64 protein-coding genes and 8 pseudogenes are annotated in these 55,750 nt (G+C 37.2%); 25 read left to right on the top strand and 47 right to left on the bottom strand.

The window, feature by feature from the left end:
• Nucleotides 1–500 precede the first annotated feature (500 nt).
• On the bottom strand, nt 501–812 hold the full coding sequence (locus tag FFO06_RS13705) for a helix-turn-helix domain-containing protein (protein ID WP_137908524.1): 312 nt from the start codon (nt 810–812) through the stop codon (nt 501–503).
• On the bottom strand, nt 799–1,200 hold the full coding sequence (locus tag FFO06_RS13700) for a type II toxin-antitoxin system RelE/ParE family toxin (RefSeq protein ID WP_137908523.1): 402 nt from the start codon (nt 1,198–1,200) through the stop codon (nt 799–801). The genes FFO06_RS13705 and FFO06_RS13700 overlap by 14 nt, the downstream gene beginning before the upstream one ends.
• A 316-nt stretch (nt 1,201–1,516) precedes the next feature.
• Between FFO06_RS13700 and FFO06_RS13695 the strand changes: the two genes are divergently transcribed.
• Complete coding sequence (locus FFO06_RS13695) at nt 1,517–1,990, top strand: hydrogenase maturation protease (RefSeq protein WP_137908522.1); 474 nt, start codon at nt 1,517–1,519, stop codon at nt 1,988–1,990.
• A gap of 41 nt (nt 1,991–2,031) precedes the next feature.
• On the opposite strand, the gene FFO06_RS13690 is transcribed toward FFO06_RS13695, so the two are convergent.
• Genes FFO06_RS13690 through FFO06_RS22465 form a run of 3 tightly spaced genes read right to left on the bottom strand, consistent with a single transcriptional unit; the run spans nt 2,032 to nt 3,017 of the window.
• Entirely contained in the window at nt 2,032–2,406 is a 375-nt protein-coding gene (locus FFO06_RS13690) for a hypothetical protein (RefSeq protein ID WP_137908521.1), read from the bottom strand.
• 18 nt (nt 2,407–2,424) lie between these two features.
• A complete protein-coding gene (locus FFO06_RS22470) occupies nt 2,425–2,751 on the bottom strand; it encodes a nitroreductase family protein (protein WP_306420227.1) in 327 nt (108 codons plus the stop codon).
• Between the two features lie 35 nt (nt 2,752–2,786).
• Complete coding sequence (locus tag FFO06_RS22465) at nt 2,787–3,017, bottom strand: hypothetical protein (RefSeq protein ID WP_306420226.1); 231 nt, start codon at nt 3,015–3,017, stop codon at nt 2,787–2,789.
• Between the two features lie 695 nt (nt 3,018–3,712).
• On the opposite strand from FFO06_RS22465, the gene FFO06_RS13680 reads away from it, so the two are divergent.
• Together FFO06_RS13680 and FFO06_RS13675 are read left to right on the top strand one after the other, a co-directional pair.
• Nucleotides 3,713–4,036 (top strand): DUF433 domain-containing protein, encoded by a 324-nt coding sequence (locus FFO06_RS13680; protein ID WP_137908520.1) that lies wholly within the window; start codon nt 3,713–3,715, stop codon nt 4,034–4,036.
• Nucleotides 4,020–4,355, top strand: coding sequence for a DUF5615 family PIN-like protein (locus FFO06_RS13675; protein WP_028089540.1), 336 nt, complete (start codon nt 4,020–4,022; stop codon nt 4,353–4,355). The genes FFO06_RS13680 and FFO06_RS13675 overlap by 17 nt, the downstream gene beginning before the upstream one ends.
• A 131-nt stretch (nt 4,356–4,486) precedes the next feature.
• On the opposite strand, the gene FFO06_RS13670 is transcribed toward FFO06_RS13675, so the two are convergent.
• Complete coding sequence (locus FFO06_RS13670; protein ID WP_137908529.1) at nt 4,487–4,993, bottom strand: helix-turn-helix domain-containing protein; 507 nt, start codon at nt 4,991–4,993, stop codon at nt 4,487–4,489.
• Between the two features lie 325 nt (nt 4,994–5,318).
• On the opposite strand from FFO06_RS13670, the gene FFO06_RS21200 reads away from it, so the two are divergent.
• The 4 genes from FFO06_RS21200 to FFO06_RS13655 all read left to right on the top strand — a co-directional run bounded on the left by FFO06_RS21200 (nt 5,319) and on the right by FFO06_RS13655 (nt 7,163).
• The gene (locus FFO06_RS21200) at nt 5,319–5,666 is read left to right on the top strand and encodes a hypothetical protein (protein ID WP_162501198.1); all 348 of its coding nucleotides are present in this window, start codon (nt 5,319–5,321) and stop codon (nt 5,664–5,666) included.
• The gene (locus tag FFO06_RS13665; RefSeq protein WP_137908519.1) at nt 5,659–6,093 is read left to right on the top strand and encodes a hypothetical protein; all 435 of its coding nucleotides are present in this window, start codon (nt 5,659–5,661) and stop codon (nt 6,091–6,093) included. Before FFO06_RS21200 ends, FFO06_RS13665 begins: the two co-directional genes overlap by 8 nt.
• Before the next feature lie 363 nt (nt 6,094–6,456).
• The gene (locus FFO06_RS13660) at nt 6,457–6,759 is read left to right on the top strand and encodes a hypothetical protein (protein WP_137908518.1); all 303 of its coding nucleotides are present in this window, start codon (nt 6,457–6,459) and stop codon (nt 6,757–6,759) included.
• Complete coding sequence (locus FFO06_RS13655; protein WP_028089543.1) at nt 6,756–7,163, top strand: hypothetical protein; 408 nt, start codon at nt 6,756–6,758, stop codon at nt 7,161–7,163. The genes FFO06_RS13660 and FFO06_RS13655 overlap by 4 nt, the downstream gene beginning before the upstream one ends.
• Before the next feature lie 165 nt (nt 7,164–7,328).
• Here the strand turns inward: FFO06_RS13655 and FFO06_RS21585 are convergent, their stop codons facing one another.
• The 14 genes and pseudogenes from FFO06_RS21585 to FFO06_RS22590 form a co-directional block, all read right to left on the bottom strand.
• Nucleotides 7,329–7,466 carry a hypothetical protein gene (locus FFO06_RS21585; RefSeq protein ID WP_236097146.1) on the bottom strand — a complete coding sequence of 46 codons (138 nt, stop codon included), beginning with the start codon at nt 7,464–7,466 and terminating at the stop codon, nt 7,329–7,331.
• 308 nt (nt 7,467–7,774) lie between these two features.
• Nucleotides 7,775–8,095 carry a helix-turn-helix domain-containing protein gene (locus FFO06_RS13645; RefSeq protein ID WP_137908517.1) on the bottom strand — a complete coding sequence of 107 codons (321 nt, stop codon included), beginning with the start codon at nt 8,093–8,095 and terminating at the stop codon, nt 7,775–7,777.
• 198 nt (nt 8,096–8,293) lie between these two features.
• Nucleotides 8,294–8,545, bottom strand: a complete 252-nt coding sequence (locus FFO06_RS13640) for a FeoA family protein (RefSeq protein ID WP_137908516.1) — start codon at nt 8,543–8,545, stop codon at nt 8,294–8,296.
• A 110-nt stretch (nt 8,546–8,655) separates the two neighbouring features.
• The gene (locus FFO06_RS13635; RefSeq protein ID WP_137908515.1) at nt 8,656–8,955 is read right to left on the bottom strand and encodes a 2Fe-2S iron-sulfur cluster-binding protein; all 300 of its coding nucleotides are present in this window, start codon (nt 8,953–8,955) and stop codon (nt 8,656–8,658) included.
• 110 nt (nt 8,956–9,065) lie between these two features.
• Complete coding sequence (locus tag FFO06_RS13630) at nt 9,066–9,443, bottom strand: iron-sulfur cluster assembly accessory protein (protein WP_028084345.1); 378 nt, start codon at nt 9,441–9,443, stop codon at nt 9,066–9,068.
• Between the two features lie 61 nt (nt 9,444–9,504).
• Nucleotides 9,505–10,287, bottom strand: a complete 783-nt coding sequence (locus tag FFO06_RS13625) for a HesA/MoeB/ThiF family protein (RefSeq protein ID WP_028089549.1) — start codon at nt 10,285–10,287, stop codon at nt 9,505–9,507.
• A gap of 10 nt (nt 10,288–10,297) precedes the next feature.
• Entirely contained in the window at nt 10,298–10,615 is a 318-nt protein-coding gene (gene nifW, locus FFO06_RS13620; RefSeq protein ID WP_137908514.1) for a nitrogenase-stabilizing/protective protein NifW, read from the bottom strand.
• Nucleotides 10,612–10,812 (bottom strand): CCE_0567 family metalloprotein, encoded by a 201-nt coding sequence (locus FFO06_RS13615; protein ID WP_028084342.1) that lies wholly within the window; start codon nt 10,810–10,812, stop codon nt 10,612–10,614. The genes nifW and FFO06_RS13615 overlap by 4 nt, the downstream gene beginning before the upstream one ends.
• A 120-nt stretch (nt 10,813–10,932) precedes the next feature.
• Nucleotides 10,933–11,409, bottom strand: a complete 477-nt coding sequence (locus FFO06_RS13610) for a NifX-associated nitrogen fixation protein (RefSeq protein ID WP_028084341.1) — start codon at nt 11,407–11,409, stop codon at nt 10,933–10,935.
• Nucleotides 11,406–11,825, bottom strand: coding sequence for a nitrogen fixation protein NifX (nifX, locus tag FFO06_RS13605; protein WP_035368007.1), 420 nt, complete (start codon nt 11,823–11,825; stop codon nt 11,406–11,408). Before nifX ends, FFO06_RS13610 begins: the two co-directional genes overlap by 4 nt.
• A 45-nt stretch (nt 11,826–11,870) precedes the next feature.
• A complete protein-coding gene (nifN, locus tag FFO06_RS13600) occupies nt 11,871–13,199 on the bottom strand; it encodes a nitrogenase iron-molybdenum cofactor biosynthesis protein NifN (RefSeq protein WP_137908513.1) in 1,329 nt (442 codons plus the stop codon).
• Nucleotides 13,200–13,336: 137 nt separating this feature from the next.
• Nucleotides 13,337–14,707, bottom strand: coding sequence for a nitrogenase iron-molybdenum cofactor biosynthesis protein NifE (gene nifE / locus FFO06_RS13595; protein WP_137908512.1), 1,371 nt, complete (start codon nt 14,705–14,707; stop codon nt 13,337–13,339).
• Between the two features lie 449 nt (nt 14,708–15,156).
• Nucleotides 15,157–16,692 carry a nitrogenase molybdenum-iron protein subunit beta gene (gene nifK, locus FFO06_RS13590; protein ID WP_137908511.1) on the bottom strand — a complete coding sequence of 512 codons (1,536 nt, stop codon included), beginning with the start codon at nt 16,690–16,692 and terminating at the stop codon, nt 15,157–15,159.
• 153 nt (nt 16,693–16,845) lie between these two features.
• A pseudogene (locus FFO06_RS22590) lies at nt 16,846–16,992 on the bottom strand (nitrogenase molybdenum-iron protein subunit alpha); the annotation flags it as partial.
• A 149-nt stretch (nt 16,993–17,141) separates the two neighbouring features.
• On the opposite strand from FFO06_RS22590, the pseudogene FFO06_RS13580 reads away from it, so the two are divergent.
• The 13 genes and pseudogenes from FFO06_RS13580 to FFO06_RS22340 all read left to right on the top strand — a co-directional run.
• Nucleotides 17,142–18,461: pseudogene (locus FFO06_RS13580) on the top strand (site-specific integrase); the annotation flags it as partial.
• Between the two features lie 674 nt (nt 18,462–19,135).
• Nucleotides 19,136–21,565: an esterase-like activity of phytase family protein gene (locus FFO06_RS22345; protein WP_137908509.1), complete on the top strand. Its 2,430-nt coding sequence runs from the start codon at nt 19,136–19,138 to the stop codon at nt 21,563–21,565.
• 132 nt (nt 21,566–21,697) lie between these two features.
• Nucleotides 21,698–21,820 (top strand): annotated as a pseudogene (locus tag FFO06_RS22000) (type II toxin-antitoxin system VapC family toxin); the annotation flags it as partial.
• A complete protein-coding gene (locus FFO06_RS13565) occupies nt 21,817–22,065 on the top strand; it encodes a hypothetical protein (RefSeq protein WP_137908508.1) in 249 nt (82 codons plus the stop codon). The pseudogene FFO06_RS22000 and the gene FFO06_RS13565, both read left to right, overlap by 4 nt.
• Nucleotides 22,066–22,293: 228 nt before the next feature.
• A complete protein-coding gene (locus FFO06_RS13555; protein ID WP_370743782.1) occupies nt 22,294–22,515 on the top strand; it encodes a type II toxin-antitoxin system HicA family toxin in 222 nt (73 codons plus the stop codon).
• Nucleotides 22,505–22,768 carry a type II toxin-antitoxin system HicB family antitoxin gene (locus FFO06_RS13550; RefSeq protein ID WP_137908507.1) on the top strand — a complete coding sequence of 88 codons (264 nt, stop codon included), beginning with the start codon at nt 22,505–22,507 and terminating at the stop codon, nt 22,766–22,768. The genes FFO06_RS13555 and FFO06_RS13550 overlap by 11 nt, the downstream gene beginning before the upstream one ends.
• A gap of 279 nt (nt 22,769–23,047) precedes the next feature.
• Nucleotides 23,048–23,626, top strand: coding sequence for a Uma2 family endonuclease (locus FFO06_RS13545; protein WP_137908506.1), 579 nt, complete (start codon nt 23,048–23,050; stop codon nt 23,624–23,626).
• A 61-nt stretch (nt 23,627–23,687) separates the two neighbouring features.
• Entirely contained in the window at nt 23,688–24,266 is a 579-nt protein-coding gene (locus FFO06_RS13540) for an Alr1449 family protein (protein WP_137908505.1), read from the top strand.
• Between the two features lie 187 nt (nt 24,267–24,453).
• Complete coding sequence (locus FFO06_RS13535; RefSeq protein WP_137908504.1) at nt 24,454–25,086, top strand: metal-independent carbonic anhydrase family protein; 633 nt, start codon at nt 24,454–24,456, stop codon at nt 25,084–25,086.
• 206 nt (nt 25,087–25,292) lie between these two features.
• A complete protein-coding gene (locus FFO06_RS13530; RefSeq protein ID WP_137908503.1) occupies nt 25,293–25,808 on the top strand; it encodes a peptidylprolyl isomerase in 516 nt (171 codons plus the stop codon).
• Between the two features lie 215 nt (nt 25,809–26,023).
• The gene (locus tag FFO06_RS13525; protein WP_137908502.1) at nt 26,024–26,668 is read left to right on the top strand and encodes a metal-independent carbonic anhydrase family protein; all 645 of its coding nucleotides are present in this window, start codon (nt 26,024–26,026) and stop codon (nt 26,666–26,668) included.
• 119 nt (nt 26,669–26,787) lie between these two features.
• Nucleotides 26,788–27,042, top strand: coding sequence for a PIN domain-containing protein (locus FFO06_RS13520; RefSeq protein ID WP_199306436.1), 255 nt, complete (start codon nt 26,788–26,790; stop codon nt 27,040–27,042).
• Between the two features lie 9 nt (nt 27,043–27,051).
• Nucleotides 27,052–27,177, top strand: coding sequence for a hypothetical protein (locus FFO06_RS22340; RefSeq protein WP_255501589.1), 126 nt, complete (start codon nt 27,052–27,054; stop codon nt 27,175–27,177).
• Here FFO06_RS22340 and FFO06_RS13515 read toward each other — a convergent pair whose 3' ends face one another.
• The 3 genes from FFO06_RS13515 to FFO06_RS13500 all read right to left on the bottom strand — a co-directional run bounded on the left by FFO06_RS13515 (nt 27,178) and on the right by FFO06_RS13500 (nt 29,221).
• Nucleotides 27,178–27,519, bottom strand: a complete 342-nt coding sequence (locus FFO06_RS13515; protein WP_162501197.1) for a DUF5615 family PIN-like protein — start codon at nt 27,517–27,519, stop codon at nt 27,178–27,180.
• Complete coding sequence (locus FFO06_RS13510) at nt 27,516–27,740, bottom strand: DUF433 domain-containing protein (RefSeq protein ID WP_039201637.1); 225 nt, start codon at nt 27,738–27,740, stop codon at nt 27,516–27,518. The genes FFO06_RS13515 and FFO06_RS13510 overlap by 4 nt, the downstream gene beginning before the upstream one ends.
• Nucleotides 27,741–28,444: 704 nt before the next feature.
• On the bottom strand, nt 28,445–29,221 hold the full coding sequence (locus tag FFO06_RS13500; protein WP_137908501.1) for a Uma2 family endonuclease: 777 nt from the start codon (nt 29,219–29,221) through the stop codon (nt 28,445–28,447).
• Nucleotides 29,222–29,355: 134 nt separating this feature from the next.
• Between FFO06_RS13500 and FFO06_RS13495 the strand changes: the two genes are divergently transcribed.
• Nucleotides 29,356–29,745 carry a hypothetical protein gene (locus FFO06_RS13495; protein ID WP_137908500.1) on the top strand — a complete coding sequence of 130 codons (390 nt, stop codon included), beginning with the start codon at nt 29,356–29,358 and terminating at the stop codon, nt 29,743–29,745.
• Between the two features lie 16 nt (nt 29,746–29,761).
• Here FFO06_RS13495 and FFO06_RS13490 read toward each other — a convergent pair whose 3' ends face one another.
• The 6 genes and pseudogenes from FFO06_RS13490 to FFO06_RS13465 form a co-directional block, all read right to left on the bottom strand.
• Entirely contained in the window at nt 29,762–30,370 is a 609-nt protein-coding gene (locus FFO06_RS13490) for a Uma2 family endonuclease (RefSeq protein ID WP_137908499.1), read from the bottom strand.
• 66 nt (nt 30,371–30,436) lie between these two features.
• Nucleotides 30,437–31,171 (bottom strand): Uma2 family endonuclease, encoded by a 735-nt coding sequence (locus FFO06_RS13485; RefSeq protein ID WP_028089569.1) that lies wholly within the window; start codon nt 31,169–31,171, stop codon nt 30,437–30,439.
• A gap of 515 nt (nt 31,172–31,686) precedes the next feature.
• A pseudogene (locus tag FFO06_RS13480) lies at nt 31,687–32,187 on the bottom strand (nitrogenase component 1); the annotation flags it as partial.
• A gap of 293 nt (nt 32,188–32,480) precedes the next feature.
• A complete protein-coding gene (locus tag FFO06_RS13475) occupies nt 32,481–33,890 on the bottom strand; it encodes a site-specific integrase (RefSeq protein ID WP_137908498.1) in 1,410 nt (469 codons plus the stop codon).
• Nucleotides 33,891–33,987: 97 nt separating this feature from the next.
• Nucleotides 33,988–34,902: pseudogene (locus FFO06_RS13470) on the bottom strand (nitrogenase component 1); the annotation flags it as partial.
• Nucleotides 34,903–35,033: 131 nt separating this feature from the next.
• Nucleotides 35,034–35,528 (bottom strand): annotated as a pseudogene (locus FFO06_RS13465) (NifH family ATP-binding protein); the annotation flags it as partial.
• Between the two features lie 77 nt (nt 35,529–35,605).
• On the opposite strand from FFO06_RS13465, the gene FFO06_RS13460 reads away from it, so the two are divergent.
• Nucleotides 35,606–37,048, top strand: coding sequence for a site-specific integrase (locus FFO06_RS13460; protein WP_137908496.1), 1,443 nt, complete (start codon nt 35,606–35,608; stop codon nt 37,046–37,048).
• Between the two features lie 188 nt (nt 37,049–37,236).
• On the opposite strand, the gene FFO06_RS13450 is transcribed toward FFO06_RS13460, so the two are convergent.
• From FFO06_RS13450 to nifH, 12 genes and pseudogenes are all read right to left on the bottom strand, one after another.
• A complete protein-coding gene (locus FFO06_RS13450; RefSeq protein WP_137908495.1) occupies nt 37,237–37,467 on the bottom strand; it encodes a hypothetical protein in 231 nt (76 codons plus the stop codon).
• Nucleotides 37,467–37,547 (bottom strand): type II toxin-antitoxin system HigB family toxin, encoded by an 81-nt coding sequence (locus tag FFO06_RS22585; protein WP_370539406.1) that lies wholly within the window; start codon nt 37,545–37,547, stop codon nt 37,467–37,469. Before FFO06_RS22585 ends, FFO06_RS13450 begins: the two co-directional genes overlap by 1 nt.
• Before the next feature lie 34 nt (nt 37,548–37,581).
• A complete protein-coding gene (locus tag FFO06_RS13440) occupies nt 37,582–37,797 on the bottom strand; it encodes a type II toxin-antitoxin system HicB family antitoxin (protein WP_137908494.1) in 216 nt (71 codons plus the stop codon).
• Between the two features lie 55 nt (nt 37,798–37,852).
• On the bottom strand, nt 37,853–38,050 hold the full coding sequence (locus tag FFO06_RS13435; protein ID WP_236097145.1) for a type II toxin-antitoxin system RelE family toxin: 198 nt from the start codon (nt 38,048–38,050) through the stop codon (nt 37,853–37,855).
• A 64-nt stretch (nt 38,051–38,114) separates the two neighbouring features.
• Nucleotides 38,115–38,339 carry a hypothetical protein gene (locus FFO06_RS13430; RefSeq protein WP_137908493.1) on the bottom strand — a complete coding sequence of 75 codons (225 nt, stop codon included), beginning with the start codon at nt 38,337–38,339 and terminating at the stop codon, nt 38,115–38,117.
• A 134-nt stretch (nt 38,340–38,473) separates the two neighbouring features.
• Nucleotides 38,474–39,799 carry a type ISP restriction/modification enzyme gene (locus FFO06_RS13425; protein WP_137908492.1) on the bottom strand — a complete coding sequence of 442 codons (1,326 nt, stop codon included), beginning with the start codon at nt 39,797–39,799 and terminating at the stop codon, nt 38,474–38,476.
• Complete coding sequence (locus FFO06_RS21565) at nt 39,796–39,960, bottom strand: type II toxin-antitoxin system RelE/ParE family toxin (protein ID WP_199306437.1); 165 nt, start codon at nt 39,958–39,960, stop codon at nt 39,796–39,798. The genes FFO06_RS13425 and FFO06_RS21565 overlap by 4 nt, the downstream gene beginning before the upstream one ends.
• A gap of 1 nt (nt 39,961) precedes the next feature.
• Nucleotides 39,962–40,099, bottom strand: a complete 138-nt coding sequence (locus FFO06_RS21560) for a type II toxin-antitoxin system RelE/ParE family toxin (protein WP_199294581.1) — start codon at nt 40,097–40,099, stop codon at nt 39,962–39,964.
• Nucleotides 40,100–40,101: 2 nt separating this feature from the next.
• Complete coding sequence (locus tag FFO06_RS13415; protein WP_137908491.1) at nt 40,102–40,359, bottom strand: ribbon-helix-helix domain-containing protein; 258 nt, start codon at nt 40,357–40,359, stop codon at nt 40,102–40,104.
• A gap of 79 nt (nt 40,360–40,438) precedes the next feature.
• A complete protein-coding gene (locus FFO06_RS13410; RefSeq protein WP_137908490.1) occupies nt 40,439–42,193 on the bottom strand; it encodes an N-6 DNA methylase in 1,755 nt (584 codons plus the stop codon).
• A 146-nt stretch (nt 42,194–42,339) separates the two neighbouring features.
• On the bottom strand, nt 42,340–42,918 hold the full coding sequence (locus tag FFO06_RS13405) for a hypothetical protein (protein WP_137908489.1): 579 nt from the start codon (nt 42,916–42,918) through the stop codon (nt 42,340–42,342).
• A gap of 629 nt (nt 42,919–43,547) precedes the next feature.
• Nucleotides 43,548–43,841, bottom strand: a pseudogene (nifH, locus tag FFO06_RS13400) (nitrogenase reductase); the annotation flags it as partial.
• Nucleotides 43,842–43,874: 33 nt separating this feature from the next.
• Between nifH and xisF the strand changes: the two are divergent.
• A complete protein-coding gene (gene xisF / locus FFO06_RS13395) occupies nt 43,875–45,236 on the top strand; it encodes a fdxN element excision recombinase XisF (RefSeq protein ID WP_199290966.1) in 1,362 nt (453 codons plus the stop codon).
• Here the strand turns inward: xisF and FFO06_RS21195 are convergent.
• The 6 genes and pseudogenes from FFO06_RS21195 to nifB form a co-directional block, all read right to left on the bottom strand.
• The gene (locus FFO06_RS21195; RefSeq protein ID WP_162501196.1) at nt 45,220–45,372 is read right to left on the bottom strand and encodes a hypothetical protein; all 153 of its coding nucleotides are present in this window, start codon (nt 45,370–45,372) and stop codon (nt 45,220–45,222) included. The genes xisF and FFO06_RS21195 overlap by 17 nt on opposite strands.
• 225 nt (nt 45,373–45,597) lie before the next feature.
• A pseudogene (locus FFO06_RS13390) lies at nt 45,598–45,750 on the bottom strand (AAA family ATPase); the annotation flags it as partial.
• Nucleotides 45,751–45,974: 224 nt separating this feature from the next.
• A complete protein-coding gene (gene nifU, locus FFO06_RS13385; RefSeq protein ID WP_137908487.1) occupies nt 45,975–46,886 on the bottom strand; it encodes a Fe-S cluster assembly protein NifU in 912 nt (303 codons plus the stop codon).
• Nucleotides 46,887–46,982: 96 nt separating this feature from the next.
• Nucleotides 46,983–48,191 (bottom strand): cysteine desulfurase NifS, encoded by a 1,209-nt coding sequence (gene nifS / locus FFO06_RS13380; RefSeq protein WP_137908486.1) that lies wholly within the window; start codon nt 48,189–48,191, stop codon nt 46,983–46,985.
• A gap of 106 nt (nt 48,192–48,297) precedes the next feature.
• The gene (locus FFO06_RS13375; RefSeq protein ID WP_137908485.1) at nt 48,298–48,642 is read right to left on the bottom strand and encodes a DUF362 domain-containing protein; all 345 of its coding nucleotides are present in this window, start codon (nt 48,640–48,642) and stop codon (nt 48,298–48,300) included.
• Nucleotides 48,643–48,734: 92 nt separating this feature from the next.
• Entirely contained in the window at nt 48,735–50,183 is a 1,449-nt protein-coding gene (nifB, locus tag FFO06_RS13370; RefSeq protein WP_228036418.1) for a nitrogenase cofactor biosynthesis protein NifB, read from the bottom strand.
• 1,012 nt (nt 50,184–51,195) lie between these two features.
• Between nifB and FFO06_RS13365 the strand changes: the two genes are divergently transcribed.
• A complete protein-coding gene (locus tag FFO06_RS13365; protein ID WP_236097144.1) occupies nt 51,196–53,412 on the top strand; it encodes a CHASE2 domain-containing serine/threonine-protein kinase in 2,217 nt (738 codons plus the stop codon).
• 413 nt (nt 53,413–53,825) lie between these two features.
• Nucleotides 53,826–55,727, top strand: coding sequence for a ShlB/FhaC/HecB family hemolysin secretion/activation protein (locus FFO06_RS13360; RefSeq protein WP_201275458.1), 1,902 nt, complete (start codon nt 53,826–53,828; stop codon nt 55,725–55,727).
• The last annotated feature ends 23 nt before the right edge of the window (nt 55,728–55,750 follow it).

The following is a 55,750-nucleotide window of genomic DNA, read 5'->3' as shown; positions in this document are numbered from 1 at the left end:
TCCAACTACCACTGAAATAGTTGATAAAGTTATTTCTGTTGCTCTCGATTTGATGAATCCTCAACATTTAAAAAATTGGTTCACTAATTGTTGTTACTGTACCTCATAACACCGGGAAGTGCTGTAAGTGTTGGGTTTCCTTGCGTCAACCCAACCTACTTTACTAAATTAATGTAAGTACGAGACATCTGCTCATTTCTTCCTCTTTCTGGGACTGTGCGCCACTGGGTGAGCTTTATTCCTCCACATCAAACCACACAGGAGAAATATCATCAACCTGTCCATTATAATTAATCGTAATTTCTTGACCTTCCCGAATATATTTATAAGCAATAATATCAATGATATTTTTAGCAAAATTCTTAATATAAGTAAGTTCTTACCAAGACCCTGATATCAATAAAAAGGGTGAAATAAGCGATTCCTACGGAGCGCTTCGCTATCGCAGAAAATCTATTTCCCCACTGAAAGTTTTACTCCACCTTACCCTCTGCCAGTCACTATGCAATTTGCTGTTCATCCATTGGAGTTAGATGAATTACTACCCGCTGATTCAGAGCATGAGCGATTTTTTGCAGCATGGAAAGAGAATGTCCTTCATAGTCAGCATCTTCTAGCCGTGCAATTACTGGTTGTTTTGTACCAATCAGTTCAGCCAACTGTTTCTGCGTTAACCCTGCTTTGGTTCTGGCTTCATATATTAACTGTGCCACTTCTCCATTAATGGCAGATACCGCTACCATTGCCTCAAGTTGAGGATCAGTACGAGTCATCTTGTCGATAATTTTAATCGCATCCTTAGTCTTGGCCATCATCATCTTCCTCCTCGTAGTAAGTGTGTGTTTCTGGGTTTTCCTCAAATAAACGCTTTCGCGCTATCGCTCGTTCGATATCAATTGCTGGTACTGCTGCTTGTTCTTTCGTAATGGCTTGTGCCAGAATCGCCACGTTTTGCCCATGAAAGAAGTACAAAATCCGGTACTGGACATGAATATGCTTTGCCCGCAATTCATAAATTCCATCTCGCAAGTAATCCGCCCCAGGGCGACGCAGTTCGTATCCTAAAGCCGCAAGCTGCTTGATGCGGGCTACACAGTTTGCATATCCTTTGCGGTCTTCTTTTAAAAGTCGCGTCAACCATTCCAGAACAGGTACTTCCCCATCCTCCTCCTGGTAGAAAACAACCTGGGTTTCAGGCACTGGACACTCTCTCACTATATCAATATTGTTATTATAGGCCAACTTGGATACTTTGGCACAATAACCTCCATGTTTGGTGTTTTGCGTAAGTAGGTTGGCGTTAAAAATTGTCGTTATAGTGAGGGAACTCTTAACTCTTAACTCTTAACAGAAAAGAGGTTTCGGGCAACTTTACTTTTCGTTACTGATGTCGGTTTTTTTCCGTTCACTTATTTAAACTCAGTATAAAGTCAATGATTAAAGATGTAGTCAGAATTTCCATAAATTTTAATTTTTTGTGCCAAGTTGATAATATTCATGTTAGGATAAATATCTCATGCTAACTATCATTGGTTGTGGTAATCTGAATCGCAGTGATGATGCTGTCGGCGTAATTATTGCCCAAGGTTTACAGCAATATCTCGCCCAAAATCCTCACCCCAAAATCCGTGTTTTTGACTGTGGAACTGCGGGAATGGAAGTGATGTTTCAAGCGAGAGGAAGTAAAAAATTAATTATTCTTGATGCTAGTTGCACAGGTTCAGAAGCAGGTGCTATATTTAAAGTCCCAGGGAACGAATTAGAGGCGCTACCCGAACCTAGTTACAACTTACATGATTTTCGTTGGGATCATGCTTTGGCGGCTGGGAGAAAAATCTTTGGTGATGATTTTCCTCAAGAGGTGACAGTTTATTTAATTGAAGCTGGAAATCTGGATTTGGGGCTGGAATTAAGTCCCGTGGTTCGACGTTCTGCTGATTTAGTTTTTGCTGAACTAATTACAGTTATCCAGCAGAATGTCATGGCTTAATCAACAATCTCAAATCCTAAATTCTCAAATCCTCAATTAAATCAGATCCAATCACGATAAACTGGTAACTCATCTACCCTCATTTCAAAAGGTACAGTTTGATGATCAGGTGGACAAATACGAATTTTGGCACTGCTAACAATGCCAGAAAGAACATTGGCCATGGGAACAATTTGTTGCAAAATTTGCCAGTTAGTAACTTGGTCGGGACATTCAATGACTAAAGTGAAAATACTAGCGTGGGTTGTGGCATACCAACGACAATTAGACAATAAATTATGAATAATGCGATCGCATCCTTCATAAAAGTATTTACTAATTGAATGTTCCAATTGTTGCCTAAGCATAATATCTACTGATGTTGGCTGTATAGGGTGCTTATCATCAGCATGGAATTGAGATTCTTTTTTCGTCATTTCCCGTTATTTTCCTATTTATTTACCAATTGCCATTGCGTACAATACGTCCTTATTGGTTTGTAGAAAGTCTTGGGTTTCATCATCATAAAAAGCACCAATCCTACTACAATCTATTTCCCAATAATTGCTAAATAAATACACACTCTTTCCAATAAATCCGGCTAATTGCACAGCGGTTTGATAACTCAAATAATTGGACACAAAAAACAAAGTTACAGCACAATCTCTATCTATAGCTTGATTAATGCACAAATAACCTATTTTTTCCCTAAAGTTACCCGCTTCAATGAGATGTGTATTTTTATAGAACCCTGGTGAAATTCCCTCGATATCATGCACCACTGAGTAAATAGAAATTTCCTCAAAATTCTCCGTCGCTATTGGTGGTTGAACTGCTCAAGCAATTGCCAATAGACATTTTCTCCAAACAGAATGTTTTTGAAAACGCCTAATAGAACGTCTATTCCCAACGTTATCAAAAAACCGTTCTCGGTGAAAATCGCTGTAAATTGAGGATGTTCTAGTTTTTGCTGGTGACTAGGCTGTAAAGACGTTGCTTGATAGACATCTTCCACACATTTATTAACAATGGCCAAGACTACAGACAAAAGATATAGGTAGTCTTAAGCGTCTGACTAGTTTTTTTCGCGCTGCTTGTCGAAATCACACAACTAGTAATAAACTCCTGGTTCTCAAATCCCAAATCTGCATTGAGAATAAGTTTATCAAAATCAAAACATAGTTGTATGTTTTTTTCGTGAAGATATGCTCAAGCAGCGATAGCGCTTAAATGGTGTCCGCTGTCCAACAAACAATATCTACAACTCCTGTCTTGATATTTCCAGCTAGACCTATGATAAACACAACTAACTAAAAAGATGAATCTGTTGATACATTTATTTGGTATAACATAATTTTCTCATCCATCATTGCCTAATTTATAAATTAAGGTCAGACAATTATTCTCAACTATTATTCCTTGTACACCGCGTGTCTGTACATAAACTTTCGTAGGATATAAACCCCCCGCAGAGGGATTTACCCGCAATATCTTGATATATCTTTTCTAAAGTAAGTAGGTGAACGGAAAAAACCGACATAAGTAACGAAAAGTAAAGTTGCCCAAAACCTCTTCCCAGTTAAGAGTTCCCTTGTCATAACGACAATTTTTAACGCCAACCTACTTAGGTACAGAAGAACCAATTAAATGAGGGAGTTTTAGAGAAAATAACGACAATACGCACCTACTTAATAAAATAGTGATATAATCAGGATCAGAGTAAATAATTTTCCTGACAATAGTATGTCCGTCAACGTAATCAAAGAACATATTGAAATCACTCCTGGTATTTGTGGAGGAAAACCTCGTATTGCTGGACATCGTATTCGAGTTCAGGATATTGTGATTTGGCATGAACAAATGGGAATGTCTCCTGATGAAATTCTCTACCATTATCCTAGTATTACCTTATCTGATGTCTATGCTGCTTTAGCATACTATCATGATCATCGGGAGGAAATTAGGAAGCAAATATCAGAATCAGAGAATTTGATTCAAGAAATACAAGGGCAAACTCCTTCAATTTTACAACAAAAGCTGAAAAAACGCAATGATAGAGAGAATTAAATTTCATTTAGATGAAAGTGTAAGTAATGCAATTGCGTTAGGTTTGCGTCGTCGAGGAATTAATGTTACTACAACTTCAGAAGCCGGATTAATTGGTGTATCAGACAGAGAACAAATTGCTTTTTCTTTATCTGAAAACCGGATCTTAATTACTCATGATGATGATTTTGTCATCCTTCATCGTAGTGGTATAACTCATGCAGGAATTACGTATTGTGATCAGAAACGCCGTTCGATTGGTGAAATTTTAAATACTTTAATTTTGATTTGGGAAACACTTGAACCAGAAGATATGAAAAATCAACTTGAATTTTTGTGAAATTTTACCATTATTTATTATAGCACTTACGCAAGTGTCATAACATCCATGATAAATCTAATTATATAACAAGATTTGAAAGATGCTTTAACTTCGTTGAATTTCTAGCGTCTTGGAAATTAAAAGCTTTATCATTCTGATACTACCTGTTTAATTACCTCTAAAGGTAACTCTAACACCTCTGCAATTTGCTCATCATTTAAGCCAAAATACCTTAATTTACTAATCTTTTCTATCTGAGTTTTATTCTGATCTTGTTGCTTTAATTTAGAATTACCAGGATGACTTTTATCTGGTTTAGTTTTAGGTTGTTTAGAACCAATATTTATACAGCCGTTTCCAAATATATTACTACTATTATTACCCAAAGAAATATTCACATTTCCTTGTCGTTCTAGAACTGATTTAAGATTACTTTTATCAACTGGTTCACCAAAAATATCAGATAACATTTTTAAAAGTTCGTAACCTACATCCTTTGCATGACCCGCGCTACAACCACAATTTTCCGCAATATCAGCATACTTTTGATACTTTAATGTCCCCTCAATAACTCCACGTTGCAAGTCATTGAGATGCTTTCCCGTGTTGAGATAAACAGCGTCATCCACAAGTTGTAGTAGTTCGTGAACCTGCATGGCTAAAAATGTAACGCGACATAAGTAATGATAGCAGACTTTATCCGTACTTTTCAGCTTTTTTCCGTCTGTTTGTAATTTTTTTTTGCAATCCGCTTTTTTCCGCTTTTCAGGTTTAGGTAAGTGGTGTATGGTTAATAGGGATAAACACAAGTTTGAAGTTAGGAAAATTCATCGGAAATAGGAGATAAATATGATCAATAAAGTAATTACACTATTTGTAGGTTTATTTGCTTTATGGTTTGCTGCATTTTTGCTTGGGTTCATAGTAGAGCTTCCGTCAGGTTTACTTGGATTTTAAGAACTTGTAGAAAAGATTCATGACATGATCAGAAAATTTTTCACTTTCACTATTTTCATCTTAGCAATATGCTCATTGCCATTCTTTGAGAGTCAAGAGTCGAGAGCAGAATCTTTGGTTAGAAACGATACACTAGTTACGCAAAATTCACAAGCTGACTTGAGAGTTATAAAAGGTGAAAATTATACCAAGCCAGGTATTACTCCAAAGATAGATTCTCCTACCATCCAACCTGATCAGACCGTTATACTGGGCGACGGCTTTTATAAAGGAAAGATTGCTGGAAACTGGGTAGGAAAACAGATTAGAATCTCTGTTTGTGGTTGGTTAAGTTTAGAATGCCCTACAAGAGTTTATACAGAGTATGAGTAAACACACTTTTATAGCATATATTATTAATGCTTTGACCCTTTTTTTTGTATCAGTTTTTTCTGTAATTCTTTCCAAAAAGTATAATTTTACATTATTGATAGCAGAAGCTTTTCAGCCAGGAAAAGAATTAGAAATTAGTGATTCTGAAATAAAGCAAGAATCTTCACTAGATTCAGAATTGATAACAGAAACTTCTCAGCCAGGAAAAGAATTAGAAATCGATAATTCTGAAATAGAGAAAGAATCTTCCCCAGATTCAGCTAACCTCTCAAAACCTTTACCTATAAAGGAAGATTTAGTAAGTGATAGTTCAGATAACATTGAATATATCAAGCAATTAATTAGTGATAAAAATTTTGTAATCGAAGTTTTTAGTACCTTTTCAGTTCTTCTAATTGGCTTTACACTCTTTACAATCTTTAGATAGTTTTAAGTAATGGTAGGGTGCGTTGTGGTTTTGGACAACGCAGCATAATATAAAACATCAGAAATATCCAACTCAGTAATTATTTTATCGTGGCGAATCTAATCTGAGTTTCAGTGACTATTTATGGTGAATTATACTGTTGCTAACCTACCTTATAGTTATAATTTCTCTCTGTGTTGGAATTTCTAGAAGAACAACTTTTAGAAGATGAAGAAGATTTAATAGAACAAAATTTACAAGTTTTGTAGGGTGTGTTAGCGATCGCCTAACGCACCTTTTTTGGTAATTAGTTGTGTATTACCTAACCACAAATCACCCTAAAAAATAAAGAGTAAAATGGGAATAATAAACAAGCTCTTATAAATGAATATAGCCGCTCAACAACTACCTAACTTAACAGGAAAACCACGATCAGAAGTCTTAATAATTCTCAGCAACCAAGGATTTGAATTTAAAACGCAAACTCAAGGGGGTTATGAAACATTTCAGCATCCAGATGGTAGTCAAATTCATATTAGACCAAATGGGGAAATTGTTCGCACAGGTCCGAAAATTAAAGCAATTGATGGCAAATCTTACCGTCGTCGCTATAATCAATATGGAGAGCAGATAGAATTTGTTTCTGGAGCTAATACTCATAATACTGGAGAAATTGTGAATCTATGACAACAACAATTACATCAACCCTCACTACTTTTCTCGAAGATTTAAAAAGTGCTGACTTAGTTGGTATTTCTTTAAATCCTCAAAACTTGGGATTACGTCTTGACTTTACCTTTGGTCCTGAAGCTGATGATGTAGCTATTGAGTTTTATCAAATTATTCACCTGGTTTTTTCTCAACCTCTAAATGCAAATGATGAAGATATCTGTTTTTGGGTAGGAGAAGTTGAACTCAAGAAAATTGAAGATAATATCCCGGAATTTTTATCTACATCCTATCCATTTGTCAATCAAACTGGAATAATTAACACCAATTTACAATCACTAATTTATTTTCATTTAGAAGGAGATATTTGTTTAGAGGTTGTTTGTAGAAATTATAAAACTTTCCAACAAGTCAAAAATTAAATAATTTCCTAATTGGAAAAATGCTTATTTTTATTGACATTATGCAACCTAATATCTTGCTCAGGTTTAATTATTTTCTTGAGTAAACTGGTAATAATTACTTGAATTAAAGATTTATCAGTTTCTATTTTATGAACGAAAATATCTACACAGTCTTTTATTTCTTCAATCACGTTGCTGAAAATATGGGGGTGAAGTGATGATTAAATCAAAAGTATCACTTTCTATTTGTTTGAGAATAGATAGATTGTCACCGAGAAGAATTTTATTTCTAAAGTCTAATATTTGTTGTTGTACTTTCATATAATTTAATTATTAATTATATTAATTAAATTGTGATTTTCAAACTATCATACAGCATCTTTGTTTTTAACCTGACAAATTTAATAAAATTTAACGTTTGATTTAGTTTTGTAGGGTGTGTTAGCCATACAGCATTTTTGTTTTTAACCTGACAAATTTAATAAAATTTAACCTTTGATTTAGTTTTGTAGGGTGTGTTAGCGATTGCATAACGCACCTTTTTTGTACTGAAAAATTTACCACCAACCATAAATGAGCGAGTTTTAGAGAAAATTTTATCTTTAGTTGACTTTAGTTGAAGATCTTCGTCAGATATCAATCTCAGAAATTCCTGATAAAGTAACTTGTGGACGGTTAGGAAATTCAACAACAAGCTTTAAATCACCACCTAAATCAGTAATATACTTTCGCAGAATTGAAAGCATTAAATCAGTATTTTGTTCCATTTGAGAAACATTTTCTTGATCAATTTGAAGAAGTTTTGACATTTGCTCTTGAGTGAGTTTGAGTGCTAGTCTCAATTGTTGTCGTGTCATTTCTTCAGCAATGAGAAAGTTAGATTCTTCAGCAATTTTTTGCTGTCTTTCTAGTGGTAACTGTTCTAGTTTTTCCTTTAAAGTTTTCCCCATTGTTTATTCTCACTTTTCTTATGATTAAGTTTTTAATAGCTCATATTATTTCACCTCTCTAACTTTATAGTATTTTAACATCTTTTGCTTTAGGCTTTAAGTTTAAGTCTATAAATTCAAATTCTGTGTTAAATACTATACGTGAGTTTGGTTGTAAAAACCACAATTTAAACCAATAACTAAACTTAATCACCATTTTCACCCATCAATTACCCGCACATAAATAGCCCGCGCTATTTGGCGATTTATAGTCATAGATAAACTACCACATTTAATAATAAAAGTAGGAAATTGCTGTTCTACAGTAATGGTATTACCTGTTTTAATGCCCATTGATATCAGCTTTTTTCTAATTGTCTCATCCTGAGTTTGACAAAAAGTAACTATGCCACATTCTCCTGATTTTAGTAACTCTAAAGAACAACCCATAACAGTAAAATTAGTAAACATTGGATTATCAAAATAAAAAGTGAAAATTGAAATGATGAAAGATGATAAACATCCTCCATCATTGTGAAAGTGAAAGAATTTAGGATTTCTAAATCCCGACAAATATTGTATTAAGCAAGGTAAGGTTCTTGGTGGGTTTTGATTGTGCAGTTAGAACGGGGATAGCTAACACATAATAAGGCGAATCCTTTGCCCATTTGCTCATCATCTAAGAAGGATTGATCATCTTGATTGATTTCACCTTCAACAATCTTACCTACACAGCTAGAGCAAGCGCCGGATTTACAGGAGAAAGGTAATTCCAGACCAGCTTCTTCTGCTGCGTCTACAATTGTCATGTCTTCATCACATTCAATTGTGGTGTCTATATCTTCTTTTTTGTTGATCAATCTTACTTGATATGTCGCCATTTTTCGATTCTCCTCAAAGATTAATGAAGTGAGTTTTTGAGTTCGTTAAGTTTTCCTGGATCAAGTCAAAATTCAAAATAAAGGAGCTAACTTTTGAAGTTTGAACTATTCTATTTACCGCAAGGTACACCATTGGGAGTACCGTCACTGGTTTTAAAGGACTTGCCACAACCGCAGGTATCAGTTGCATTGGGGTTGGAAAACTTAAAACCGCTATCCATAACTCCCTCTACAAAATCAACTACCACACCTGCTAATAACGGCGCACTTTTAGCATCAACATAAATCAACACATTTCCTTGTTGAGTTACGATATCATCAGGTTGGGGCTTGCTAGTAATTTCGATGCCATACTCGTAGCCACTGCAACCACCATCTTTAACCGAGATGCGGACACCCTTTGTGGCGTTATTAGTTTCGTCGGTTGCAGAACCCTTGACAAATGCCCAGAGACGAAATTCTGCCTTTTCTGTTAAAGTAACAGTCATTTTATGTCTTATTCTGTAGCGAATATTCTGATTTGGATGTGGATTTTCAAGAAGTGGTAACTTACACCGTTGCGGCTTGAGATTGGGAATATCTCCAAGGGGCAGTATTACCGCAGACTGGACAATTGCGATCGCGGTGAGAACGACGTTTAGCAAATTCCATTCTGTTTAAATCAATGGTTAGTAATTCTGATAACAGCGGTTGACTAAAACCAGTAATCAGCTTTACCGCTTCCAAAGCCGTCAAACAGGCCAAGGTCCCAGAAACAGCCCCCAGCACGGAAAAACCGCGTCGGTCCCAATCCGGCTTTTCTGGAAACAGACAAGATAAACAAGGGGTGACACCGGGAATAATCGTGGTCAGGTAAGCCTCCATACCGTCCATGGCTGCCTCTACCATGGGTTTGCGCCAGCGGACACAGGCTTCATTTAACAAATTGCGTTCAGTGAAATTATGAGCGCAATCCAAAGCCATATCCGCCGACTGTACCAACCCATCCACATTTTCTGCGGTAATGTAATCGTGAACTACATCCACTTGAACATCAGGATTGATGGCTTTGAGGGTTTCTTGGGCTTTAAATACTCTGGGTTTACCCACCCAGTCGTCAGTCATCAAAACCTGACGATTCATATCATCCAGCCGCAAATCACCACCTCGGACTAGGATCAGCCGCCCAACGCCTGCTACTGTTAAGTAAAGCGCCGCTGTACCACCTAATCCACCCACACCTGACACTAAAACAGTCGCTGATTTTAGGCGCTTTTGAGCTAATTCACCAAAATTAGGAAGCATCATTTGGCGACTATAGCGTTCCAATTCGGTAGGCGTTAGGTTAATCACTTTTTAACTCCTAATCTGAGGTGATTTCTGTCAGGGTGACAACATTTTTGGGCTTATCATTAAATACCTTGAACAGCTTTTGTTCATGGGGTGTAGATTCTATAAACACCTGATAAGCTTGTTGCAAAGCAACACAATATTTCTCTAATCTTTCTTGGTTACTGAGTTGAGGATAACTATCATCAATTTGACTCATGAACTGAGAAAACTTTTTCAAAATATGTAAACGGTTGACATTTACAAATTTTTGGTCATAGGGTAGATTAAAAAAGATGAAAAACTCTTCGGCATCTACGAGGTTTTTAAATTCATCAATATTGGTACTCATTTAGAATTCTCCATTTTTTTGAGTTGTTGCTTGAGTCCATCTAACTGACAGTAGATTTCGTAAGTTTCCGCAGCAACATCCATCAGTTTTTGGTAATCTGTGGGTAGTCCTTCTGCTAAATCATGCAGATCCATTTTCATTTGACCTGCTTTGCTATTTAGCTTTTTAATCTTGGTTGTGATTTCCTCAATTGTCATATTTTTTGTCCTTTGTCATTGGTCAGTTGTCCTTTGTCCGTTGCAGCTATAGAAGAGAACAAATTTGCAAGTCTCCTCTAACTAATCACCACTAACCACTGACTACTGACCAATGACTAATTAAAGATTGCCTACTTCGGGGAAACGTTTGGCTAAATCAATGCCTTTTTCCACAAACTTTGTGCCTTCTTCGTCTAATTTCTCGAAAGAATCAAAACCAAAACGATGAGCATCACGCAAAGTTTTCACAGCTAATAATAAGCGTCCTGAAAATACTAAAGCCCAACCAAAACCCTCATGTCCTAATTCAATAACTACATTAGAAATGAGTCCAGTTTCCTTTTCAATGCTGGCAGCTACCGCTCGAAAAAAGGCATTTATACGGGAAATAGTGGCGGGGTCAACTTCACCTTCTACAGAAATTTCTCGTTTCTTTTGTTTAGTAACAATATAGGGTTTGAGGATTAATTCATCAGTCCAATTTCGGTAGAAACCATAACTATCTTGCGCCCGAATTTGTTGAACTAATGCTTTCAAAAAAGGAGGTAAAATAACCTCTAAATTGTTACCAGTTCCATTCACATTATTTGTACTCATACTGTTGCTTCGTTTTCAATTTCTTCAGCAAAACTAGGTTTTTTCTGTTGTAAAGCTTTTCGTAACCAAGGTGGAGGATTACCCTTGAGAGTTTTGACTAATTTATCGAGAATTTCTGCAATTTTTTCCTCTTCAGATTTAGCCTTAACTGGGGTTACACCTTTCTTAATTAAACGAGCCGCTGCACTACCACCAATAGCCACAACATAAACAATTGTGCAATCATTAAGTGCTTGAAGTTTAGGGGTAATTTTATCCTCATTACCATCTTCTTTTAGATCACCTTCAAATTTGAGAGTTTCTACAAATTCATAGCCGTTGTCGGAAATTTCATAAACATCTATTTCCTTAGCCCAGCCAAAGTGAGCATTAACATGAATTCTGTCAGTTGTCGTAAAAGCAATTTTCACTTTCATTTGTCCTTTATTGGTTGTCAGTTGTCAGTTGTCAGTTGTTAGTTGTTATTTGTTGATTACTGATGACCATTGGTTGATCATTGATGATTCTTCATGTTCTATAAATAGGTTTCCCATGCCGAAAAGAAGCTCAATAGTACCGCGATAGCCTACTTTGGTAAATAGACCATTTCCTAATCGGTCATAAATAGGAATGCCTAAACGATAGAGGGGAATAAAAAGGCGTTTAGAGATGGTATTTACGTGGGAATTACCAATCAATAAATCAGAACCTATTGCCAATTTTTCAAAATCTTCTAAATCGCCAATGGTGACATTTTTAATAGGAAGTTTTTGAAGTAAAGGAGAACGAGTTGTGGTGACAGCATGATGAATTTCTGCCCCCATTGATTGCAAAAATCTAACTATAGTCCACAATAAATCTGGTTCTAAAGCTAAAGATACTCTTTTGGCACTAAAATAAAAGTGAGTATCTAACATTGCATCTTGCAATTGACGACGTTGACGACGATATTTTTCAGGAACAGGATTTCCACTTAATAAAGATAATTTTTGCAGAAATTCATCTACAGGTTCTAATCCTATTAGATCTCTGAATACTTGATAGTTAGTTCCGAAGCGTTCTTCTAAAATTTTCGCCGCCTGGCGCATACTTTCACCTAAGGCTAAGGTAAAAGCTGAACTACCCAAAGAACGTAATTCTTTTAAAGTTGTTCCACTAGCAGTTATAGCACTATAACCATCTTCCAAATGTCCATCTAATGAAGCTCCTAAATCAGGAACAAATATGGGTTCTAGTCCGAAAGCTGTAACTATTTCTCGAATTTCTTGAACATCTCCAGGAGTGAGAGCAGCACCAGCTAAAATTGTGATTTGTTCTGGTTTAATTCCCCCTGCTTGAGGAATTTCTTTAACAATACTTTCTACTGCGACTGCAAAACCGTCTTGTAAAGCACCTTTAAAATCGGGAGTGGGAGCAAAAATAATGGCTAAATGATTAAGTTCGGGGTGACGTTCTCGAATATCTTTTAAAAAACGTTCAATATCATCACCTCTAGTTTCTGTTAGCCCAGTAGTGCATAAACCAATGATTTCTGGTTGTACTTTTTCTACTAAAGTGAGAATAGCTTGCTCGACATTTTCCTCACCACCCAAAATAGTAGTAACTTCCGTCATTGCAGTGGTCGCAAGGGGAATTGCTTCCCGAAAATGTCGAACTAAAACTACTTTTGCGAAGGCTGTACAACCCTGAGAACCATGAAATAAGGGCATAGTTCCCTTTAAACCCAAGAAAGCTAAAGAAGCGCCTAAAGCCTGACTTTGTTTGAGGGGGTTGACAGTCACAGACTTTTCTGGAACAATTGCGATCGCCATAATCTCAATAATCTCAATAATCTCAATAATCTCAATAATCTCAAAATAATTTGTCAGGAGTTCAGGAGTTCAGGAGGAAAATATTGATCTTTTACCTTTTAGCTTCTTACTGTCACCTGTCACCTATCACCTGTCACCTAAACTTCCCAAGGAGCGGGCTTGCGAATTTGCTCCCACACGGGACTATATAAAGCCTCTGTCAACTCCCGCGCCATTTCTACCATACCCACATAACCCGCGTAGGGATGATGACGTTCTTGGTTAATATCTAAAAAGGGAATTCTGGCTTTTAAAGCTGTATATTGATTTCTACCGCCAGCAATAAGCATATCTGCGTTAGTCTCTGCAATTAATTTCAGGAGTTCGGAAGCGTTTCCTTTCTCCAGCATAATACCATCATTACCCAACAAATTTTTAATTTTAGCTTTATCTTCTTCCGTACTTTTGCGGGTACTTGTGGCTACAACTTCAATTCCCAAATCTTTCGCAGCGGAAATAATTGACCAACTTTTCACACCACCAGTATAGAGAACAATGCGTTTTCCTTTTAATTTTTCTCGATAGGGAGCAAGTGCAATATCTAAGGCCGCTGTTTCTTCAACAATGAGTTTTTCTGTGCGTTCCTGTAAATCAGCATCACCTAATTTAGCCGCCACAGTTCGCAAACAACGGTTAATATCATTAATGCCATAAAATGACTCTTCAATGTAGGGAATACCGTAACGTTCCTCCATTTTTCGCGCCATATTTAAAAGCGCTCGTGAGCAGATCATAACATTTAATTTTGCCCGGTGAGCATAACGCACTTCTTGATAACGAGCATCACCAGTAATTTTTGATAAAACCCTAATTCCTAACTTTTCAAATAAGGGTAAAACTCCCCACATTTCCCCCGCAATGTTGTATTCACCTATTAAATTAATATCATACGGGGTAGTATATTCAGGTTCAGCAGTTCCCACTACATATTCTAGTAAAGCTTCACCACCAAAACGATTACCTAAGTTCTTACTACCAATGAATCCCGGAGCAATAACAGGAATGACAGGAGTTCCAATTTTTTCGGCTGCTACCTTACAAACTGCATCAATATCATCACCAATTAGGGCTGTAACGCAGGTGGCGTAAACAAAAATCGCCGCAGGCTTGTAGTTTTGATTAACTTCTAAAATCGCTTTATAAAGCTTTTTTTCACCGCCGAAAATTACATCATTTTCCCCAACATCGGTAGTAAAACCCGTCTTATAAAGCATTGGACCTGAAGACAAACTCCCACGACTTCCCCAGGAATTTCCAGCACAAGCGATCGGACCATGAACCAAATGAGCCGCATCAGTAATTGGGACTAAAGCAATCATCGCACCATCAAAAGCACAACCCCCTTGAGCCGCACCTGGTTGAGCTTGTTGGGTACAAGATTTATTCTTTTTTTCTCCCTGTTTTTTTTGATTATGTTCACATCCTGATTCACTCAGCAATTCGTTAATTTTACTTTGGGTGATTTTCATTTTTATTCTCGCTATTAACAGTACAAATCTTGATAAAAGTCCATCATCAAAATGATGATTTCTACAAAATTACAGCGGACTTCACATATTTAGACTACAGTTTAAATTAATATATTTCTTCCTTTGCGTCTTTGCTCCTTTGCTTCTGAGCGCGAAACAAGATTAACTTAATATTTACACAGATAAACCTGCAAAAAAGATATGTATTTATCTATATTTTCCAGAGTGGGGTTTTCATAACATTGATTAACGCTGATCAAAAGAGATAATTTTTCTGGGAACTTATGGGAAAATTCATCTGTCAGGTAGATGAAAGGAACAAAGATTAGGCTAGTTAAGCTAATGGAACTGAAGATAGGGGAGAGGATTTTAGGGAATTTACCCAATTTCCTGTCCCCTTTACTTATTTGCGACGGAAAGGAGGGGAAAATCCCACCCCTAGATAATTCTTAACGAACTAAGTCGTAGGAAATATCGGTTTGACCAGGAACATTGGTAGTACGGTCAATTTCTTCAAAGATTGTATTGACAATCCAGTTCAACAGGTTAATAACACCTTTATAACCAACAGTTGCGTAACGGTGGTAGTGGTGACGGTCCATGATAGGATAACCAATTCTAACCAAAGGTACACCACAATCACGCCATAAATACTTACCGTAGGAGTTACCAATTAATAGGTCTACGGGTTCGGTAAATAACAGGGAGCGTAAGTGCCACAAGTCTTTACCACCCCAGATTTTAGCGGACTTACCGAAGGCGCTAGAATCTAACAATGCTTGCAATTCTTTCTCAAATGCTTCATTGGTGTTGTGAACCAAGATGTGTACTGGTTCAGCGCCCATTTCCAACATGAAACCAACTAAGCTGTAAACTAAGTCAGGATCACCATAGATAGCGAAACGCTTACCATGTAACCAAGCATGGGAGTCAGTCATCGCATCAACTGCACGACCACGTTCGATTTCTAACTCTTCAGGAATAGCCTTACCAGTCATTTCGCTGAGTTTCATCAAGAACTCGTCAGTTCCCTTGATACCCCAAGGACGAGAAACACAAACGTCTTGACCCCATTCCTTAGCAATGTATTCACGGGTCTTGGCTGTGGAGTAAGCTTGAAGAGCAATGGTAGCTTTACCGTTAATGGAATCTGCTGCATCTTCGAGCTTAGTACCACCTGGGTACATATTGTACGCACCATCATTAGGTGAGTCAACATAATCACTGTTGTCAGATAATAAGGTGTAGTCAAAACCGAATAGGTTAGCAATGCGCTTAACTTCGCGGTTGTTTTCTACGTAGGTATCAAAACCAGGAATAAAGTTGATTTTACCGTTGCTCTTGGCTTTCTTCTTACCTGCGGTTAAGGTAGAAAGGATTCCCTTCATCATGTTATCGTAACCAGTGATGTGAGAACCAACGAAGCTAGGAGTGTGAGCAAAAGGGACTGGGAAATCTTGAGGAACTGAACCAGCGTCTTTAGCGTTACCAATGAATGATTGTAAGTCATCACCGATAACTTCTGCCATACAGGTGGTGCAAACAGCAATCATTTTAGGATTGTATAGTTTGTAAGAGTTAGCCAAACCATCAATCATGTTTTGCAAACCACCGAATACAGCCGCGTCTTCTGTCATGGAAGAAGAAACACCCGCAAATGGTTCTTTGTAGTGACGGGTTAAGTGGGTACGGAAGTAAGCCACGCAACCTTGAGAACCTTGAACGAAGGGAAGAGTACCTTCAAAACCTACGGCCGCAAACATAGCGCCTAAAGGTTGACAACCCTTAGCTGGGTTAACGGTTAAAGCTTCCCGCGCAAAGTTCTTTTCCCGATATTCCCAGGTTTTTGTCCAGTCTGCTACCCGTTGTACTTCTTCGGAAGTGTGGCCATTTTCAAACTGTTTCTTGTTTTCAAACAGTTGTTGGTATTCTGGTTGGTGGAATAGCTCAACGTGATCCTGAATCTTTTCTGGATTCTGAGGCATTTTCTGTATCTCCTGCGGTGTATGATGTTTGCGTTTGGTGGAGAGTCGGAAATACCACTCAAGATTCAGAATGCAAAATTCAAAACTGAGAATTTTTAATTTTGAATCTTGAATTTCCAACTCTCCTGGGGTAAAACCCCAGATTTTTGTTCCCTAGACGGCCGCTTTAGCTTTAACTTTAGCTTGAGCTTTTTTGTTCCAGGGAGCGCCAATTAATCCCCAGGTTGGGCTGTTGAGCGCCAAGTCCATGTCACGAGCGAAAATGGCAAATCCGTCGTAACCGTGGTAAGGACCGGAGTATTTATTTTGCTGGTTTAATAGGTTTTAACTAGAAAAGTTGATGATTTCTGCATTGTCAGCGATAAACTATGTTTGCGGTTAACGCATTTATTTTTAGTCTCAATATAGTCTAAAAGTTTAAGAATTAAGTTTCGCGCAAAGACGCGGAGGAGCAAAGGATGAAAGAAAATCTATTATGGGAATTAAAACAGGTAAATCTGCGTTTGAAGTCTGCAAAAACCAGGGTAACAATCCGAGAATCAAATGGATGTCTGCAATTACGGGCAACTTTACCTATTAAACCAGGTGATGCAGATATCAACAACACAGGCAAAAAACAATATAATCTCAGTTTAAACATTCCAGCCAATTTATCAGGACTGAAAACTGCGGAGGAGGAGGCTTATGAATTAGGTAAGTTAATTGCTAGAAAAACATTTATTTGGAATGATAAATATTTGGGAAATTTAGGAAATGACGGCATTAAAAAAGAGTTAATAACTATTGGTAAGTTATTAGCAAAATTTGAAGATGAATATTTTAAAAGCCATAAACGCACTACTAAAAGTGAACATACTTTTTTCTATTATTTTTCCCGAATTAAACGTTATACAAATACTGATGATTTGGCTAATGGGCAAAGTTTGATTAATGCAATTGAAAAAATAGATAAGGATTGGGCTAAATATAATGCAGTGAGGGCTATTTCTGTATTTTGTCAAGTTTTTAAAATTGAAATTAATTTAACTAATTATGCTAAAGTTCCTGAAAGTAATTCTCGCAATATTCCCACTGATAAACAAATAGTTACAGGATTTTACAAGTTTGATGAATATCTCAATCATCGCGGTAAGCAAGTTAATCAAGATGTCAAAGATAGTTGGCAATTATGGCGTTGGATCTATGGAATGTTGGCGGTTTTTGGGTTACGTCCTCGTGAGCTTTTTGTTAATCCTCATATTCATTGGTGGTTGAGTGATGAAAATATAGATTTAACTTGGAAGGTTGATCAAGATTGTAAAACTGGGGAAAGAGAAGCTTTACCTTTATATAAAGAATGGATTGATGAATTTGATTTAAGAAATCCTAAATATTTGCAAATGTTAGCGATCGCAATCAGTAAAAAAGACCAGAACAATCATGCAGAAATCACGGCTTTAATTCAAAGGGTGAGTTGGTGGTTTAGAAAAATTGGTTTGGATTTTAAACCCTATGATTTACGTCATGGTTGGGCAATTCGAGCGCATATTTTGGGCATTCCTATGAAAGCAGCGGCGGATAATTTAGGTCATAGTGTGCAGATTCATACGAAAACTTATCAACGTTGGTTTTCTTTGGATATGCGGAAATTAGCAATAAATCAGGCTTTGAATAAACGGAATGAAGTTGAGTTGATTAAGGATGAAAATACAGGGTTGAAAATGGAAAATGAACGGTTGAAGATTGAGGTGGAAAAGTTGAGAATGGAAATGGTTTATAAAAATAGTTAATTTCGCTTATTAATTGATATAAGCTGTACTGCATTTAATTTGTGTAATTATTTTGTGTAATTATAGCGGGCAAGACTTGTACTGAGCTTGGCCGAAGTATGCCTGCACTACAAGATTTAGCCTAGGATTCTACAATTTAGCTGGGTCACAGCTTACTTAGGAAAGAATATATAAGTATTGTTTAAGCTTGAATTAGGATGCGTAAATTAATCGCTAATAAGCACAAATACATATACTTCTTTAATCAATAGACATTGCTGATATAGATAATAAAATTAGAAGCGAAACATAATTGATATTGGCATGATGCAACGCATAAATTTAACCATTTATTGTACTTTGCTTATTTTATTGTTAACCTTCCAGTGCCAATATCTTAACTGTTCAGATTAGTTCTTTGTTACTTCATCGTCCAATCAAAACTGAGTGTTTCATGCTGTACTTAGTCCTGACATTATTCAAGATAATAGCTCAACACAGTCTTTAAAGACTTGGTGACGAGTTTTTAGATCTTTTGTTCCTTGTCAAGAAAGGTTTTCAGAGCATGGTTGCTCGAGTTTTAGGTTAGACCCCCTGTGGGAATAAGAACCTGGTTTCTGACCTGACGGGCAATGTAATTAAAAAACTGAACTGGCACGTAAAAACGAAATCAACAGAAAAATTCTCGATATAATATGCCTACAACAACACTAACCGGTTTCGCTGGCTTTCCTGGTGCAACCTTCTCTAGTAGCTCCTTTTGGGACACATTTACATCCGGTGGTCAGATTACTACTAACACCAATGGTGTCACCGTACCTTTCACTACTCTTGGTCTGCCTCTTGGTGGTTTCAGTTCCATGCAAGTTGGTAACAATGGCACTTACTGGTTTCAACCAGATAACGGTTATGGTCAAAAAACTAACAGTGCCGACTTTTTGTTACGTCTTTACCAAGTTGACCCAAGCTTAAAAGGAGCGGAAACTGGTGCAGATGGTAGTGTCCAGTTTTTGAACTTTATTCAATTCCGCGACCCAGACAAGAAGATTAACATTCCTAACTTCACTCTGGTTAACGAAAACACTGCTGAGAGAAACCTAACAGGTGGTGACTTTGATATCGAGTCATTCGTCTTTGATAAAGACGGCACAATCTGGGTGGGAGACGAGTTCGGTCCTTACCTATTGCGCTTTGATGCTACTGGTAAATTGCTAGAAGCTCCCATTGCTGTACCTAACGTCTTCGCTCCCCAAAACCCTGCTGTATTGGCTGGAAATGCCACTGCTAACTTAAGTTCTAGAGGGTTGGAAAGTACAGCAATCAATACCAGCAAGACCAAGCTCATCACCGCTTTGGAAGGTGTCGTTACTGGTGACAGTGCTACCAACGATGTTCTCCGTATCTACGAATTTGACTTAACCAGCAAAACCTTCGGCACACAATACAAATATAAACTGGAGAAGACTTCTAACTCCCAGTCAATCAATGACTTGACAGCTATCAATGATAATGAATACTTGGTCATTGAAAAAGACCGTTTAACTGGGGCTGCTGCTGAATTCAAAAGGATTTATAAAATTGACTTGACCCAGGTAGACGCCAATGGCTTTCTGATCAAGCAAGAAGTCGCTAACCTGTTAGACATTCAAGACCCCAGTGACTTGAATGGTGATGGTTCAACCAGCTTTAAATTGCCATTCCAAAACGTTGAAGCTTTGACTATCGTTGACAAAAATACCATTCTGGTAACAAACGACAACGATTTTCCTTTCGTTGCCGGCAGCAGAACCCCCGGTCAAGTAGATGGAACTGAAGTCGCTCTCTTGAGACTAGACACTCCTCTTAACATACCCAGAAGACTAAGCATCAGTGATGTAACTGCGGTAGAGGGATCAAATGCTGTGGTGACAGTGACTCTGAGTGAAGCTAGTACTAGTGATGTAACAGTTAACTACGCTACCGCTGCTGGTACTGCTGCGACCACTGACTACAGTGCTAATACTGGTAGCACACTCAGCGGCACACTCACCTTTGCTCCAGGGCAGACCAGCAAGACTATCACCTTTAGGACTACATCTGATACAACTGCTGAAGCGGATGAAAGATTCACCGTCACATTAACTAACCCTTCTGGTGCAACTATCCCCTTCGTAACTGGCACAGTAACTATCACTGATACCGTTATCTCTGCTGCTACTGCTGCTGCTACTACATTAGGGGCAACAAAAACAAACCTGACCCTAACTGGAACTGCCGTTAATGGTATAGGTAACGCTGGTAATAACACCGTTACAGGTAACAGTGGTAATAACCAGCTTGATGGCGCTGCTGGTAATGACATCCTCATTGGTGGTGCTGGTAATGACACCCTCATTGGTGGTGCTGGTAATGACAGTCTTGATGGTGGTGCTGGTAATGATACTTATCGCTTCACTCTCGCTACACTAGGTAACGACATCATTAGGGATACCTCTGGTATAGATACCATTAGCTTTGATGGTGCTGCGGCTTCATTAGGTGCCACTGTGAATTTGGGTATCAACACTGCTCAAACCGTTGTGACTAATACACAAATCACATTAACTGCGATAGATGCCATTGAAAACGCCATTGGTGGTTTGGGTGCTGACCGTCTCACTGGTAATGCTCTTAACAACACCTTAACCGGTGGTGCTGGTAATGACACCCTTAATGGTGGTGCCGGTGATGACACCCTGGTTGGTGGTTTGGGTACTGACAGCTTAGTTGGTGGTGCTGGTAATGACCAGTTCGTATTCAATGGCACCGCAGCTTTCAGTGCCGCTGCAACTGGTAATGGTATAGACATCATCGCTGACTTTAGCGCTGGTGACAAGATCGCTTTGAGCAAGGCAGTATTTGCGGCTGTAAGCAGTGTTGCTGGTGCCGGATTTAGTGTGGCTTCAAACTTTGCCGTTGCTACAAGTGCGGCTAGTGCAGCAACAAGCAGCGCTCAAATTGTTTATGTCCTAGGTACAGGTACAAGTAACGGTGGCCTCTACTATAACCAAAATGGTGCTGCTCCTGGTTTTGGTACCGGTGCTCAGTTTGCATCTATCGTTGGTACTCCTACTTTAGCTGCTAGTGATTTCATTGTTACTGTTTAATCTGGAGTTATTACTTACACTCGGATTTTTCACAAACAATAACTTAGTTTATTGATTTTACTCATGCGGGGAAGTTTGACTTCCTCGCTTTTTTTGATGGGATATTTTTGTCAGTTGCTATAATCAAGACAAAATGATTTGTTAATTGCGGCGATCGCATTAGCAAATGATCTCACTCTAGTTACTCACAATACACGGGAATTTAGCCGTATTGATGGCATAAAATTAAGAAAACTAAAGATCATCGACCAATGACAACTACACTCGTTAAACCCTCCCAATTCTTACCTGAAGGAATCTGCATCAAGCGTATTAAGAACCTCATGCTATTCAAATTTACCGATAAGCTAAGTGAACGGATGCAAGAACTCCTTGATAAAAACAAATTGGATACCCTCACCCCAGAGGAAGCAATAGAACTAGAGGCAATAGGGGAACTTGACGACATCTTCAGTTATATTAACGCTGCTGTTGCTGCTCAAGATCATGCCCATTCCTAAAACTCTTTATCAGCAGGTCAGACAACGCGCTCAATGTCGCTGTGAATACTGTCACTACCCTGAACTTCTCAGCACAGCCCCCCTTTCTATTGACCATTTGCAACCTCAATAACCTACTAATATTATTTTTGTAAAGTATGGTATAACTGGTCAATCAACAATCATCTCAACCACCTAGCCGAAAAAATGCTATGATTAGTCAATGGGTAAACTAAGTAAATTAATTAAATATCTTCTCTCTTTCCTGAAGCCAGATTTGAAGAAATTAGTTATGTTTTGGAAGCATTTGGATATCAGGAAATTAGAGCGAAGGGAAGTCATCACGCTTTTGAAAATGATCAAGGAGAAGTGATTATTATTCCCAAAAAAGGGGGTAAAAAAGTTAAACGAACGTATATTGAAGAAACGATTAGATTACTAGATTTGGAAAATTGGCAAGATGAAAACTAATTCTCAACTTGAGCATCAATCTTTAGAATATTATCTGTCTTTAAAATATCTCATGTCTATTTATCCAGAAGAGGACGGAGGATATACAGTAATGATTCCTGACTTACCAGGTTGTATGAGTCAGGGCGAAAGTTTAGAGGAGGCAATAGAAAATATTAATGAAGCGAGAGAGTTATGGATAGAAACTGTTTATTGTAGTGGTAAAAAACCAATTCCTTTACCTTCTAAACTAATTTCTATCATTAATTCGTGAACAACCATCAAAAATCAAAAATTTTATCCAACCTGAAGGAATCAGAAATGTAAAAGTAGTAGTTGAACAACTGACAGGAAATATGGAACGGGAAAAGCTATAGCAAGTAGCTTTGAGTGAGGTACACCTTGTGCGGGCATCTTGCCCGCACCACAAGAGTTTTATCATTAATATCTGTACTTCATAATATCGGAAACTGCTGTATGTTGGCTAGAGACAAGTTTAAAACATCTTTCTTATCAGTTGCTATAATCAAAACAAACTGAGAAAAATCCTGCTATGATAGCCATTCCCCAACAACCGGCAAAAATGACCATTGAGGAATATCTTGCATGGGAACTTAACCAAGATATTCGCTATGAATACATCAACGGTGAAGTTTTCGCCATGACTGGTGGTACAATTCCCCATAATGATATTGCTCTCAATCTTTACACATCTTTACGTCCTCATCTCCGTCCTAGAGGTTGTCGAATCAATGTATCAGATGTAAAAGTGCAAGTTACCTCTAAAGGTCCATACTTCTATCCTGATCTGATCGTCAGTTGTCACAGTGAAGACATCAATGCCCGTAAATTTATTCAAAATCCTAAATTAATTGTTGAAGTTCTTTCTCCCGGTACAAGCGGTAAAGATAGAGGTGAAAAGTTCCGATATTATCTCACCATACCCACTTTACAAGAATATATCTTGATTGATTCTGAAAAAATCTCTGTTGAACGTTATTGTCGAGGAGAAGGAAGAATGTGGCTTTATTATCCCTACACTACTGGAGACATGATTACTTTATCAAGTATTGCATTTGAATTTCCCATAGAAATGCTTTATGATAGTGTGGGGTTGGAAACAGAAACATAAAATCACATTTCCAAAATAAATCTGACTAATTTCAGATAAAATTTAATCCCTTATTAAAATTATGACAAAGCGGAAAAAAAGCAATCTTCAATGGATTAAGGAAACCCTAGAACTGAAACCAGATCATCATTGGGAATCTCCTCCAGAATACAATATTTTTGTGGCAGGTAGGGGGGCAGTGCGGTTTAATGTCCCTCGTGGTTGGATAACTCAACCCCAGGAAAAATCATTTAAGTTTACAGATAAAAAACCACCTGATGATGATTGTTGCTTAGAAATGTCTTACAATCATTTACCTCCTAATGATTGGACTCTGTTTCCCCTCAAATCTACTTTAAAGAAAATCATGGAAGATGATAGTCGTGATGTAATTGCAAGAGGAGAGGTGATCACTGTCAAAAGACAAACGGCTAAAATTATGTGGTGTGAAATTAAATTTATTGATACTCAAGCCGAACCCAGGGAAGCTTTTTCTCGGACTTGTGTTGGTTTGGGTTCTAATATTCAATGTTTAATTACCTTTGATTATTGGGCAGATCAAGCAGAACAATTAATACCGGTTTGGGATGAAGTCATGCGGAGTTTAACACTAGGATTATATATCAGAGATCCTAGAACCGGTTTAGCTTTTCCTGATTAAAAGGTTAATTAACAAATCATCTGTGTTTATCTGCGTTTATCTGCGTTTAATTATGATTTATTGTACCTAACTCGAATAGTAATTACTGATGGTAACTATTTATAGTAGTTATTGCACTGGATTGGCAAAATGTGGTTAGATGTTGTGGAAAACTTTCGTAATTTGCTTTTTCATACTTCGTCTTAATATGCAAACCGATCTTATTAAACAATTACAAGTCAATCTTTCTGTAACTGCTGCTACCTTAGCCTTGTTGGTGACAGCACCATCAATTGCTCATGGTCAAGTTAAGAGTACCACCACTAAGCCAGTCTCATCAACTCCTAAGACATCAGTAGTTAATATATCCATTACTGAGGCTGAAGTGCTGGACGCTCAAAAGTCCTGGGGTAATGCGTTGGTTAATATCAGCACTACCTATGATCAAAAGGGGATAGCCGCTGCTAGAACATTGGCGGACAAGGTGATAGATGAATTATATGCTTATCAGTCGGGATTGGTGTTGTTTAAGCCTACCTTAACAACTGGAGACCAAACCTTCCGCACGACACACAAAGGAGCTTTGTCTTATTTTGTGGGTGGTGATTCCTCTTTCCCTAAAGATACTGGTTTTGCTCTCAAAGGATGGCGAAAAGTGGAAATTCGCAACGCTGGCATTTTTATTGTCGGTAATACTGCTACCACTATGGGTAATGTTTCCCTGACTGATAAAGCCGGTAAAGTCACAACAGTAGATAAAACCTGGCAGTTTATTAGAGGTAATGATGGAAAATTGCGTATTATCTTACACCATTCTTCTCTGCCCTATAGTCCAAAATAAACATCGCTTAGATCCCTGAATTCTGGGAGAATTCGGGGATATGAAATATCTCTATTAAAGATCAAACTAAAGATCAAAATCCCAACTATAATTTTACATTTCTTTACAGAGTTTAGTTTTTTCATGCCAACTTATTTATTTTCAAGATATTGGGTAAACTAGAAGCGATAAAGTAAACCATTACACAGATTGGTAATTCAATATTCATGGCAAATCCCACCGCAACTCTGGAAACTTCCCTTGGTACTATTACTCTTGAGCTATTCACTGATGTTATGCCCATAACGGCGGGAAATTTCATCAAATTGGCTAAAAGTGGGTTTTATGATGGTCTACATTTCCACCGGGTGATTAATAACTTCATGGTGCAGTTTGGTTGTCCCTACAGCAAAGATCCTAGCTCCCCCCGTGCAGGAACAGGTAATAGTCCTGATGGGTGCATTCAAGATGAGCATCCTGAAGATGGGAAACTTTCTAATGAACCGGGAACTCTATCTATGGCTAATACCGGGCGGCCTAATAGTGGTAGTTGTCAGTTTTTCATCAACACTGTCCACAACTCCTATCTGGATTGGTTTACCCCCGGTCAATCTAAGCATCCCGTGTTTGGTCGAGTGACTGAAGGCATGGATGTATTAAAAGCCATTGAAACCACTCCAACAGGATCTGGCGATCGCCCCAAAACTCCGGTGAAAATGATCAAAGTGACTGTCCACGAATAAACTAGAATAAACCGAAAAATTGGTGCGGAGATTTTCTCCGCACATCCCTATTTTCAGGCAAAATCCTCTGTTTTTTTAATTGTTCACCCGACAAACTAGATGCCCAACTTCTCAGATCATTAAATGATAGCATGGTAATTACTGATGGTAACTATTGACTGGATTGGCACAACGTGGTTAGATGTTACTGAAAACTTTTGTAACTTGCTCTTAATATGCAAACCAATCCGATTAAACAATTACGAGTCAATCTTTCTGTAATTGCTGCTACCATAGCCTTGTGGGTTACATTGTTGGTGACAGCGCCATCCATGGCTCATGCTCAAGTTAGTAGTACCATCACTAAGCCAGTCTCATCAACTCCTAAGACATCAGTAGTTAATATATCCATTACGGAGTCTGAAGTGCTGGCCGCCCAAAAAGCCTGGGGTAATGCGTTAGTTAATATCAGCACTACCTATGATCAAGAGGGGATAGCCGCCGCTAGAACATTGGCTAAGAAGGTGATAGATGAATTATATGCTTATCAGTCGGGATTAGTGTTGTTTAAGCCCACCTTGACAACTGGAGACCAGACCTTCCGCACAACACACAAAGGAGCTTTGTCTTATTTTGTGGGTGGTGATTCCTCTTTCCCTCAAGATACTGGTTTTGCTCTCAAAGGATGGCGAAAAGTGGAAATTCGCAACGCTGGTATTTTTATTGACGGTAATACTGCTACAACTATGGGTAATGTTGACATTACTGATAAAACAGGTAAAGTCACAACAGTAGATAAAACCTGGCAGTTTATTAAGGGTAATAATGGCAAATTGCGTATTATCGTACACCATTCTTCTCTGCCCTATAGTCCAAAATAAACATGGAATAGATCCCCGACTTCTCCCGGAAGTCGCGGAGTTGACAGTTGACAGGTGACAGTTGACAGTTGACAGGAAAGCGATAGCGTAACCGCTGCTGCAAGCAGATCGCCAACTTTTTGACTTTTTGGACAATTTCTTCAGCGAGTGGAGATTGTTGGTTTGACGGGGGTGATGGGGTATTGGTTGAGAAGATCATCGAAATTCGTCAGCAATATCGCTTAAAATTACCTGATGCAGTAATCGCGGCCATGATAATCCAAAATTCAGCCAGCTTAGTGACTGTTGATCAAGAATTTGCAAAGATCAATATTTTGACGGTAATTAATAGACATCTCCGAAAATTAAATATGCGTGACTTACAACCCTTGTAGAGACGTTCCATGGAACTTCTCTACATTCTTTTCTGGAGATGTCTAATTGGTAGCGATCGCTGTGGTACATTGTCTGATAGCTTACAGGATGTGATTGATCATTTTAAGCGATCGCTTTCTAGTATCAAACATTAATTATTTAAAAGCTTCAATCTGATCTAAATAAACATTAATTAACTGATGATCAGCCACTAAAATTTCAATTTCTGGCCAAACTCTGGACAGGAGTGAGTGAAATTGACGTTTTCGCACATTCCCAAAGCGTAGATGTACTACTTTAGGCGGGAGTAAATCAACCATCATGCGATCGGAAAAATCTGCATCTTTGGTAACAATTACCAGTTTTCTTTCTTTCGCATACTGCCATATTTGGGTATCACTTGGACTGTCACCTAAGATGGAAACATGGACAATGAGTAAAGATGGGGTAAATTGAATTTTCACGGGTAGATTTTCATCGAATAAAAACCCATTCATGCGATTTTTCTCACTTCGTAGTGATTCCCCATCAACTTTGCTGCAAATTGAATACAAGCATAAATATCTTCTCGTTGTAGAGAGGGGTACTCTTCCAGAATTTCCTCAATTGAATCACCAGCGCCTAAAAACTCCATAATTGTTTGTACAGAAATTCGAGTATTAGTAATAATGGGTCGTCCATTGCAAATATCTGGATGAATAGTTATTCTGCTTTCCATTTTGTTTACTTCTTGTCGTTATTAGTTAATTGTAGCATTTGTCTGATAGCGTGGCGCAAGCTATATGAGGATTTCCAGGATTTACAGGATGAGGGATCTATTTGCAGATGAGGTTGCTAATTTGACGGTGATTAATTGGTAGCGATCGCTGTGGTACATTGTCTGATAGCTTACAGGATGTGATTGATCATTTTAAGCGATCGCTGGTTATCTTATTCAAGAATTATTTGCAGGTGACACCAATAAATTATTGCAGCTAAGTAGGTAAACGGAAAAAAACCGACATAAGTAACGAAAAGTAAAGTTACCCAAAACCTCTTCCCAGTTAAGAGTTCCCTTGTCATAACGACAATTTTTAACGCCAGCCTACTTAGATCAACCTTTTATAGATATTGAATTAACGGCTTTTTTAGAGCAAAGTTTAGATATCTTACCAGCATCAGAAGTAGAATTACTGCATTTTCTAGCTGGTCAAAATGGCTCGATTTTATTAAGTGAACTGGAAAATAGTCATCAGGTTTATGAGCTAATAGTTTGTAGTATTCAATCCCTAAAAAGGCGTTTTCTTCTTTGTACCCAACAAATAAATGCAGAAGTGAGTTTAAAGATTTCATCTCTGATTAGGAAATTTTACCACAAACTAGATTATAATTAAATCCCTAAATTCCCGACTTTTTCAAGAAGTCAGGGATCTAAATTCTAAATTAGATTCTATCTGGGTCAATATTTAATTCTCGCAACTTTGCTGCTAACCGTTGAGCTTTTTCATCAAACATTGCTGCTCTTTGAGTTTCAATTGCTGCTCTTTGAGCTTCAATTGTTGCTCTTTGGGCTTCAATTGTTGCTCTTTGGGTTTCTATTTCTGCACTTTCTTCCGGTGTAGGAACTAAAGATCCAGTAGATGTAAAATACCTTAATAAACCCTGAACAATTCCTAAATATAAACCTAATTCTTGACTCCATAAATGTCCCTTTTCATTAGGTTCTACAGGTTGATATTTACCATGTATTAAATAAAAACCTGCAAATTCTAAAGTATAGGGATCAAACCAAAAATACTCAGGTGTGCGGAAAATATCTTGATAAAGTTCTTTTTTAGTTTCTCTGTCAGTTTTCGCTGTGGTTGGTGAAAGAATTTCCACAATCAGGTTAGGATATTTACCATTTTCTTCCCATACAACCCAACTTTTTCTAGTTTTTCGTTCTGTTCCTAACACCACGAAAAAATCTGGACCTCTAACATCTTTTGATTTCTTTTGATGAGGACTATAGTAGATACTGAGATTTCCGACAGCATAAAAATCATTTCTCTCTTTCCATAACCATTTGAGAGATTTTATTAAGAGCATTATTTGTTCGAGATGCAGTTCTGTTTCCACGGGAGGTTCATCACTATATAGGTCACTGGGTGGGAAAATTATCTCTTCTGATATATCTTCTAATGTGTTAGATGGGGATTCTGGTGCTTGAGTAATCATCATGGTATGATACCAAGTAGTTATTTGTTGATTATAACATGACTGCGAAAATGTTAAATTATACCTACACAACACAAAAAATTTTAATTATGTTTATGAAAATGTTACGATATCAGTGGTAGTAGAGGAAAACAACGATGAAAAAAGCATTGATGATCAAAATACTCATTTCATCCCTAACTTGCTTAAATATATTTACTCCTCATCAGGTTGCGGCTCAACTGTTACCGCAACCTTGGGTGACGGTGGGAAGTAAAGATAGTGAAGTTACTTATGGTGCGGGTGTTAAAGTTTTAGGTTTTGGTGTTGAAGTAGGAAGGGGTCCTGAAGGTGCTATGGGAGGAGATTTTTTAAAATTCTTGAGTTTACCATTTATTTCACCTTATGTCGGAATTGGTTGGTATTCGGAAGATCAAGGAGTGGCTGTTTCCGGTGGTGTACAAGTAGTCACTAGCGATCATGTTTTTCTGGGTGCTGGTTACAATTCTGTGCGAGGAGTTAATGGTCAAATCGGTGTGAAATTTTAGAGGATGTTTGGGTTTTTTAATTCTTTTTTTCAATCTCCTTGTCGCCCGTTAAGCCTTCTATTTCTTCTTGAGTAAAAATAGGAGGCCATAATTCAGAAACAGCTAATTCCCAACCTGGAAAAAGTTCTGGTAAAGTTAAAATATCGCCATTATGAAAAACTATTGCTTCACCTTGAGAACGATAAACTGTTACAGTTTCTTCATCAGGATCAATTAAAATTCCAATAATTGCACCTAATTTGATCAAGTTGAGAATCTTATTTTTTAATGTTTTAATTCTATCACTTTGAGATTTAATTTCTACTACTAAATCTGGTACAAGTTCGCCAAAATAGCGGGGACTTTGACGCAGACGTGCAGCACTGACAAAAGAAACATCGGGAGCGGTGAGGTTGCTATCAGGTAAAATAAAACCTCCCGCAGAATCAAATACTCTTCCTAAACGACGGGGATAAACCCAATTCGCTAATAGTCGGCTAAAAAGAATACCAATTTCGCTAGATACAATATCTGATGGACCCACAATAGAAATTCTCCCGTTTGTTAATTCAACATCGTAATCTAAACCTGCATCATTGATAGCAGTTTGCAGTTTTTCTACATCTTTAATAGTCATGATTGGCATAAAATAATACTCCTAATATACAAAGTTGGGGTAATTCAACCAAACACAATTTGATTTGAGATTTGCTTAAATTGTATCTGGATCAATATTTAACTCTCTCAATTTTGCGGCTAACCTTTGAGATTTTTCATTTGATATTTTCGCTTTTTCTGCTTCCATTGCTGCTCTTGTTGCTTCCATCTCTGCGCTTTCTTCCGGTGTAGGAACTAAAACTCCTGATGATGTAAAATATCTTAATAAACCCTCATGAATCCCTAAGTATAAACCCAATTCTTCACTCCATAAATGTCCTTTTTCGTTAGGTTGTAAGGGTTGATATTTGCCACTAATTAAATTAAATCCTGCAAATTCTAATGTATAAGGATCAAACCAGAAATAATCAGGTGTACGGAAAGTATCTTGATAAAGTAGTTTTTTAGTTTCTCTATCAGTTTTAGCTGTAGTTGGTGAAAGAATTTCGACAATGACATGAGGATATTTGCCATTTTCTTCCCACACTACCCAACTTTTTCTAGTTTTTCGTTCTGTTCCTAACACTACGAAAAAATCTGGACCTCTAACATCTTTTGATTTTTTTTGATGAGGACTATAGTAAATACTTAGGTTTCCGACAGCATAAAAATCAGTTCTCTCCTTCCATAACCATTCTAAACATTTGAGGAGGAGAATAATTTGTCGTAAATGCAGTTCTGTTTCCACGGGAGGTTCATCACTATATAAGTCACTGGGTGGGAAAATTATCTCTTCTGATATATCTTCTAATGTGTGAGATGGGGATTCTGGCGCTTGAGTAATCATCATGGTATGATACCAAGTAGTTATTGGTTTATTGTAGCATTAATTGTCTGAATCAGGATTTACAGGATGTAATTTATGATTATTGTGATGCGATCGCCCCAAAACTCCAGTTAAAATGATCAGAGTGACTATCCACGCATAAAATCAAGGATTTAGTGCGGAGGCTTCTTTGCACACCGCTATCTTCAGGTAAAATCATCTGTTGCTTATGTAACCACAGAATTATTAGTCCTCTTAGCCCTCTTCCATAACTGTAGGAAACATGACTTATAAAAAGCCGTAAATACTACTCCTGTTTTTCTTATTTAGATAAATTTAGTCTATAAAATCAATCCACAAAAAGTTATCCCATATAACTAAATCACCAAACATCACAAATTAACAACCATCTCAAAATCAGATATAATAAGACTTTTACTACTTGCAGTTATCTATAAACAATGTTATTATAGAACATAATAAAATCCATTTAGTCTAAAAATTAAACTCTCTTAATTCCCCAACTAAAAAACCTATATTTAAGGTATCTTTCCACCAACATTACCAAGTTCGGAGTAATCCCAAGAGTGCATTTGACGGAAAGGAAGACCCATCTTTTGGAAGACATACTTCTCTTTCACACCAGAAGCAACTAGGTCTGGTTTCAATGCTTTGATAAATTCTTCAAATTCGTAAGCGGTAACGTCGTCATAAACGATAGTTCCGTTTTCAATGTAGTGAGTAGTACGTTTATAGTCGTCATTATGAGCGAACTCATAACCAGTACCAATCATCTTCATTCCTAAGTCTTGGAAAGCGGGAACAACGTGACGGGGACGTAAACCACCAACCATCATTGCCACTGTCTTACCTTCCAAACGGGGGCGATATTTAGCAACGATCGCATCCATGGTAGGTTGGTATTTAGCGATTACTTTCTCTGCGTTTTCTTGAATCTTAGCATCAAACTTAGAAGCAATTTCGCGTAAAGAAGCAGCAATCTTGGTAGGACCAAAGAAGTTATATTCTAACCAGGGAATATAAATTTATATTCTGAAAAATATCCATATATAAGATTTTTTATTCTGCTATTTCTAAATCAGCTTATTTATAGATTAAAAAATATTGTTTCTGCATCTAAAAACTAATTATCACCTCAAATTAATTCACAAAATTTGCTTAACCTTGGCTTAAAATTCCCAAATTAATAAAATTGTTTATCTCCAACAGTTTTTCATCTTGATAGATGAATACTGTTTATAGACTTTCCCAATCTAATGAAGTACACACCAATTTATATCCTATTCCCTAGGAGATTGGGAACTGCTATAGTCTATTTCCATACTTCAGCAATTTCATATTTTGCTAAAGTTTGTCTTAACTGTTTTATCTCAGCTTTTAACTGGAGATTTTCTTGTGTTATAGCTTCGATATCATCCTTTTTATCCACAGCTTGTTTAATTACCTTTTTCCGGTTTTCCAAACTAAACCACTTTTGATAAATTTCTGTATGAATTTCTACAGAATGTCCTAAATTATCAGCAGCAGCCTTAATTGGTACTGCCATAATATGCGCTCTAATTGCCCAAGCATGACGCAAATCATAAGGACTAAAGGGAATATCTACACGTCGAAACCATGAAGAACAATTAACTCGAATAGTATTAATTTCTGTATAACTACTTTTTCCAGAAACTTGGCTATTTAAAAGTTCTAAAGATTCTAAATTTTTTAAATCAAATAATTCAACCCATTGGGGATATAAGGGTAAAGCTTCCCGAGATCCGGTTTTAGTATCAGGGTGTACTTTCCAAGTGTGATCTTTATTTTCAGGATTAAACCACCAACTAATATCAGGATTTACAAATAACTCTCTAGGACGTAAACCATAAGTAGCTAACATTCCATAAACCCATTGCCACATTTTCCAACTTGTTAAACAATCTCTTTTAATTGTCCCTTTTCTCGTCAGTGCATAATTGGCAAATGATTGATAATATCTGACTATATCCTCATCACTAGGAATATCTCTCGGTTGACTTTTTGGTTGTTTATTTTTGATTCCTTCTAAAGTAAAGCTAGTTAAGTTAAGTGTGGATCTTAATATCTTTAAGCTTTTAATCGTACTGTACTTTGCATACTCATTATTTAACTCTTGTAATTTTTGATCTATTGCTGATTGTGTCAAAACTGTATCCAATCCGACTAGCCTTTTTAGATGACTGATATAATAAGAAAAAGTGTGTTTACTTTTTTCTGTGAGTTTGTGAGTTTTAAAATATTGAGTTTCAAATTCTGCCAATATTTCACCAATAGTTTTAACTGGATCTTCAAATTGATCAGCGGTTTGTCCTAAGTATTTATCATTCCATGTAAACTGTTGACGAGCAATTAATTTACCTAACTCATGAGCTTCCTCTTCTGCTGTTTTTAAACCATCTAAATTAGCAGGAATATTTAAAGAAAGTTTATATTGTTTTCTCCCAGTTTTTCTGACATCAATTTCACCAGGTTTTAAAGGTAAGGAAGCCTGTAATTGAATAGTACCTCCACTAACAACTAGTCCGACCTTGATCTTAGCTGCTTTTAATCGAGATTTGACATCTACTAAACCTTGTTGAAATTTCTCTTCCAGATGTTGCCGAGTAGCTTTCATTTGTGTCTGCGTTCCTAAATAGCTGCCATCGGTAGATGCTGGTGGTGTAAAATCGGTAAAAATTTCCTGTAACCCTTTTTCTCTCATTATCTTAAATTTGGATTAAAATTGAGTCCATTTAGAACAATGAGCAAATTAAACAAAGTTATATATAGACTAAATTCTGGTAGATTTAAGACACATTATCATAGTTTAGACAGGGAATACCATAAGCCTCTTCCATGTGACGGCTGATATAGTTCATAGAACGATAGCAGTGGATGAGGTTCATCTTCACGTTTGGTGTCATCAACATTTCGTTGATTGTACCGTCACCAGACCATTGTGCAACAACACGCAAACCGATTTCTTCTAATAAGATCCGGCTGGCCCAAGCGTCACCACCGATGTTATAGTCACCAATGATGGCTACGTCATAGGGAGTACCTTCAAACTTGAGTGTACCGTCTTTCTTGCCTTGATCTGCTCTGGGGAATACCCAGTCACGAATCATGTCGTTAGCAATGTGGTGTCCTAATGATTGAGACACACCACGGAAACCTTCGCAACGTACAGGAATAACTGGCTTACCGATGGTTTTAGATGTCTTCTTAGCTACTGCTTCGATGTCATCACCAATCAAACCGATAGGACATTCAGATTGAATAGAAACCCCGCGATTTAAGGGGAATAATACATCTAATTCTTCAATTAATTTAGTGAGTTTCTTGTCACCACCAAATACGATGTCCCGTTCTTGGAAGTCGGAGGTGAAGTGCATAGTACCGAAGGTATCAACACCTGTTGTACCTAAGTAGTAGTTACGACGACCAGACCAAGACCAATAACCGCAACCTACAGGACCGTGGCTGATGTGGATCATGTCCTTGATAGGACCCCAAACCACACCTTTAGAACCTGCGTAAGCACAACCACGGGCGGTCATTACACCGGGTAAGGATTTGATGTTAGATTTAACACCACAATCTGTTTTACCTTCTTCGTGAACGTTTAAGTGCTTCTCGCGCTTTTTAGCAGCTTTTTCGGGGTAAGCTTTGAGAACTTCTTTAATTAGCTCTTTTCTTTCTTCAACAATCTTCTTGTTGTCTGGAACTGTCATGTCTGGCCTCTTCTGGCTTTTAAAGATATTAATTGGGTAGGGATGGGGAAATTAATCCCCAAGGGCAGAAAGGAAGGTAAAAAGGAGGTAATGTAGAGTTTTCCTTTTTCCTATTCCTCAATTACTAAATACTACTTGGTAGCAGCAGCGGGTTTACCGATGATTTCAGCGTGCTTGGTGTCATCATCAAGAATACCAAATTCAACCAACAATGCTTCCAACTCATCCATTTCGATAGGTGTGGGGATGGTGAGTTTTTGGTTGTTGATGATTTTCTTCGCTAATGCGCGGTATTCATTACCTTGAGTGCTATCAGGTGCATATTCGTTAACGGTCATACGACGCAATTCTGCGTGTTGAACGATGTTGTCGCGGGGTACGAAGTGAATCATTTGGGTGTTCAAACGTTCAGCTAAGGTTTCGATTAATTCGATTTCGCGGTCAACCTTACGGCTGTTACAAATCAAACCACCTAAACGTACACCACCGGAGTGAGCATATTTCAAAATACCACGAGCGATGTTGTTTGCAGCGTACATCGCCATCATTTCACCTGAGGTAACGATGTAGATTTCTTGTGCTTTACCTTCACGGGTAGGATGATTGATATAATCTAAATTCGCGTAAAGTGTTTATTTTCTACAATGTTTACTGCGATCATTGTCAGAAATGGACAGTTTTTTTATTAGGGTAAATCTAGGGTATGAACAGATCACAGGAAGCATTTACCAATTTTCAACCAACAGCTATGACCGACGGGGGATATTTAGGTAGAATGCAAGCAGTAAATGACCAAGAAATTTACATCAAAACTAAGTTACGGACGGAATTAAAGGCGGTAAATACTAGACTAAAAGCTGCTAAGGTTTGTGTTTATATCCGAAAATCTGGTAATTGCTTACAGTTGAGAAGTACCCTACCTATTAAGCCAGGGGATATTGATAAAAACGGTAGCGGTACAAAACAATATGATATTTCTTTGGGTATTCCCTTTAATTTTGATGGTTTAAATACCGCAGAAGAGGAGGCTTATGAACTAGGAAAGTTGATAGCTAGAAAACAATTTCAATGGACGGATAAATATTTAGGAAAAACCAGGATTAAAGCCAATTTACAAAATATTAGTGACCTAATTATAAATTTTGAAAAAAACTATTTTCAAACTAGAAAACGTACTCTAAAAAGTGAAAATACTTTTAATAGTTATCTATATATTGCCCAAAAGCATTTACCTAAAGATAAACTAGCAATCAATGCTAATTTTATTGAAGCTGTTAAATTTTGCCCATCATCTGATAGTGTCAAAAACGAGTTAATTAAAGTGATTCGGGTGTTATGTAAATGTTCTGGTTTAGAAGTTCCAGTATTAAATAATTTTAAAATCCAATCTACTGCTAAAAGAAAGCGGGATATCCCAACAGATTTAGAGGTTGAGAAGGAATATTTAAGGTTTGAAAACTATGCTTCGAACCGTCCTACTAAGTTAATAAATAGGGAAGATCGGAATAATTGGAAATTATGGAGATGGGTATATGGAATGTTAGCAACTTATGGATTAAGACCATTAGAAATTTTTGTTAACCCTGATTTAGATTGGTGGTTATCATCTGATAATACCATGAATACATGGCGGGTAAATGAAGAATGTAAAACAGGTGAGAGGGAAGCATTACCATTATATCCCCGTTGGATTGAGAGTTTTAATTTAAAGACTGATCGGGAAGCAATTGAGTTATTAAAAACAAAGATTGCAGATAAAATTACCAGTAAACAAATTAATGCTGTGCGACATGGTACAGATAGATGGTTTAGATTTGTAGAGATTCCTTTTCAACCCTATGATTTACGTCATGCTTGGGCAATTCGAGCGCATTTGATGGGGATTCCTATTAAAGCTGCGGCTGATAATTTGGGTCATTCGGTGAATATGCACACTTCAATTTATCAGAAGTGGTTTAGTTTAGAAAATCGCAATGTGGCTATTGAGGAAGCTATTAAAAAGAAGTCAAAGGTGGAAGAGTTACAAGAGATGGTTATTGACCTTGAAAGGGAAAATGATCGGTTAAGAATTGAGAATGAACGATTGAAGTTACAAATGGGACACAGTTTGATGAAAATTGAGTTACAGCAGATTTCATCTTCATGAGGTAGGCTTTTTGCGGGCATCTTGCCCGCACCACAAGAGTTTTATTATTAATATCTGTACTTCATAATGTCGGAAACTGCTGTAAGATAACAGTTAGCCTCACGCAGAGATGCAGAGGCGCACTGACTACATATTTTTGATCTTCATCTGACCACTGAATTAATATACTGTAATGATAATTCATTTAGTTACTCTTCTTCTAGTTCAGGAATATGTTCATTTTCATAGTTTTCAATTAAAACTCCGATGACTTCCATGAGGGATGCAAGAGGATGGTTTTCATCTTCACCAACTTGATCTATCAGAGAATCTAGTATATCAACTAAGTGTTCATATTCCTGCTCTGTGTGAGGAACAAAGACGTTTTCCGCAATGGATGACCAAGCATTAATGGTTTGTTCAAGGTTTAAAGTTTGCATTATTCTTTCCACTTTCCTTCATCATATTCTGAATGTGTTAGCACAGCACGGATATAGATTTTTTGGCGGTTATAATGAATTGCTGCAATTAGTCTAACTTTGTTACCACCAATATTAAAAGGTGAGACTTTTTAAACCTAAATTTATTTCCCCATGTTCCAGTTTATCAGCAATTACACGCAAAGCTAATGCTTGTACATTAAATATTGCTTGTTGTTGAGTTAAACCATAAGATAAAACACCGGGAATTTCTAAAATTTCTGCTATCCAATGTCCATCTTCTTCTTGTTCTACTTCAATAGTGAAGTGATTAGGAATTGAGTTTTTCATTTTTAACCTTGTTGTATAGGATTTAATTTTTCTTGATATTTTTAAGTTTTATTTTTTAAGTTTTATAAATATCACCTCTAAAGCCTATTTCATAAATTTGTAGTTCATCTTGTTCTATATCCACTGTAAAAATAATCCTAATTTTACCTACCCGCATTCTTAAAAAACCTTGCCATTCTCCTTCTAATGTTTTTATATCAAGTTCTCCAGATGGTACTAAACCAGATTCTTCAACTGAATTTAACAATTGCAATATCTTATTACGTACTTTTTCTGTATCTTTATCTCAAAGTTTCTTGAGAAATTTCAGCGCATTTTTACTGAAGTTTAGTTCCATTTCGCACCCAATCTGTCATATTGATAAAATCATCTTGATCATAATCTGAAGGTGATCCAAATTGTTCTTGAATTTCCTGCATTTCTTTGTCACTAACACGAGGTATCAAAGCCAAACAAAGAGCAAGTCTTTCTTTCTTTAATACTTCTAGCATTGTTTCTCTTACAGTTTCTTGAATAAGAGTTTTAAGTTCTTGGATTTCCATGAGCATTATCCTTGAGAATATAAGTATTATACCGTTTTTATCGCATTTCGACAACCCACAACATCAAAAAAATAATATCTTCATACAACAATAGATCCCTGACTCATTCAAGAAGTCGGGGATCTTGGTACTTATCAATCTTTTGGTAATCCCAAATCTGGTAAATTATTAACGATTTCTACCGTCTCTAAACTCACAGTAATTATCTGTTTAATTAACCTGACAATATATTGTTCATCATCAAGACGATTAGGATCATTTGTAATTTCACTGCGCTTATCTGTGGTAACTTGATATTGATCTATTATCCAATCTAAGGCCGAACGGTTGCCTAAACGATATAAAAATACTGCTGATGGTATACCTGTTAAGGTGAGAAAGTCGTTATATTTGATTTGGGTTTTATCTTTAGATAGGCGCATTTTTTCTACACGCCAATCAATGGGTAAGTCTTTATTTTCTAGGTGTTTCAGGTGATATTCTGGTTGTTTTTCATAGTTAATATGAATTTCTGCTAGTCGTTTTCCGGCTATGACAAAAGGATGAAATTGGGGCGCAAAGGGAATGCGGGGAAGTTCTCTTTTCAGGTTGGCTGTGTAGCGTTCCCGGTAGTGGGGATGATGTAGCACTGCATAGATATAATAGAAGATATCCCATTTAGTGATTGTAGTATCTTGGTAATGGTTTTGATATTGTTTTAATGCCCAATCTGTGATATTTTCTTGGCGGTTTGTTCCGTCTTCATTGTAAGTGTAGAATGGGAAACATTGTGAACCACCTTGAGGTAATAGATCAGGAATATAATTAATACTAAGGGCAAACATAGGAATTTCAGTTCCAACTTTGATCCAAATTACCTGATTTTCTTTTTCAGTTTCAGGTGTTGGGAAGATTATATGCTGTTGGTATCTACGTTGATTTAGTAGATGATCAAAATAAATATATTGTTTAATAAAGGGGCGATAAAAACAATTCCGAATTTTTAAATTATCAAATAAAAGAAACTCTTTTCTTTCTAAAGCTAATTTAAGTCTATCTGTCCACTTTATAAAGCTCGAATCAGTATCTATAAAAGTTTCAATATCAGGTTTTGATGGCTGTTGAAAGTATCTACTTACTTCAATATTATAGTTTTGAATAAATGTTTTTATTTTATCCTGTAAATCATTATCACAAAAAGAGAAAACCCATTCATCTCGATTAGATGCTACACCTAAACTAAATAGCTTAAAAATAACTTGTGGATTTGGGTCTTTTTGCTTTTTGACTTCTTTTGATCCAATTGCTATAAAATTATCAAAATCATTTTCTAAACCGTCTGTTAACCAATTATTATTTTTATCTGGTTTAATTTCTTGCCAATCAACATCATACCAGTTAAGGTTTTCTAAATATTTTAACTTTTCTTCCTTTGTCCAAAATTCATCCATTCGCGCATAGTATATTTTAGCTTTTTTCATTCTTGTTTTCCAAATTCTTCAAATACAGCGTTTAAATCTCTTTTTCCATAAACAACACGGACAATTTCAATTCCATTTTCTAGGGGATAATAAAAAATAATATAATCATCAACAATAAACCCACGTAAATTTGATAAAATCTCAGAATAATCTTTTCCCATGCTAGGAAAAGACTAACTTACATTTTTCCCGAATAGTATCAAAAAGTTTACTCGCGGCTTTAATATTGGTTTGTCCGATAAATTCACAAATTTGATTGAGGTCTTTCACCGCAAGTTGAGAGAAAAAATAATTACCCATTTTTAACCCTGTCCCATTTGCTTTAACTTTTCTTGTAGTTGTTGGAAAACTAATTCACCTTCAACTACTTTCCCCTCATGAAGTTGTTGTGTTCCGTCCATGAGTTTTCGTCTTAGTTCACTCAGTTGCTTTTCTTTAAGATCATGTTGTTCTAACAGTTGAAAAGCTACTGCTAATAACTCATCCACACTATGATACTTACCTTGTTGTAGTTTTTGAAGAATGAATTTTTCTTGTTCTGGTTTGACGACGATTTGCATTTTTATCTCCTTATCTACTGTTGAACTGAGAATAATTCCTAATTTAGATCATCAATATTAATTTGATTTTAGCATAAAATCACCTAGTTTGTTTCTTGACTAATATATTAACACTCACTCCCACCTGAATACCAAATACATTATGAGTTGTACCTGACAGTTTAGGATTTTTGCGAACATTACCCCCTAAATCAAATACGTAAATTTGATCAAAATGTTTTTCTAATTCCTGTCTCATGCCATCAAAAGCGATTTGTTCAATAAAACTGTTATTAGTGACAAAAGCAATAATACCCTCTTCTTTGATTCTATCACTTGCCCAACGAATTGCTTTCACATAAGGATCTGATAATTTATTTTTTAATGTTGCTTTTGATGCTTTTGCGTAGGTTGCAGACACACGATCATCTATACCTGTTTTATCCTTTGTAGTATATTTCCTATTTTTATTATTATCATTTTCATTCAATTGTCCTGCATTATAAGGAGGATTACCAATAATCACAAAAATATCAGATTTCCTTTGTTTTTCTACTCGTTTCATGTTATCTGGACTAAATAAATCCAATTGTTGAATATTTTGATCTTCAAAGGTATCAACTAAACAAATACCCTCAAAAGATTTATATTCTCCTGCTTGCTCAAAATACTCATGCTCAATATTCATAGAAGCAATATAATAAGGTAATAACATCACTTCATTACAATGTAATTCATGTTCATATTTATAAGGTAAAGCTGATTTTTGAATTTCCGCTATTTCTCGCATTATTCTAATAATAAAATTACCTGTTCCCACAAAAGGGTCAAGAATATGGACACCTTTATCAATTAAGGATTTACCAAACTCTTTTTGTAAAATATTCTCAACACTTTTGACCATAAAATTAACAATCGGTTGAGGAGTATAAACAATTCCGTGGGTATCGGCAACTTTTACGGAAAAACCTTGAAAAAAGCGCTCATAAATTTTATTGAGAAAATCCTGTTTTTGGGAAAAATCATCAATGGTTGCTGCGGTTTCTTCAATTGCACCATAAAACCGATCTAAACTACTTAAAAAATGACTGCGACTAAAGGATTTAGAAGTTAAAGCATTAATTACTTTTTCAATTTCCACAGCGATGATATTGCGTTGAGCAAAATCAGGATTATTAAACACATTTCTAAAAATGCGCTCAGTTAATAAATGTTGAATTAACATTTCCTCAACCGCTGCTTCTGCAATATTAGGATTAATTGATTGACGACAAAGTTTGAAAAATTCGGCAAAAGCATCAATAAATTTTTTATTTTTCTGGCTTTGTTCTTTAATTAATCTTAATAATGCAGTTGCGTGTTCTTCTACTCGCAGTCCAAACTCATCAGCGGCTTTTTCCCATTGTTCAATTGCGGGAGGACGATATTCAAAAAGTTGTCGTAATACATCTACTAAGTTTTGGGGTTTGGTAATATCTTCATCCATTACCAATTTACCATCTTGGTAAAGAATTGCCCTTTCTGGTTGTTGAAAAATAATATTATCTTTGGGATAATCAATAGCTAGTTTTTTCTGGACTTCTTTTTTTAAATTATCTTTACTGTCTTTAGCTTCCCAATAAGCACGAGCTAAGTTATAACTATCAACTAAAGCCCCATCAACTCTTTTTCGTTTTTTAATCGCATATTCTTGTACTAGAGTCCATTTAAACTGTTGACAGCAAGACTCAAGCAACTTTTGAAAAGCCACTTTTACCGCAGTTTCATGGACAACTCCCAGTTTTTTGAAATTTTCTAATTCTTCGTAATATTGCTTGACAGGTTTATGGGTTGGTTTGAGGTTAAGACTGGACATATAATTAAAACTAGTTTGTGGTTATATTACCACATTTTACTTTTGCTACGGTAAGTTAGATAGGAGTGAAAATTATCCTAGGGACAATTTATGAATTGTCCCTACAAGGGTTTGGTGGTTATGCAGATTTAATTACCACCAGATGTCTATTGTTCATGAGCTAAACGCTGTCTCGATTTTAAGGTTTCTCTTAATAAGTACCTAACCCAGCTATCTAAATCTGCCCCAAATTTATACTCATCAAGCAAAGCTGCTTCTAAAAAACCCAGAAATATTTGAACTAAATCAGAATTAGTCAGTTCTAGATAGCGATTAAAGAAATTTGATTCTTCAGGCCAGTGAGGTAAGGTTTTATCTCCTAAGCCCATATCTTTCGCTAATTCAATTAGATCATGGTAATCTGTGTACCAGATATTCTCAGATCCCATATCAGGAAATATCCTGGCGTTATTACCAAGGTATACTATTACTTTCATAAGACTATCAGTAACTCGCTGTTGTTCTGGAGCAGAGTAATGTTCTTCGATAGCTGCTCTCAAACTCTGTCCCAATTGATAAGCTCTTTGAAAAGTTATCTGTTTATCCCTTTCCAATTGGTCTTTTGAAGGCTTTTCACCCTGAAAATATTCGCTTTGAGGCCAGCTGTCATGATTTATTCGCGCTGCATCGAATTCAGGATTATGAATACCAAAAATGAGCGTCTGTAGTAGGTTGAAAAGTGACATAGCAGAATACCCTCAGATCTAGACCTTGATTTAACAAATAGTATAGACTAAAACTACCTATATAATTAAGTTTATAATTAAGTTTTTACTAACAAATTTGCAAAAATACTTACTTATAGCATCATATACCATGATACTGTGTAATGTAAATTTCTGGTTAAATTTCTGGTTGGAGTGCGATTAGATTATATCTACTCAAATGCCTGTTACAGCAAGTAGCTTTGAGTGAGGTACACTTTGTGCGGGCATCTTGCCCGCACCACAAGAGTTTTATTATTAATATCTGTACTTTGTGAATATCGGAAACTGCTGTAATATTTTGGTAGCTATTAGCTATAAAATTTAGAATGGTTTTAATAGATAGTATAGATAACAGAAAAGGAGTTCATAGGAAATTATGATAGTGTATTTACATTCAACTTTTAGAACTCTCTTGAAAAATCAGTAACCCATTTATCAAAAATCATGTATACCCCTTGACAATAGGGACAAAATAGGGTAAACAAAAGCAGAAAAACAAAACAAAAACCCCATTTACCAAAAATTTCCCAGGGCAAAAATAGGGCATAAAAAAACAAAAAACCTCAAACAATTGCACCAACAAAAACCCTGGAAAAAACAGCTTATTCTTCACGGATAGGCATAGCAAAACCACCACATACAACGTCACCTAATACGTCGTAAGATACGAAGTCTAAATCTTGGTAAGCACCGTTTTCTTCTAGGAAGTTAATAGCGGTGATAATACCACGACCAGCGCAACCTACACCGGGTTCTGGACCACCAGATTCTACGCACTTAACACCACGGAAACCGGTTAACATGACTTCGTGGAGTTCCAAATCTTCAACAGCGCCTCTTTCAGCAGCCAAGTGTAATACGGTGGTTTGAGCTTTGGAGTGAAGCATCAAACGAGTAGAGTTATATTAACAATATGGGCAGTATGAGGAATAATCATGAAAGCAGGTTATGTGAGGGTTTCCACCCGTGAACAGGATGAAGGCAATGCTTTGGAGCAACAAACAGCACGAGTAGAAAAGGCAGGGGCTATTGTCATCTTCTCAGATGTTGAGTCCGGGCGCAGCGACAAGAGAAAAGAATTTAATCAAATGATTGCTCAGTGCAAACAAGGGAAGATTACTGAAGTCATCTGCACTAGAATTGACCGACTAGGACGCAGCGTGGTGGGGATTCACAAAGCGATCGCTATCTTTGAGGAGTATCACGTCAAACTCACGGTTTTGGATGCCCCTGTTGACCCCTCCTCCCCCTTTGGGTGGTTTTCTGTGAATCAGATGGCTGGTTTGGCTGAATTTGAATCTAGGCTACTGGCTAATCGCATCAAAAATGGCATGAGCTTTTTTAGAGAGCAGAAAAAAGCTTCTCCCCGTCCACCTTTTGGGTATTGTCGCGTGGATGAAAAGTATGCTCCTGATTTATCTGAGATGAATGGAATTAGTAAATGGGCGATCGCACACAAGACCATTGAATATTTTCTCGGTGATGGGTCTACATTGAGGAGTACGGCGCAATATTTACTGCAAACTTATCATCTCAAGTGGACTGCTGCCGGACTGCGTTACTGGCTTTTAAACCCCGTACTAAGAGGGTGTACCGCCTATAATATCAAAGGCAATTTAAACCAACCTGAGAACTGGGATATTCATGAAGATACTCACCCACCTTTGATTACTGAGGATATATACAAACGCATAGTTAGAAAACTTGACGAGAATAAATCTAAATACAGCTACGGTAGGGATAAAAAAGAAACAGAGATTTTCCCACTAGCGGGGCAGATTATTTGCGCTGACTGCTGTTACAAATGCTTTTGCAAGAAACGAAATTCGACATATAGAGTCCGCTGCAAAAAACATGAAAACATGGGCAATGATTTTTGTAGCAACAAAATTAGTACCTATCTACCAGATATTATTTTGGCAGTGGATCAAGCCTTAGTAGAACGGCACAGGGAAATTAAGGAATATGCAATTACAAATTCAAATGTAGAAACACAGGATAGCCCTGAATTGATGGCTAGACAAGAACAACTAAAGGCACTGAGACTTTTACCTAAAAACCCAATAATTCAAGAGGCGATTGACCAAACAATTTTAGAGATAAATAAAATCAAACAAAAAGAAACCGTAGTCAACAAAATCAACAGCGAACTATTTGATATTCTTTCGTTTTGTTGTAGCAATATTAATTTTTGGGATGAAACACCCTGGGCGGATAAATCTTTAATATATAAAGAATTAATTGATTACGTAAAAGTTGCCAATGGTGAAATCAAAGAAGTCAAACTGCGGGTTTAAGCAGCCCTTGAAGTTCTACTTCAAATTCTTCCTCTGATAATAACATTAATCTCTTTCTGGTATCAGGATCTAAATACCGAATCCTATACCATTTTTTAGAGACACGAATCAATACTTGAGTCGCTGTTTCCTGCATATCATAATAAGTGAACTCTTGTAAATAGCCTAGCTATTTTTTGATATTTTTGTCTGTTGATGATGAACAAATTTATTTTATTATTCAGACACAAAATTAAATATCAAATCAAGTTTTGTGTTTCTCAAGAATCAAGAATCTTATATCGTTTTGTATGACTTATTTATCAGTATTCTCTAATCGGTTAGTATCTGTCAGTGAAGCATCAAGAATCACTATATTAAAACGAGTAGAGTCAGCTTTAGGGTCGCAACCTACGATCATGATGCGTTGACCCATTTCAGCCATAGCTGCGAGGGTGTTTTGAGAAGTGGTAGATTTACCGATACCGCCCTTGCCGTAGAAAGCTATCTGTCTAATATTTGCGTCAGTAGTCATTGTTCGTGTTTTCCTAGAATTGGTTGATTTCGTGTTTTTCGTCTGTCGGTTCTCACGGCCAAGTTCTACGGCGGTGAGCGTGTGTAGAACGTCGCTACGGGGGCGATCGCTCTACAAAACATCTAGTGGTGTTCATAGTATTTATTGGGTTGTAGGGATTTTTGTTTGTGAGTGGTCAGTTGTTTTTTGCTAATGACTCATGACCACTGACCAATGACTAATTTCTAAACTGCTTCGACAATAATTTCTTTGCTGATGCGATCGCGTAATCTCGCTTCAATGGCAATCTTTAAAGTAGCGGTACTGCTAGAACATGAACCGCAAGCACCTTGAAGAATTACCTTAACTTTATCACCTTCGACATCATAAAGTTCTACATCTCCCCCGTCGGCGATTAACACGGGTCGGACTTCTTCATCTAATACTTTTTGAATCAGGGCAATTTTTTGGACTGTAGTTAATGGTTTTTGTTGCTCTGCAATAAACTTTGAATTAGGAATTTCTGTTTTAGTTTTCGCGCCGTAGATGTTGAGATTTTGTTGGGCGAACTCCTGCTGAACTTCCTTGATTATATCATCAATCTTCGTTAAACAAGAACCGCATCCGCCACCAGCTTTTACATAATTTGTTACTTGTTCGGCACTGAAGAGATTGTTTTGGGCGACTGCTTTTTTAATCTTAGCATCAGTTATTCCGAAACAACTACAGATGAGGACACCTTCTTCATCGTCATGTGCCTCTAGAGGAATACCACGATAATTATAAATGGCAGCTTCTAAAGCCTCTTGACCCATAACAGAACAGTGCATCTTTGCTTCAGGTAGACCACCTAAATAATCAGCGATTTCCTTATTTGTTACTCCCAAAGCTTCATCTAAAGTTAGACCTTTAATCATTTCAGTTAAAGCACTAGAAGAAGCGATCGCACTAGTACAACCAAAAGTTTGAAAACGTGCATCCAGAATTTTATCTGTTGCTTCTTCAACCTTCAAATGTAATCTTAAAGCATCACCACAAGCAATACTTCCCACTTCACCAGTTGCCACCTTGACACCAGCTTCACCGGTTTCTTCAATTGCACCTTGATTTTTAGGATCGTAAAATAACTCTAATACTTTATCAGTGTAGTCCCACATAGCTAATTTTAGATTTTAGATTTTGGATTTTAGATTTTGGATTGGTAATTGGTAATTGGTAATAGAGGAATCCCATTACCTATAACCCATTACCCATTACCTATTTACTAAAGTTTGTCCTTGTTGTTGTAACCAATCGGCATTATCATTTTTGAAGGGAGATAAAGCCCGTAGACGGTCAACAATTTCCGGCATGACTGCAATTACTTGATTAATTTCTGCTTCCGTAGTATAACGAGAAAGACTAAAGCGAATTGAGCCATGTAAAGTAGTGTAGGGTAAACCCATAGCTCGTAAAACATGAGAAGGTTCAAGAGAACCAGAAGTACAAGCAGAACCAGAAGAAGCGCAAATACCGTACTTATTTAAAGAGAGCAAAATTGCTTCACCTTCAATATATTTGAAACCGATATTTGTCGTATTTGGTAATCTATTTTTAATATCACCATTTACTTGACAATCAGGAATTTTAGCCAGAAGAGATTGTTCTAAATAATCGCGTAACTTTCTTTCTTTCTTTGTTGCTTCTGCTAAATGTGATAATTCCAATTCCGCAGCTTTCCCTAAAGCAATAATTCCGGGAACATTCTCTGTACCTGCTCTACGTCCTCGTTCTTGATGTCCACCAACTAAGAAAGGGCGGAAACGAACCCCACGTTTAACATACAAAGCACCAATACCTTTAGGAGCATGAATTTTGTGACCAGATATAGTTAACATATCTATGGTGCTGGTCTTCATATTTAAGGGTATTTTACCTACCGCTTGCACTGCATCAACGTGGAAGATAGCTCCATATTCTTTAACTCTAACACCAATTTCTTCAATGGGAAAAATTGTGCCAGTTTCATTATTGGCATACATTACTGTTACTAAAGCAGTGTTACCAGTTAAAGAAGCTTCTAACTCATTCAAGTCTATTTGTCCTTGAGAATTGACTGACAAATAGGTAACTTGATAACCTTTAGATTCTAATTGTTTACAGACATTTAAAACTGCGGGATGTTCTACTTGAGAAGTGATGATATGACGTTTTTCTGGTTGAGCTAATAACGCCGCATGAATAGCAGCATTATCACCTTCAGTTCCGCAACTGGTAAAAACAATTTCTGATTCTTCGGCTCCGAGTAAAGCAGCAATTTGTTCTCTGGCTGTTTTTACAGCTTTTCCCAATTGTCCACCAAAAGTGTGCATACTGGAAGGATTAGCATAATAATCCGTTAAATAAGGCATCATAGCCTCAACAACTTGAGGATCTATTTTGGTGGTGGCATTATTATCAAGATAAATGCAATTATTTTGCATGGTTTCCATATAAAGATTATGAGTAATTAGCTAGAATTATTAACTGGTAATTGGTAATAGGTAATGGGGGAAAATATTACCTATTACCTATCACCCATGAAATCACCTATATAATTACTTGGCCTTGATGCTTTTGCAACTGTTGGGAAAACTTCTGAGAATAAGAGCTATACCAACGCTCCCAGTAGTCTTGTTTATTTGTTAATTTTGCTAAAACACGGTGGTAATAAGCAAACCAACTTTCCCAATAATCACTAGATTGTTGAACACAACCATCAGCAGTCGGACAAGTGGCCTTACATTGAGGTACGGTGTGAATACTACCAGCGCAATTTGTGCAAAGTTGAGAATCAATCCAATAATTACCATCAACTTCTTGAATTGCACCAGTAGGACAAACAGGTAAACACAACTTGCAAGAAATACAGTGGCTAGTAATTTTGTAAGCCATGATTATTTACCTCTGAGATTTTAGATTTTAGATTTTAGATTTTAGATTAGAGTTAATTCAATAAAATCCAAAATCCAAAATCCAAAATTGAATTACCCATTAACCTGAACATATTGCTCGTAAAATTCTAAAGCAACCTTTTCAATTACGTCGTAGGCTTCAACAGCTTTTATTCCTGCTGCTTCTAATTTTTCTTGAGGACAGTTGCCTATTTTCGATACCAGGACTGCTTTACAATCTGCAATTGCCTTCATTATATTATCTGCGGTAGCTGCTTCGCTGTAACCACCTTGACAATATTGATCAATCTTGCGGTGACTAACAAAACGAACTTCATTACCATCAACTTCATAAACTTGAAATTCTTTGGCGTGTCCGAAGTGTTGGTTAACTAATCCACCGCCTTTTGTGGCTACTGCAACCAAGATTTTAGGATTATTAGCAGATTTTTTGCCAGTCAATACTTTATCTTTTGCGGCTTTAATTTCTTCTCTAAATTTCTCAATACCTTCGTGAACTTCTTGGCGGGTTTCAAAGTTATATTCTGGAGTCATTTCCATGAACTTATCTTTAGTAAATTCCTGGCTACGATCTTCTCCTAATAATCCTACCGCATCTGCTCGACACTGACGACAGTGGCGCATCATTTTCATGTTACCAGAACAATTATCTTGGACTTCTTTCAGTTCTTTTCCTGTTGGTCCACGTTGACCGGTTAAACCGAAATGTGTACCATGTTCTGGTGCAGAAATTAGCGGCATAATGTTATGTAAAAACGCGCCTCTCTCCCGAATTGCTTGATTAACTTCTACCAAATGTTGGTCATTAATTCCCGGAATCATTACAGAATTAACTTTACATAAGATATCAGCTTCTTTGAGGGCTTGCAGTCCTTCTAATTGTTTTTCTAGAAGAATTTTTGCTCCTTCCACACCTCTGTAACGCTTGCGTTTATAGTGAACCCAAGAATAGATTTGCGCGCCTATTTCGGGGTCAATGGTATTAAGGGTAATGGTAACGTGATCTATATTTAATTGTTTAATGCGATCAATATATTCTGTGAGCATCAAACCGTTAGTAGATAAGCACAATTTAATATCTGGCGCTTTGTCTGCAATTAGTTCAAAAGTCCGAAAAGTTTTTTCTGGATTAGCCAAAGGATCACCAGGTCCAGCTACTCCCAATACGGTCATTTGCGGAATTTTACCCGCAATTACTAACACTTTATGGGCGGCTTCTTCTGGTGTGAGCAGTTCACTCACTACCCCTGGACGACTTTCGTTAGCACAGTCATACTTGCGGTTACAATAGTTACATTGAATGTTGCAGGCAGGGGCAACGGCAACGTGCATCCGTGCATAGTGATGATGAGCTTCTTCGCTATAACAGGGGTGTTTAGCAATGCGTTCTATAAGTTTTTCGTCCATTTCTGGAGTTGTGCTGCTGTCGCAACCGCAATTACCAGATTTAGCGGGGATGATAATAGAATCCTGATCTCGCAGGCCGTCGGAGGTGAGAATGTTGGTAGCAGGTAGTGTCATTGAATTTCGCTGTTTGCGGTGGACTTGAGAGCCACTGTGGGAGATGCTGTTACTACTGCCAATGTCAATATAATCTTAGACATGGTGCTAATCTCATCCCTCCACACACTTTTGACTATTAACTTGATTTTGTTAAGGAGCGTTAAGTGATTGGCGATAAATGATTTATAGCAGCCTTTTTTTTTGTCCCCCTTGGTTGACCAAGGATAGAACTTATTAGATTTATTATGTTTGTACTCAAATCCTTAAATCCTTGTATTGCAACGATACAAAAATTAAAAAAGATTTTTTTGGGTTGGGGTGCAGGTATTTATAGTCAGGGGTACGAGTATTTATAGTTAGGGGTTCAGGATTTCTTTGTACTCATCTCTAACTCAATGTCTGTAAGGATTTCAGCCGGATTTTTATTGGTTTTTCTGAGATTCAACTGTACTCAACTTTCCCACAACATCCGGTTTTTACCCCAGCCTAACCCTCCCTTTATCAAGCAAGGGGGACTAAATTCTGTTTTCCGTTTCAAACTCTTGAAAGCATTGGGGGATTAAGAGTTAGAGTGCCTGATAAGCCTGAGATTTGCCGTATGTATACAGCCTATCATTTTTTTCTCTAAAAATGCAATTTATATTTTTTTAATTTTTCGATGATTGGTGATGTAAATTGTAGTTACATCTCTTGCTGGATAAGGGATTTAGCCTTAATAAGGGATTGATGTTAATGCAGATTATTTGCAAAAGATTTAATTTTTTGATCATGATTAGGATTTAGGCCAAATATCAGAAAACTAGGGATGATTCATGAATCACCATTGTCTCATCATAGGCTTTATAATTACATCACAGACGCTATCAATCACATCTCGTATAAGTCTGAAAATCTTGGATTAGTTATAGGAAACCATCCTGAATATATTATATTAATACCAGTTATACTAATACCAGAGTGATTATCTAATATAAGTGTTGTTAAATTACACTAGTTTTGATTTGTTACTAAGTTACTAAGTTAAAAAATTATGGAAAAGACCATTTTACATGACTCCAATATCATCAATAAACTGAGGAGAATGTTGTCAAACCTCCTCACATTCCGAAACCAACCAGTGATTATTTGTGGTGCAGTGACAGTCTTAGTCATAGGACTTCAGAAACTGCAAGTATTAGAGACCATGGAATTGAAAATCTATGATCAGATGGTACAACTACTTCCTGATCAAGGTCCAGATCAACGGCTATTAATCATCGGTATAACGGAAGAAGACCTGCAAAAATGGAATTGGCCTTTATCCGGTGAAATTTTAGATCGGTTGTTCGATAAACTACAACAATATCAACCTAGAGCCATTGGTTTAGACATTTTCCGTGATTTACCAGTACAACCCGGTCACGAAAAACTACTACAACGCCTACAGCAAAGTGATATAATCGTCCCAGTCTGTAAACACGCTGACAGTAAAAGTGTTGGTATTGCATCACCCCAAGGTTTAGAACCATCACAGGTAGGATTTAGTGACCTAGTGGAAGATACTGATGGTTTTATTCGCCGTAATTTGATCTCAGTGAATGTAGAGAAATCCGATAATTGCCAAACTCCCTATTCCTTAAGCTGGCAATTAGCCACAAAATATCTAGCAGTTGGCGGTATTCAACCCCAATTAACAACTAAAAAAGAACTAAAACTCCGTGATGTTGTTTTTAAACCCCTAGAAACTCACTCTGGTGGTTATGAAAATGCAGACACCCGAGGATACCAAATTCTTCTCAATTATCGTTCTCACCGTCAAATTGCCCCACAAGTCACTCTTACGGACATACTTACAGGTAAAATTCAACCCAACTTAGTTAAAGACCGGATTGTTTTCATAGGTTCTAAAGCACCGAGTTTAAAAGATGTTTTTAATACCCCATTTAATTCTGGAAAAGCGGACGATTCTGGGAGGATGACAGGGGTAGAAATTCATGCACAAATTACTAGTGAGATTCTCAGTGCCGTTTTAAACAACCAGCCTTTATTTTGGTTTTTACCCCCTTGGGGTGAATTCCTCTGGATAGGAACATGGTCTGCCATTGGTGGATTTTTAGCTTGCCGCATTCGTCATCCATTAGGCTTAGGTATAGGACAAACTATATCCTTATTGGTTCTATTTGCCGGCAACTTGATTATTTTTACTCAAGGGGGATGGTTGCCAGTGATTGCTCCCGCACTGAGTTTAATTTTGACAGCTAATGCCGTGATTGCCTACAGTAATTATGCAAGTAAGCAAGAAGAACAAAAAATCAGGGGAATATTAGAGAAACAAGCAAAGGACATTGAAGAGTTGCGATCGCATCAGACCAATGCCGATTATAATAATGGCAATTATGTTACGGGACAACCATTAAACAACAATGCCCGCCTCAAAGGACGTTATCAAATTACTGATAGATTAGGTGGTGGTGGATTTGGTAAAACTTATCTAGCCCAAGATACTCAACGGCCAAGAAATCCCCTCTGTGTTGTCAAACAACTCAGTCCCGCTGAACGAAATCCAGAATACCTGAAAATTGCCACTCGTTTATTCAATAGTGAAGCATATATTCTGGAAACCTTGGGAAAACACCAACAAATACCCCAATTACTCGCATTCTTTGAACAAAATCAGGAATTTTATTTAATTCAGGAATATATTGAGGGTCATACTTTGACTAAGGAGTTAACTCCTGGGAAATGTTGCTCCTATGATCAGGTAATCAATATCCTCAAAGAAGTTTTACAGGTACTTGTTTTTGTTCATGGTTATGGTGTTATTCACCGAGATATTAAACCCGATAACTTAATCAGGCGAACAGAAGATCATAAGATTGTTTTGATTGATTTTGGCGGTGTCAAACAAATCCAACCGCAACAGCAGACTCCAGAGAATTTAACTATCGGGTTTGGTACTTCCGGTTACGCACCCGGTGAACAATTGAATGGAATGCCAAGATTAAACAGTGATATTTATGCTTTGGGAATTATCGCTATCCAAGCCTTAACAGGGATAACTCCCAGAGATTTTCGGAGACATGGGAATACGGGTTTAATTGTCATTGCTAACACATCCTCTAGCGATGAAGGGATTTTGCAAAATTGGCAACGAATAGCAAATATTAATGACAATGACGAATTGGTTAAAGTTTTAAATAAGATGGTACATCTTGACTTTACCCAAAGATATGAGTCAGTCCAGGAGGTGCTGAAAGATATTAATTAAGTCAGAGGAGAACGCGGTATATTAAATTACACCACCCTAACCCTTGTAAAGGGGAGGGGACTGGATTTTTGTTTTCACTCTTCACAAGGGACTAAAGGAGGTAAATCTTTTCACAAAAGCGGAATAAGGGTAGTCCCATAGAATTAATTCTCAAAGATATAGGACTCCTATTTGATTTTTGATAGCTTGCGTGGCGTAGCCATACAAGACTCAGTAGGTATCAATTCTGTCTTTCTTCCAGTTAAGAGTTCCCAGTTAAGAGTTCCCTGACCACACAAGTAAATTCACGAATCAAACCGGATTCCTATATTTAAAAAATTTAACAAAATTTAACAGTATTTTTAATTGATAATTGTGAAATTAATTACGATTCATTATATACTGCGAGTGTTGAGAAACTTGGGAGTTATTCCATGTGCCCGCCAGCATCTAGTGTGAGAGTTAGTTATCAGCAACAGCATTATTGCCAAGATGATATTACCAGCATCTTGGCCAGGTTTTCCTTACTATCAGGGATTTTCGGCCATGGAAACTCTCAAAAGCTAAAAATTTACCCTCCTAATCATAGTTTTCCGATTGTACTATCTGCCACTAAAACAACTTGGGTAGGTGTAGCTTGTTTTGGGATCTTTTCCTTGGGGTTGATGAATGCAGGGGTTGTTCAAGCACAATCAATCATGAGTCAAATCCCCACCAGACCCACATTAACGACACCTGAACCCCCTCTACCCACTCCCCAACCTATAGAAGAACCGAAACTAGAAACCCCCCCTTCTCCAGTCACTCCCTCCCCTTTGGAAAATGTTCCGGGGACTGTGAATATCAAGGGATTTGAATTTGTCGGTAATACAGCCTTTACTCAGGAAAAATTAAGATCAGCAGTCAATGATTTAATTGATCAAGAAATTACATTTTCTGATTTAATATCAGTAGAATCTCGCATAAATAACTTGTACCGGAATCAGGGTTATATCAACTCTGCGGCGGTGATTGAGCCTCAAAATATTTCCGCTCAAGGGGGAATAGTTAAGGTGACAATTATTGAAGGAGGCATCGAAAATATTGTTATTAAAGGGACTCGACGCTTAAAACCCGATTATATTCGTTCTCGGCTGGGTTTAAGTACCAAAGCTCCCCTGAATCAAGAGCGCATTCTTCAGGCTTTACAACTGCTGAAAACTGACCCCCAAATTCGGGATATTTCTGCACAAATATCACAGGGAGTTCGACCGGATTTAAGTGTGTTAGAAGTTACGGTCAAAGAAGCAGATACCTTTCATATTGATATTTTCACCAATAACGGCCGCGCTCCCAGTGTCGGTAGTTGGCGACGGGGAACGACAATTACCGACAATAATCTGTCTGGTTGGGGTGATAGTTTTAGTCTTAGTTACTCTAACACCGATGGTAGCAACGCCTTAGATGTCAGCTATGGTTTACCAGTAAATCCCCGCAATGGGACAATTAAAGTCTCTGGAGGAGTAACCAGAACCAGCGTCACAGAACCACCCTTTGATCAACTAGATATTACTGGCAACTCCAGTTACTATGAAATAGGTTTTAATCAACCATTATGGCAAACTCCTAGTCAAGAATTGGGTTTAGGTTTAGCTTTTTCCCGACAAATCAGTAAAACTAAACTCGGTCCAGACGGTTTTCCTTTGTCTATTGGTGCAAATGACAACGGTGAAACTCGCATTTCTAAAATTGCCTTTTCTCAAAATTGGGTGACACGCAACTCAAAATCTGTACTAGGTCTTTATTCTCAATTTAATTTTGGACTAGGGATATTGGATGCTACTACCAATAATAACGGTATTCCCGATAGTCATTTTTTTGCATGGCGTGGACAGGGACAATATGTACGTTCTTTAAATCGCCAAAATGATATGTTACTGACAGTGCGTTCTAACTTACAGTTGAGCAAAGAGGGTCTTGTACCTCTAGAACAGTTTGGTATAGGGGGATTTTCCAGCGTTCGGGGTTATCGTCAGGATACTCTTTTAAAGGATAATGGCTTCTTACTATCCACAGAAATTCAGTTTCCTATTATACGTACAGTCAATCAACAAGGCGGATTATCTCTGATTCCTTTTGTAGATTTTGGCACGGGATGGAGTAGTAGTAATACTAAGGTAAATCCTGGTAATACCAACAAAGATGGGTCTTTGGTCGGAACTGGCCTCGGTTTACAGTGGAAATCAGAGCAACTCAAAGCCCGTATTGATTGGGGACACACTCTAACTGACATCAATTCTCAAGACCAAACATCATCAGAAAACCGTTTACACTTCTCTGTGGAGTCAAGATTATGAAGCTCAACCTATGTGGAACAACC

The organism is Dolichospermum planctonicum, assembly GCF_005402965.1.
Taxonomy (GTDB): Bacteria; Cyanobacteriota; Cyanobacteriia; order Cyanobacteriales; family Nostocaceae; genus Dolichospermum; species Dolichospermum planctonicum.
Note: the sequence above shows the minus strand (reverse complement) of the source record. Positions and strands in the feature narration are given on the sequence as shown.

Bases quoted from the DNA above. Each gene is read 5' to 3' on its own strand.
- nifK (WP_137908511.1), bottom strand. From the start codon at position 16,692: ATGCCTCAGAATCCAGAAAAGATTCAGGATCACGTTGAGCTATTCCAC.
- FFO06_RS21200 (WP_162501198.1), top strand. From the start codon at position 5,319: ATGATCAGAAAATTTTTCACTTTCACTATTTTCATCTTAGCAATATGC.
- FFO06_RS13360 (WP_201275458.1), top strand. From the start codon at position 53,826: ATGTGCCCGCCAGCATCTAGTGTGAGAGTTAGTTATCAGCAACAGCAT.
- FFO06_RS13660 (WP_137908518.1), top strand. From the start codon at position 6,457: ATGAATATAGCCGCTCAACAACTACCTAACTTAACAGGAAAACCACGA.
- FFO06_RS13525 (WP_137908502.1), top strand. From the start codon at position 26,024: ATGCAAACCAATCCGATTAAACAATTACGAGTCAATCTTTCTGTAATT.
- FFO06_RS13565 (WP_137908508.1), top strand. From the start codon at position 21,817: ATGACAACTACACTCGTTAAACCCTCCCAATTCTTACCTGAAGGAATC.
- FFO06_RS13635 (WP_137908515.1), bottom strand. From the start codon at position 8,955: ATGGCGACATATCAAGTAAGATTGATCAACAAAAAAGAAGATATAGAC.
- FFO06_RS13475 (WP_137908498.1), bottom strand. From the start codon at position 33,890: ATGAGAGAAAAAGGGTTACAGGAAATTTTTACCGATTTTACACCACCA.
- nifW (WP_137908514.1), bottom strand. From the start codon at position 10,615: ATGAGTACCAATATTGATGAATTTAAAAACCTCGTAGATGCCGAAGAG.
- FFO06_RS13450 (WP_137908495.1), bottom strand. From the start codon at position 37,467: ATGCAAACTTTAAACCTTGAACAAACCATTAATGCTTGGTCATCCATT.
- FFO06_RS13705 (WP_137908524.1), bottom strand. From the start codon at position 812: ATGGCCAAGACTAAGGATGCGATTAAAATTATCGACAAGATGACTCGT.
- FFO06_RS13645 (WP_137908517.1), bottom strand. From the start codon at position 8,095: ATGGGGAAAACTTTAAAGGAAAAACTAGAACAGTTACCACTAGAAAGA.
- FFO06_RS13375 (WP_137908485.1), bottom strand. From the start codon at position 48,642: ATGGCTTACAAAATTACTAGCCACTGTATTTCTTGCAAGTTGTGTTTA.
- FFO06_RS22345 (WP_137908509.1), top strand. From the start codon at position 19,136: ATGCCTACAACAACACTAACCGGTTTCGCTGGCTTTCCTGGTGCAACC.
- FFO06_RS13655 (WP_028089543.1), top strand. From the start codon at position 6,756: ATGACAACAACAATTACATCAACCCTCACTACTTTTCTCGAAGATTTA.
- FFO06_RS13415 (WP_137908491.1), bottom strand. From the start codon at position 40,359: ATGCAAATCGTCGTCAAACCAGAACAAGAAAAATTCATTCTTCAAAAA.
- FFO06_RS13515 (WP_162501197.1), bottom strand. From the start codon at position 27,519: ATGAATGGGTTTTTATTCGATGAAAATCTACCCGTGAAAATTCAATTT.
- FFO06_RS21560 (WP_199294581.1), bottom strand. From the start codon at position 40,099: ATGGGTAATTATTTTTTCTCTCAACTTGCGGTGAAAGACCTCAATCAA.
- FFO06_RS13540 (WP_137908505.1), top strand. From the start codon at position 23,688: ATGACAAAGCGGAAAAAAAGCAATCTTCAATGGATTAAGGAAACCCTA.
- FFO06_RS13495 (WP_137908500.1), top strand. From the start codon at position 29,356: ATGAAAAAAGCATTGATGATCAAAATACTCATTTCATCCCTAACTTGC.
- FFO06_RS13640 (WP_137908516.1), bottom strand. From the start codon at position 8,545: ATGTTTACTAATTTTACTGTTATGGGTTGTTCTTTAGAGTTACTAAAA.
- FFO06_RS13690 (WP_137908521.1), bottom strand. From the start codon at position 2,406: ATGACGAAAAAAGAATCTCAATTCCATGCTGATGATAAGCACCCTATA.
- nifE (WP_137908512.1), bottom strand. From the start codon at position 14,707: ATGAAAATCACCCAAAGTAAAATTAACGAATTGCTGAGTGAATCAGGA.
- FFO06_RS22340 (WP_255501589.1), top strand. From the start codon at position 27,052: ATGGAACTTCTCTACATTCTTTTCTGGAGATGTCTAATTGGTAGCGAT.
- nifB (WP_228036418.1), bottom strand. From the start codon at position 50,183: ATGACACTACCTGCTACCAACATTCTCACCTCCGACGGCCTGCGAGAT.
- FFO06_RS13670 (WP_137908529.1), bottom strand. From the start codon at position 4,993: ATGCAGGTTCACGAACTACTACAACTTGTGGATGACGCTGTTTATCTC.
- FFO06_RS13550 (WP_137908507.1), top strand. From the start codon at position 22,505: ATGAAAACTAATTCTCAACTTGAGCATCAATCTTTAGAATATTATCTG.
- FFO06_RS13405 (WP_137908489.1), bottom strand. From the start codon at position 42,918: ATGTCACTTTTCAACCTACTACAGACGCTCATTTTTGGTATTCATAAT.
- nifN (WP_137908513.1), bottom strand. From the start codon at position 13,199: ATGGCGATCGCAATTGTTCCAGAAAAGTCTGTGACTGTCAACCCCCTC.
- FFO06_RS21195 (WP_162501196.1), bottom strand. From the start codon at position 45,372: ATGCAGGAAACAGCGACTCAAGTATTGATTCGTGTCTCTAAAAAATGG.
- FFO06_RS13610 (WP_028084341.1), bottom strand. From the start codon at position 11,409: ATGAGTACAAATAATGTGAATGGAACTGGTAACAATTTAGAGGTTATT.
- FFO06_RS13425 (WP_137908492.1), bottom strand. From the start codon at position 39,799: ATGAAAAAAGCTAAAATATACTATGCGCGAATGGATGAATTTTGGACA.
- FFO06_RS13695 (WP_137908522.1), top strand. From the start codon at position 1,517: ATGCTAACTATCATTGGTTGTGGTAATCTGAATCGCAGTGATGATGCT.
- FFO06_RS13365 (WP_236097144.1), top strand. From the start codon at position 51,196: ATGGAAAAGACCATTTTACATGACTCCAATATCATCAATAAACTGAGG.
- FFO06_RS21585 (WP_236097146.1), bottom strand. From the start codon at position 7,466: ATGAAAGTACAACAACAAATATTAGACTTTAGAAATAAAATTCTTCTC.
- FFO06_RS13545 (WP_137908506.1), top strand. From the start codon at position 23,048: ATGATAGCCATTCCCCAACAACCGGCAAAAATGACCATTGAGGAATAT.
- FFO06_RS13535 (WP_137908504.1), top strand. From the start codon at position 24,454: ATGCAAACCGATCTTATTAAACAATTACAAGTCAATCTTTCTGTAACT.
- FFO06_RS13485 (WP_028089569.1), bottom strand. From the start codon at position 31,171: ATGATGATTACTCAAGCGCCAGAATCCCCATCTCACACATTAGAAGAT.
- xisF (WP_199290966.1), top strand. From the start codon at position 43,875: ATGAAAGCAGGTTATGTGAGGGTTTCCACCCGTGAACAGGATGAAGGC.
- FFO06_RS13440 (WP_137908494.1), bottom strand. From the start codon at position 37,797: ATGAAAAACTCAATTCCTAATCACTTCACTATTGAAGTAGAACAAGAA.
- FFO06_RS13680 (WP_137908520.1), top strand. From the start codon at position 3,713: ATGTCCGTCAACGTAATCAAAGAACATATTGAAATCACTCCTGGTATT.
- FFO06_RS13410 (WP_137908490.1), bottom strand. From the start codon at position 42,193: ATGTCCAGTCTTAACCTCAAACCAACCCATAAACCTGTCAAGCAATAT.
- FFO06_RS13630 (WP_028084345.1), bottom strand. From the start codon at position 9,443: ATGACTGTTACTTTAACAGAAAAGGCAGAATTTCGTCTCTGGGCATTT.
- FFO06_RS13460 (WP_137908496.1), top strand. From the start codon at position 35,606: ATGAACAGATCACAGGAAGCATTTACCAATTTTCAACCAACAGCTATG.
- FFO06_RS21565 (WP_199306437.1), bottom strand. From the start codon at position 39,960: ATGGGAAAAGATTATTCTGAGATTTTATCAAATTTACGTGGGTTTATT.
- FFO06_RS13510 (WP_039201637.1), bottom strand. From the start codon at position 27,740: ATGGAAAGCAGAATAACTATTCATCCAGATATTTGCAATGGACGACCC.
- FFO06_RS13665 (WP_137908519.1), top strand. From the start codon at position 5,659: ATGAGTAAACACACTTTTATAGCATATATTATTAATGCTTTGACCCTT.
- FFO06_RS13675 (WP_028089540.1), top strand. From the start codon at position 4,020: ATGATAGAGAGAATTAAATTTCATTTAGATGAAAGTGTAAGTAATGCA.
- FFO06_RS13615 (WP_028084342.1), bottom strand. From the start codon at position 10,812: ATGACAATTGAGGAAATCACAACCAAGATTAAAAAGCTAAATAGCAAA.
- nifU (WP_137908487.1), bottom strand. From the start codon at position 46,886: ATGTGGGACTACACTGATAAAGTATTAGAGTTATTTTACGATCCTAAA.
- nifX (WP_035368007.1), bottom strand. From the start codon at position 11,825: ATGAAAGTGAAAATTGCTTTTACGACAACTGACAGAATTCATGTTAAT.
- FFO06_RS13430 (WP_137908493.1), bottom strand. From the start codon at position 38,339: ATGGAAATCCAAGAACTTAAAACTCTTATTCAAGAAACTGTAAGAGAA.
- nifS (WP_137908486.1), bottom strand. From the start codon at position 48,191: ATGCAAAATAATTGCATTTATCTTGATAATAATGCCACCACCAAAATA.
- FFO06_RS13490 (WP_137908499.1), bottom strand. From the start codon at position 30,370: ATGCCAATCATGACTATTAAAGATGTAGAAAAACTGCAAACTGCTATC.
- FFO06_RS13530 (WP_137908503.1), top strand. From the start codon at position 25,293: ATGGCAAATCCCACCGCAACTCTGGAAACTTCCCTTGGTACTATTACT.
- FFO06_RS13500 (WP_137908501.1), bottom strand. From the start codon at position 29,221: ATGATGATTACTCAAGCACCAGAATCCCCATCTAACACATTAGAAGAT.